General features: G+C 66.9%; 45 protein-coding genes and 3 rRNA genes (1 of these 48 running past the window's edge). 27 read left to right on the forward strand and 21 right to left on the reverse strand.

All coding sequences use genetic code 11. The features are described from left to right. Positions 1-126 precede the first annotated feature (126 nt). Both AC1MBE_RS13880 and AC1MBE_RS13885 read left to right on the forward strand, forming a co-directional pair. Positions 127-1284 carry a DUF559 domain-containing protein gene (locus tag AC1MBE_RS13880; RefSeq protein ID WP_479779097.1) on the forward strand — a complete coding sequence of 386 codons (1158 nt, stop codon included), beginning with the start codon at positions 127-129 and terminating at the stop codon, positions 1282-1284. A gap of 831 nt (positions 1285-2115) precedes the next feature. Beyond that, positions 2116-2964 (forward strand): esterase/lipase family protein, encoded by an 849-nt coding sequence (locus tag AC1MBE_RS13885; protein ID WP_479779098.1) that lies wholly within the window; start codon positions 2116-2118, stop codon positions 2962-2964. Positions 2965-3021: 57 nt separating this feature from the next. On the opposite strand, the gene AC1MBE_RS13890 is transcribed toward AC1MBE_RS13885, so the two are convergent. The 3 genes from AC1MBE_RS13890 to AC1MBE_RS13900 all read right to left on the reverse strand — a co-directional run bounded on the left by AC1MBE_RS13890 (position 3022) and on the right by AC1MBE_RS13900 (position 6320). Next, entirely contained in the window at positions 3022-4287 is a 1266-nt protein-coding gene (locus tag AC1MBE_RS13890; protein ID WP_479779099.1) for a flavin-containing monooxygenase, read from the reverse strand. 2 nt (positions 4288-4289) lie between these two features. Next, the gene (locus AC1MBE_RS13895; RefSeq protein ID WP_479779100.1) at positions 4290-4658 is read right to left on the reverse strand and encodes a TfoX/Sxy family protein; all 369 of its coding nucleotides are present in this window, start codon (positions 4656-4658) and stop codon (positions 4290-4292) included. Between the two features lie 81 nt (positions 4659-4739). After that, entirely contained in the window at positions 4740-6320 is a 1581-nt protein-coding gene (locus tag AC1MBE_RS13900) for an alkaline phosphatase D family protein (RefSeq protein ID WP_479779101.1), read from the reverse strand. A 215-nt stretch (positions 6321-6535) separates the two neighbouring features. Here AC1MBE_RS13900 and AC1MBE_RS13905 point away from each other — a divergent pair, with 215 nt between their 5' ends. After that, entirely contained in the window at positions 6536-7591 is a 1056-nt protein-coding gene (locus AC1MBE_RS13905; RefSeq protein ID WP_479779102.1) for a 2,3-butanediol dehydrogenase, read from the forward strand. Positions 7592-7616: 25 nt separating this feature from the next. Here AC1MBE_RS13905 and AC1MBE_RS13910 read toward each other — a convergent pair whose 3' ends face one another. Next, complete coding sequence (locus AC1MBE_RS13910) at positions 7617-8882, reverse strand: flavin-containing monooxygenase (RefSeq protein WP_479779103.1); 1266 nt, start codon at positions 8880-8882, stop codon at positions 7617-7619. A 2-nt stretch (positions 8883-8884) separates the two neighbouring features. Then, complete coding sequence (locus tag AC1MBE_RS13915) at positions 8885-9274, reverse strand: TfoX/Sxy family protein (RefSeq protein ID WP_479782613.1); 390 nt, start codon at positions 9272-9274, stop codon at positions 8885-8887. Between the two features lie 142 nt (positions 9275-9416). Between AC1MBE_RS13915 and AC1MBE_RS13920 the strand changes: the two genes are divergently transcribed. Next, the gene (locus AC1MBE_RS13920) at positions 9417-9917 is read left to right on the forward strand and encodes an SRPBCC family protein (RefSeq protein ID WP_479779104.1); all 501 of its coding nucleotides are present in this window, start codon (positions 9417-9419) and stop codon (positions 9915-9917) included. 123 nt (positions 9918-10040) lie between these two features. Here AC1MBE_RS13920 and AC1MBE_RS13925 read toward each other — a convergent pair whose 3' ends face one another. Next, positions 10041-10343, reverse strand: coding sequence for a YciI-like protein (locus tag AC1MBE_RS13925; RefSeq protein WP_479779105.1), 303 nt, complete (start codon positions 10341-10343; stop codon positions 10041-10043). A gap of 168 nt (positions 10344-10511) precedes the next feature. Between AC1MBE_RS13925 and AC1MBE_RS13930 the strand changes: the two genes are divergently transcribed. Both AC1MBE_RS13930 and AC1MBE_RS13935 read left to right on the forward strand, forming a co-directional pair. Further along, positions 10512-11798 (forward strand): acyltransferase family protein, encoded by a 1287-nt coding sequence (locus AC1MBE_RS13930; RefSeq protein ID WP_479779106.1) that lies wholly within the window; start codon positions 10512-10514, stop codon positions 11796-11798. Positions 11799-12021: 223 nt separating this feature from the next. Further along, positions 12022-12225, forward strand: coding sequence for a cold-shock protein (locus AC1MBE_RS13935; RefSeq protein WP_479779107.1), 204 nt, complete (start codon positions 12022-12024; stop codon positions 12223-12225). Between the two features lie 236 nt (positions 12226-12461). Here the strand turns inward: AC1MBE_RS13935 and AC1MBE_RS13940 are convergent, their stop codons facing one another. Then, positions 12462-14294 carry an AfsR/SARP family transcriptional regulator gene (locus AC1MBE_RS13940; protein WP_479779108.1) on the reverse strand — a complete coding sequence of 611 codons (1833 nt, stop codon included), beginning with the start codon at positions 14292-14294 and terminating at the stop codon, positions 12462-12464. Between the two features lie 100 nt (positions 14295-14394). On the opposite strand from AC1MBE_RS13940, the gene AC1MBE_RS13945 reads away from it, so the two are divergent. Next, on the forward strand, positions 14395-14589 hold the full coding sequence (locus AC1MBE_RS13945; RefSeq protein ID WP_479779109.1) for a hypothetical protein: 195 nt from the start codon (positions 14395-14397) through the stop codon (positions 14587-14589). Between the two features lie 244 nt (positions 14590-14833). Beyond that, the gene (locus AC1MBE_RS13950) at positions 14834-15418 is read left to right on the forward strand and encodes a 5-formyltetrahydrofolate cyclo-ligase (protein ID WP_479779110.1); all 585 of its coding nucleotides are present in this window, start codon (positions 14834-14836) and stop codon (positions 15416-15418) included. Between the two features lie 62 nt (positions 15419-15480). Here the strand turns inward: AC1MBE_RS13950 and AC1MBE_RS13955 are convergent, their stop codons facing one another. Together AC1MBE_RS13955 and AC1MBE_RS13960 are read right to left on the reverse strand one after the other, a co-directional pair. Continuing rightward, positions 15481-16140, reverse strand: coding sequence for a cyclodeaminase/cyclohydrolase family protein (locus AC1MBE_RS13955; RefSeq protein ID WP_479779111.1), 660 nt, complete (start codon positions 16138-16140; stop codon positions 15481-15483). A gap of 327 nt (positions 16141-16467) precedes the next feature. Beyond that, positions 16468-17361, reverse strand: coding sequence for an SDR family oxidoreductase (locus AC1MBE_RS13960; RefSeq protein WP_479779112.1), 894 nt, complete (start codon positions 17359-17361; stop codon positions 16468-16470). 305 nt (positions 17362-17666) lie between these two features. Here AC1MBE_RS13960 and AC1MBE_RS13965 point away from each other — a divergent pair, with 305 nt between their 5' ends. The 13 genes from AC1MBE_RS13965 to AC1MBE_RS14025 all read left to right on the forward strand — a co-directional run bounded on the left by AC1MBE_RS13965 (position 17667) and on the right by AC1MBE_RS14025 (position 33273). After that, positions 17667-18332: a GntR family transcriptional regulator gene (locus tag AC1MBE_RS13965; RefSeq protein WP_479779113.1), complete on the forward strand. Its 666-nt coding sequence runs from the start codon at positions 17667-17669 to the stop codon at positions 18330-18332. A gap of 16 nt (positions 18333-18348) precedes the next feature. Then, positions 18349-19317, forward strand: coding sequence for a tripartite tricarboxylate transporter substrate binding protein (locus AC1MBE_RS13970; protein ID WP_479779114.1), 969 nt, complete (start codon positions 18349-18351; stop codon positions 19315-19317). Further along, positions 19317-19796, forward strand: coding sequence for a tripartite tricarboxylate transporter TctB family protein (locus tag AC1MBE_RS13975; RefSeq protein ID WP_479779115.1), 480 nt, complete (start codon positions 19317-19319; stop codon positions 19794-19796). The genes AC1MBE_RS13970 and AC1MBE_RS13975 overlap by 1 nt, the downstream gene beginning before the upstream one ends. Further along, positions 19793-21283 carry a tripartite tricarboxylate transporter permease gene (locus AC1MBE_RS13980; RefSeq protein WP_479779116.1) on the forward strand — a complete coding sequence of 497 codons (1491 nt, stop codon included), beginning with the start codon at positions 19793-19795 and terminating at the stop codon, positions 21281-21283. Before AC1MBE_RS13975 ends, AC1MBE_RS13980 begins: the two co-directional genes overlap by 4 nt. Before the next feature lie 32 nt (positions 21284-21315). Then, on the forward strand, positions 21316-22347 hold the full coding sequence (locus AC1MBE_RS13985) for an exo-alpha-sialidase (RefSeq protein WP_479779117.1): 1032 nt from the start codon (positions 21316-21318) through the stop codon (positions 22345-22347). Next, entirely contained in the window at positions 22344-23222 is an 879-nt protein-coding gene (locus AC1MBE_RS13990; protein WP_479779118.1) for a dihydrodipicolinate synthase family protein, read from the forward strand. The genes AC1MBE_RS13985 and AC1MBE_RS13990 overlap by 4 nt, the downstream gene beginning before the upstream one ends. Positions 23223-23801: 579 nt before the next feature. Continuing rightward, complete coding sequence (locus tag AC1MBE_RS13995) at positions 23802-24929, forward strand: TerC family protein (RefSeq protein WP_479779119.1); 1128 nt, start codon at positions 23802-23804, stop codon at positions 24927-24929. Then, on the forward strand, positions 24926-25300 hold the full coding sequence (locus AC1MBE_RS14000; RefSeq protein WP_479779120.1) for a helix-turn-helix transcriptional regulator: 375 nt from the start codon (positions 24926-24928) through the stop codon (positions 25298-25300). The genes AC1MBE_RS13995 and AC1MBE_RS14000 overlap by 4 nt, the downstream gene beginning before the upstream one ends. Positions 25301-25953: 653 nt before the next feature. Next, positions 25954-27478: ribosomal RNA gene (locus tag AC1MBE_RS14005) — 16S ribosomal RNA — on the forward strand. A gap of 565 nt (positions 27479-28043) precedes the next feature. After that, positions 28044-31177, forward strand: a 23S ribosomal RNA gene (locus AC1MBE_RS14010). Between the two features lie 242 nt (positions 31178-31419). Then, positions 31420-31536 (forward strand): 5S ribosomal RNA (gene rrf, locus AC1MBE_RS14015). Together the 16S, 23S and 5S rRNA genes form the textbook arrangement of a ribosomal RNA operon. Positions 31537-32030: 494 nt before the next feature. After that, positions 32031-32879, forward strand: a complete 849-nt coding sequence (locus AC1MBE_RS14020) for an SDR family NAD(P)-dependent oxidoreductase (RefSeq protein ID WP_479779121.1) — start codon at positions 32031-32033, stop codon at positions 32877-32879. Between the two features lie 91 nt (positions 32880-32970). After that, a complete protein-coding gene (locus AC1MBE_RS14025; protein WP_479779122.1) occupies positions 32971-33273 on the forward strand; it encodes an excalibur calcium-binding domain-containing protein in 303 nt (100 codons plus the stop codon). 404 nt (positions 33274-33677) lie between these two features. On the opposite strand, the gene AC1MBE_RS14030 is transcribed toward AC1MBE_RS14025, so the two are convergent. From AC1MBE_RS14030 to AC1MBE_RS14065, 8 genes are all read right to left on the reverse strand, one after another. After that, entirely contained in the window at positions 33678-35501 is a 1824-nt protein-coding gene (locus tag AC1MBE_RS14030; protein WP_479779123.1) for a putative bifunctional diguanylate cyclase/phosphodiesterase, read from the reverse strand. Positions 35502-35692: 191 nt separating this feature from the next. Then, positions 35693-37852 carry a putative bifunctional diguanylate cyclase/phosphodiesterase gene (locus AC1MBE_RS14035; protein ID WP_479779124.1) on the reverse strand — a complete coding sequence of 720 codons (2160 nt, stop codon included), beginning with the start codon at positions 37850-37852 and terminating at the stop codon, positions 35693-35695. A 35-nt stretch (positions 37853-37887) separates the two neighbouring features. Continuing rightward, complete coding sequence (locus AC1MBE_RS14040; protein ID WP_479782615.1) at positions 37888-39627, reverse strand: putative bifunctional diguanylate cyclase/phosphodiesterase; 1740 nt, start codon at positions 39625-39627, stop codon at positions 37888-37890. A 190-nt stretch (positions 39628-39817) separates the two neighbouring features. Continuing rightward, entirely contained in the window at positions 39818-41215 is a 1398-nt protein-coding gene (locus AC1MBE_RS14045) for a UDP-glucose dehydrogenase family protein (RefSeq protein ID WP_479779125.1), read from the reverse strand. Continuing rightward, the gene (locus tag AC1MBE_RS14050; protein WP_479779126.1) at positions 41212-42423 is read right to left on the reverse strand and encodes a glycosyltransferase family 4 protein; all 1212 of its coding nucleotides are present in this window, start codon (positions 42421-42423) and stop codon (positions 41212-41214) included. Before AC1MBE_RS14050 ends, AC1MBE_RS14045 begins: the two co-directional genes overlap by 4 nt. Before the next feature lie 380 nt (positions 42424-42803). Beyond that, entirely contained in the window at positions 42804-43052 is a 249-nt protein-coding gene (locus AC1MBE_RS14055) for a hypothetical protein (protein WP_479779127.1), read from the reverse strand. Beyond that, positions 43045-44478: a flotillin family protein gene (locus AC1MBE_RS14060; RefSeq protein ID WP_479779128.1), complete on the reverse strand. Its 1434-nt coding sequence runs from the start codon at positions 44476-44478 to the stop codon at positions 43045-43047. Before AC1MBE_RS14060 ends, AC1MBE_RS14055 begins: the two co-directional genes overlap by 8 nt. Positions 44479-44740: 262 nt before the next feature. Then, positions 44741-45208, reverse strand: a complete 468-nt coding sequence (locus AC1MBE_RS14065) for a DUF4383 domain-containing protein (RefSeq protein WP_479779129.1) — start codon at positions 45206-45208, stop codon at positions 44741-44743. A gap of 165 nt (positions 45209-45373) precedes the next feature. On the opposite strand from AC1MBE_RS14065, the gene AC1MBE_RS14070 reads away from it, so the two are divergent. After that, complete coding sequence (locus AC1MBE_RS14070) at positions 45374-46696, forward strand: cell division protein PerM (RefSeq protein WP_479779130.1); 1323 nt, start codon at positions 45374-45376, stop codon at positions 46694-46696. 82 nt (positions 46697-46778) lie between these two features. On the opposite strand, the gene AC1MBE_RS14075 is transcribed toward AC1MBE_RS14070, so the two are convergent. Next, the gene (locus AC1MBE_RS14075; protein ID WP_479779131.1) at positions 46779-47210 is read right to left on the reverse strand and encodes a hypothetical protein; all 432 of its coding nucleotides are present in this window, start codon (positions 47208-47210) and stop codon (positions 46779-46781) included. 39 nt (positions 47211-47249) lie between these two features. Here AC1MBE_RS14075 and purN point away from each other — a divergent pair, with 39 nt between their 5' ends. Continuing rightward, complete coding sequence (gene purN / locus AC1MBE_RS14080; RefSeq protein ID WP_479779132.1) at positions 47250-47825, forward strand: phosphoribosylglycinamide formyltransferase; 576 nt, start codon at positions 47250-47252, stop codon at positions 47823-47825. A 180-nt stretch (positions 47826-48005) separates the two neighbouring features. Next, positions 48006-48857, forward strand: a complete 852-nt coding sequence (locus tag AC1MBE_RS14085; protein WP_479779133.1) for a hypothetical protein — start codon at positions 48006-48008, stop codon at positions 48855-48857. Between the two features lie 106 nt (positions 48858-48963). On the opposite strand, the gene AC1MBE_RS14090 is transcribed toward AC1MBE_RS14085, so the two are convergent. After that, complete coding sequence (locus tag AC1MBE_RS14090) at positions 48964-50316, reverse strand: MFS transporter (protein ID WP_479779134.1); 1353 nt, start codon at positions 50314-50316, stop codon at positions 48964-48966. Positions 50317-50466: 150 nt separating this feature from the next. On the opposite strand from AC1MBE_RS14090, the gene purH reads away from it, so the two are divergent. Next, the gene (gene purH / locus AC1MBE_RS14095) at positions 50467-52152 is read left to right on the forward strand and encodes a bifunctional phosphoribosylaminoimidazolecarboxamide formyltransferase/IMP cyclohydrolase (protein WP_479779135.1); all 1686 of its coding nucleotides are present in this window, start codon (positions 50467-50469) and stop codon (positions 52150-52152) included. A 587-nt stretch (positions 52153-52739) separates the two neighbouring features. Here purH and AC1MBE_RS14100 read toward each other — a convergent pair. Continuing rightward, positions 52740-53714 carry a trypsin-like serine peptidase gene (locus AC1MBE_RS14100; protein WP_479779136.1) on the reverse strand — a complete coding sequence of 325 codons (975 nt, stop codon included), beginning with the start codon at positions 53712-53714 and terminating at the stop codon, positions 52740-52742. 270 nt (positions 53715-53984) lie between these two features. Between AC1MBE_RS14100 and AC1MBE_RS14105 the strand changes: the two genes are divergently transcribed. Further along, positions 53985-56204: an NADP-dependent isocitrate dehydrogenase gene (locus AC1MBE_RS14105; protein WP_479779137.1), complete on the forward strand. Its 2220-nt coding sequence runs from the start codon at positions 53985-53987 to the stop codon at positions 56202-56204. A 156-nt stretch (positions 56205-56360) separates the two neighbouring features. Here AC1MBE_RS14105 and AC1MBE_RS14110 read toward each other — a convergent pair whose 3' ends face one another. Next, positions 56361-56963, reverse strand: a complete 603-nt coding sequence (locus tag AC1MBE_RS14110) for an SRPBCC family protein (RefSeq protein ID WP_479779138.1) — start codon at positions 56961-56963, stop codon at positions 56361-56363. Between the two features lie 284 nt (positions 56964-57247). On the opposite strand from AC1MBE_RS14110, the gene AC1MBE_RS14115 reads away from it, so the two are divergent. Continuing rightward, positions 57248-57671, forward strand: partial view of a catalase gene (locus AC1MBE_RS14115; RefSeq protein ID WP_479779139.1) — the 5' end (the start) only. It continues 1790 nt past the right edge of the window; only the first 424 of its 2214 coding nucleotides appear in the window; its start codon is at positions 57248-57250; the stop codon falls past the right edge of the window.

The raw sequence follows: 57671 nt of genomic DNA on the forward strand, positions 1-57671 counted from the left end.
TCCCCGGTAAAGGTTCGGTGGATTTGTTCCGAGGGGCACAGGTTCGTTGAGTCCGCTGTGGTTCAGTGTGGTGCTGCATCGGGGTGGCGTCAGAAAGCCGGCGGATCGCGGGCCTGTCTGAACTGTGTGGAAGAACGCATGTATGGCCGGGTGACCCTCGACTGTGGTCACGCGGTGATTGCCCGGCCCGGCGTCGAGAACCAAGCGATGTGTCGCGCATGCTGGCGAGCGGGAAGAACTGACTACACGGCGCCAACAATGAAAGCTTCGGGTCCTAAATATCCCGCAGGCTCGGTCATCCAATCTCGTAATCTCTTGACCTCTAAGACGGAACAGGAGGTGAGAGACAAGCTTGTCGCTGCAGGCTTTGCAGTCCATAAGCTCCGGAGTGCGATTCAGTGCGGTCATGAACCACAGCGCAACAACTTTCCGGTTCTGACGCCGGACATCCTTATCTCCAAGGCAAAGGTATGCGTTGAGGTCGACCCGGCCTATACACACGCTGGCGACGAGGAAAAAGACAAGACACGCAACGACCTTCTCGCGGGCGTCGGATGGCAGGTCGTGAGGTTACGGCTAGGCGGGCTGGGACCCATCGGCAAGTACGACGTCCTGGCGGAATCTGAGAGCGTCACCAAGGAGGTGATGGACGCTCTCGTATTGGCCGTGTCCGACGCTGTTGAGGGTCGCCCCGGCAGCATCCGAACAATCAGGAAGAAGGAATCATCCACACCCCGCAAGAAATCACGGCTGGGAGCGATTGCGGAGCATACGTACTATGAAAATGCGTTTTACATCTCTTGGAAATTGACTTCCGGTGCCGTGCTGCGGATGGTGGCGATGGACTCTGGCCGATACCTGGCTATCGCCGAGAGGTCGGAAGCCCCACGTTTCATTTGTGCGCTCGGTTTGGACAAGGTTCCCCGTTCAGAGTGGCGCGGCGCCGTGGAAGGTGTTTTGCATGGGATGTCAGATTCGGATTTTGTCCCGGTCTCGACGTTCCCTTGGGGAGACGAACTGTTCATTGGTCCGCAAGCTAAAGCGGTCGGCATCTCGCTAAAGTTCCACCTGGGCGCCAGCTCGTGGGGTCTGACCGCCAACGTCGAGGGTGCAGATGCTTTTACGGAGGTGGGCTTGTGTGCCGGCAGCGAAGTTCTCACCCAGTTGCACCCTGAAGCGGTTGAACGGGGCTGGCGGATAGGCGACGTTCAGCTGAGAACCGGACGGTACGGCGCGTACCAAGAGATGCAGCTCGTGCGCCAGCCTCCGGAAGAGACAGAGTGACTGCGTTTGATAACTAACTACAAAGAAACCACCGGAACCGTCGTGCACTGGTGGCATGCGGTTGATCGACAGCTACCGTGGGATGCCGAGGAGCTCAGGCGTCGGTGGCCCAAATCTCCCATTTGTTCGCGCAGCACCGTTTGACGATCGCGTCAGGATGCCCGTTCTGCAGCTCGCCTGGCCTGGTGATTAGTTCGGCGATCGGATGACCCAGAGGGCAGGACAGCAATCGGACGAGGCTTCTGCACATCCCGTTCCTCCATTGTCTTTTGCATCCACCCGGCAGTTGCTGAAGGCCCATACGTCGTTATCGAGCAGCTCCTCCAGCCGGGCGAGATCGCGGAGAGACGGTCGGTGGGCGGCCGAATTGGCGGAAGGAAAGTGCAGCAACGGAAGCCTTCTGGGGCGCTATGCCAGCTAAGGGGATCCCCACACCCCGAGCCGGTAGCGCGTCGTGCGCTACCGCTCATCATCACCGGCCCGGAGGCTCAGCGGCAAGTGGGGCGCGCGGGCGGCTTCTGTCGGCTGCGCCGCGTTACCGGTCCGGAAGTTCGCGACCGCCCCGGATGCACATTTGTGCAACAGCTCACAACTGCCCACACGTCGGGCCACGGACGCGCAAAAAGCTACTGACCAGTAACTTCGTACCGCGAAGCACCCGTTTCCGCGGCCCGGGGAGGACCCGACCGCGGGCCGATAATCCTGCACATCCGTGCAAATCCATGGTCCTGCCGGCCTGCGGGCTGCCTAGGATTTGAAGACCGAGGCCAAGCCCCGGTTGCGAAAGAACACCATCTGGCACCACTCGCCGACACGAACAAAGAGGTTTCCATGTCGCTGCTCACCAGAGCCCTGTCCATCGCCGCCGCCGCGGTCCTCGCCGCTTCCCTCTCCGCCGCGCCGGCCCAAGCAGACACTCTCGATGTCGCCCCGCCTGGCGCCAACGACTGGACCTGCAAGCCGTCCGCTGAGCACCCCTATCCCGTCATCCTGGTGCCCGGCACCTTCGAAAGCATGGCCAAGAACTGGTCCACCCTCTCGCCCTACCTGAAGAGCCAGGGGTACTGCGTGTTCGCGCTCAACTACGGTGAAACCAACGGCGTCTACGCCACCGCGCCGGTGGCCGACTCCGCTAAGGAACTGGCTCCGTTCGTGGACGCGGTCCGCGCCGCCACCGGCGCCAAGAAAGTGGATCTGGTGGGCCACAGCCAGGGCGGCATGATGCCCCGCTACTACATGGGCTTCCTCGGCGGAGCGAAGTACGTCCATCACCTGGTGGGCATCGCACCCTCCAACCACGGCACGAAAGGCCTGATCGTCCCGCCGCCGGATTTCGTCCCTCCGCCGGAGTACACCGCCTTGAACTGCGCGTCCTGCGCCGACCAGCAGGCGGGGTCGGCCTTCATGCAGCAGCTCAATTCCATCGGTGACACCGTTGCCGGACCGTCGTACACGGTGCTCTCCACGGTCTACGACGAGGTGGTCATTCCCTACAACAGCCAGTTCCTTAGCGGCACGGCGAAGCAGGTCACCAACATCACCATCCAGGACAAGTGCCCCGCCGACGTCTTCGAGCACGATCAGACGCCGAACGACCCCGTGGTGCACCAGCTCGTGGCGCATGCCCTGGGACAGGTCTCCGGCCCTGCCGATCCGGCCTACCAGCCCGCCTGCCTCTAGCCGGGGGCCGACGCGACGGCGGCGCGCAGCCCGTTCACCGCCCCGGCCGCAGCCCGCTCACCGCCCTGCGATGTGCCCCGCCACAAACTCCGCATCATCGCCCACCACGGACAGCGTGGCGGAGAGATGCTTGGTGAGCCAGGGAAGGCCCACGGCATAGAGACCCGGGACCTCAGTGACGCCCCGGCGGTGACGCGGGTAGTTCCACGCGTCCAGCACCGGCAGGTCCAGGAAACTGAAGTCCAGGCCGTAGCCGGTGCACCAGATCACCGAGGTGACACCCTCGGCAGCCAGATCGAGCCGCGCCCCCGTATCTGCGGGCAGCCAGTTGTCCGCCGGCGAGGGCTCCGCCGGCGGGGCGTCGATGGCTGCCGCGGCGATGTAGGCGTCGGCCATCCGCCCCAGCCGCTCGCGGAACCCCGCCTCCACCAAGGCGAGGCGTGCGGGGAGATCGTCGCTGAAGATGAGATCGCCGTCGACCGCGCCCTCAAACCGGCCGTGCAGTCGGACACCCCGGCGGCCGAGGTCGCGCAGGTGGATGCTGTGGCCGCCGTCGTTGCCGGAGATCAGCGGGTTGCACAAAAAGCGGGCCGCCGGCGAGGGAAGCTGTTCCGCCTGGAGGCCGTTGATGCCGTACTCGGGGCCGTGGAGGTTGAGCTGCAGGATCCAGTGGAAGACATCCTGGCCGCGGTAGCGCCGCGGAGCCTCGGGACAGGTGGAGACGGCCAGATGGACCTCCCGGCCGGCGTCGAGCAGGTCCTCGGTGATCTGCCCGCCCGACTGCCCGGTGCCCACCACCAGCACGGCGCCGGCGGGGAGCTGCCGGGCGTTGCGGTAATCGTGGCTGTGCAGCTGACGGATGTGCCGGGGGAGTGTGGCGGCCGACGCCGGAATCCGCGGACGCTGGAAGGCGCCGTTCGCGAGGACCACGTTCCGTGCGTGCCAGCGGCCCTGATTGGTCTCCACCGTGAAGCGGCCGTCGACGACGCCGACCCGGGTTACCTCCGTGCCGAGCCGGACCGGCGCCTTGATCCGCGCGGCGTAGTCGCGGAAGAGCGCGATCACCTGGTCCCGGGGGAGGGAGGCGTCCGGCTCGGGACCGTCGTAGCTAAGCTCCGGCAGCAGGAAGGCAAAGTTCGGGGTGTTCAGGTAAAACGAATCCCAGCGGTCCTGCCAGGCGCCCCCCAGCGCGTCCCGCCGCTCCAGCAGTTCATGCTCGACGCCGTGCCGCCCCAGCCAGTAGCTGGTTGCCAAGCCGGCCTGCCCCGCGCCGATCACCAGGGTGTCGATCTCTTCAACGGGTTCCGCGCCGCGGGAGGGCATGGCTACTTCTTCGCGGCCTTGGGCGCCTTCGGCGGGAGGGCCGCCACGTGCTCGAACGCCTTTTCCACCCAGGCCCTGGCCCGCGCCTCGTCGCCGCCGTCGCCGTTCCAGACCTCCGGCAACCCGGTGTAGCCGCCCATCGGCCGCTCGGCCGGCCCGAACGGAACGGTCCGCTCCGTGCTTTCGAGCGTCGCCTTGTCCGCCGCGCCCAGCTTCACCCCGACAGTGGGACCGAACAGGCCGGCGAACATGTTCCCGTTCACGAATGCCCCGAGGTTGCCGAACATCGGCTTGATGGCTACCTCGGGGCGGTCGGGCATGATCGCGCGGAAGTGTTCCTTGTCGGCGTCGGATGCCTTGGGCATCTCCATGGGCACCTCCCGAAACAGGTGGAAGGAGTAGGTAACCGCAGGATATGCCCGCCGCCGCGCCGGGTACAGGCCCCTGCCCCGCTACTGCAGCCCCGGCGCCCCGTCCCGAATCTCGAACGAGGCTTTCGTGCTCACCGGAGCGCCCGGCGTCGTGACATAGTCCAGCGTCCGGAAGTCAGCGGTCATCGCGTCCCTGGTGATGCGGGTGTTCACGTAGCCGCGGTTGTCGTTGGTGAACTTCAGGTGCGGGTTCCAGGCCATCGTTGCGTCCGTGGTTGAGCCGGTGCCGTCGCCGGTGGAGGTGACGGAGGTGCAGACCAGTTCCGAGCCGACCACGGGGGAGGCCGGGTTCTTGTAGTCGATTTTGACGTCGTTGGCCCAGTTGCGGTGCACGTCGCCGGTGAGGACGACGGCGTTGCGCACGTTGGCGTCCACCCAGCCCTGCGTGATGCGGCGGCGCGACGCGGCGTAGCCGTCCCAGCCGTCCATGGAGACGTTGTCGATCTCCGGTGCCTGGTTCCGGTCCCGCTCGGCGAAGAAGACCTGCTGGCCGAGGATGTCCCAGCGCTGGGTGGAGTTCTTGAACCCGTCCAGCAGCCACTTCTCCTGCTCGGCGCCGGTGATGGTGCGGTCCTCGGCCAGCCGCTCGGCGACGTTCTTCCGCCAGCCGTCGCCGGCCAGCTGGTCATCCCGGTACTGCCGGGTATCCATCATGTGGAAGTTGGCCAGCTGGCCCCACTGCAGCTTCCGATAGATCTTCATGTCGGCGCCCGCCGGCACCGACGAGGCCCGCAGCGGCATGTTCTCGTAGTACGCCTGGAACGCCGCCGCCCGGCGCTGCCGGAAATGCTCGGTGGTGTCGTTCAGTTGTCCGGGATCCCGGTTCTCCGGCACGTCGTCGGCCCAGTTGTTGTCCACCTCGTGGTCGTCCCACACGACCAGCCACGGCGCCACCGCGTGCGCGGCCTGCAGGTCGGCGTCGGCCTTGTACTGTGCATGTCGCTGCCGGTAGCCGGCCAGGTTCACGGTCTCCGGGCCAGCGTGGTCGCGCGGGTTGCCACCGCCGATCACGTAGCTGTTCTTCTTGTACTCGTACAGGTAATCGCCCAGATGCAGCACCAGGTCCGGGTGATCCTGTGCCAGCCGGGCGTAGGCGGTGAAGTAGCCGTGCTCGTATTGCGCGCAGCTGGCGAACGCCATGGCCAGCGCCGCCGGCGTCTCGTGCAGTGCCGGGCTGGTCAGGGTCCGGCCCACCGGGCTGAGGTGCCGGCCGGTGCGGAACCGGTAGAAGTATTCGCGTCCCGGCCGCAGGCCGCGCAGCTCCACGTGCACCGAGTGGGCGGTTTCGATCCGGGCCTGTTCGACGCCGCGGGCCACCACCGTGCGCATCCCCGCGTCCTCCGCCACTTCCCACGCCACCGCGACGTTGCGCGACGGCATCCCGCCCAGGCCGTCCCCGGCCACCGGGTCCACCGCGAGTCGGGTCCAGATCACGAAGCCGTCCGGCCACGGCTCGCCGGAAGCGATGCCGAGCTGGAAGGGATCGGTGCGGAGGCCGGCGTCGTCCGCGGTGGAAACGGCGACGGCGGCACCCGGCCAGGCGGCGACGAGTCCGGCCCCGAGGCCGGCGGAAAGAACGGATCTGCGCGAAATGTTGTCCATGCCCGCCACGGTATTCACGGCGGGTTGACAGCGTGCGTGGGCGATATGAATGGCCAGTTAACTGTGTGACAAGACCTGCGAGATTGGGTCGGGTCCCCCGCCCGATGGCCCTATCGCACGCCGTCGCCCGGTGGGAGGATGAGCGGGCGCGGCCCGGCCTCCCAAAGGCGCCGGGCTTTTAAAGACCGCCGCACTCACCGAACGGAAGGACCATCATGAAGGCAGCACGTTTCCATGGCCGCAAGGACATCCGGATCGAGGACATCCCGGAGCCGGAGCTTCGTGCCGGCGCGGTGAAGATCGACGTCGCGTGGTGCGGTATCTGCGGCACTGACCTGCACGAATACCTGGAAGGCCCCATCTTCTGCCCCGCACCGGGGCACCCGCACCCCCTCTCGCACGAGGAGTCACCGGTGACCCTGGGGCACGAGTTCTCCGGAACGGTCTCCGAGGTCGGCGACGGGGTGGAGGGGATCGCGGTGGGCGACAACGTCGTCGTCGAACCGTATTTCGTGGACGGCGACTGCGACATGTGCCAGGCCGGCAGCTACCACTTGTGCCGGCAGATGGGTTTCATCGGGCTCTCCGGCGGCGGGGGCGGGCTCAGCGAAAAGATCGTGGTGGACCGGCGGTGGGTTCACCCCATCGGCGACATTCCCCTGGATGAGGCGGCCCTGATCGAGCCGCTCTCCGTGGCGCACCACGCGGTGGCGCGCAGCGGCGCCAAGGCCGGCGACGTCGCCCTGGTGGGCGGCTCAGGTCCTATCGGGTTGCTGACCGCGGCCGTTCTCAAAGGCATGGGCGTGACCACGATCATCAGCGAACTGACCCAGGCGCGGAAGGAGAAAGCCGTCTCCAGCGGCGTGGCGGACCATGTGCTGGACCCCAGCCAGGAGGACGTCCCGGCCCGGGTGCTGGAACTCACCGGCGGGACCGGCGCCGACGTCTCCTTCGAATGCGCGGGCGTGAACGCGGTGCTGGACACCATGCTCGACGCCGTCCGGCCCGGGGGAGTGGTGGTCAACGTGTCCATCTGGGGCGCGCCCGCCACCGTGGACATGCAGAAGCTCGTGCTCAAGGAGATCGACCTGCGCGGCACCATCGCCTACGTCCGCGACCATCCCGCGGTCATCAAGATGGTGCAGGAGGGCGAGGTGGACCTCAAGCCGTTCATTACCGGCAGGATCGCGCTGGACGACCTCGTGGAGCAGGGCTTCGACACCCTCATCAACCACAAGGACACGGCCGTGAAGGTGCTGGTGCATCCGTAGAGCCTGGAGCCTGTAAAACATCGCGTCACCGCCCCGCGATGTGCCCCGCCACGAACTCCGCGTCGTCGCCGACCACGGACAGCGTGGCCGACAGGTGCTTCGTGAGCCACGGCAGTCCCACGGCATAGAGGCCCGGGACCTCGGTGACGCCGCGCCTGTGCCGCGGGTAGTTCCACTCGTCGAGCACCGGCACGTCCAGGAAGCCGAAGTCCAAGCCGTAGCCGGTACACCAGATGACCGACGTGACACCCTCGGCAGCCAGGTTGAGCCGCGCCCCCGATTCTGCCGGCAGCCAGTCGTCCGTCGGCATGGGCTCTGCGGGCGGGGCGCTGATACCGGCCGCGGCGATGTAGGCGTCGGCCATCCGCCCCAGCCGCGCACCGAACCCCGCCTCCACCAGAGCGAGGCGTGCGGGGAGGTCATCGCTGAAGGCGAGGACGCCGTCGTCCGCTCCCTCAAACCGGCCGTGCAGGCGGACGCCGCGACGGCCGAGCGCCCGCAGGTGGATGCTGTGGCCGCCGTCGTTGCCGGAAATCAGCGGGTTGCACATGAAACGCGCGGCCGGTGAGGACAGCTGGTCCCCCTGGAGGCCGTTGATGCCGAACCCGGGGCCGTGCAGGTTGACCTGCAGGATCCAGTAGAAAACATCCCGGCCGCGGTACCGCCGCGGAGCCTCGGGACAGGCGGAGACGGAAAGGTGGACCTCCCGGCCGGCGTCGAGCAAGTCCTCGGTAATCTGGCCGCCGGACTGCCCGGTCCCCACCACCAGCACGGCGCCGGCAGGGAGCTGCCGCGCGTTGCGGTAGTCGTGGCTGTGCAGCTGACGGATGTGCCGGGGGAGTGTGGCGGCCGACGCCGGAATCCGCGGCCGCTGGAAAGCGCCGTTCGCGAGGACCACGTTCCGTGCGTGCCAGCGGCCCTGATTGGTCTCCACCGTGAACCGTCCGTCGACGACGCCGACCCGGGTCACCTCCGTGCCGAGCCGGACCGGGGCACTGATCCGCGATGCATAGTCACGGAAGAGCGCGATCACCGCGTCCCGGGGGAGGAAGGCGTCCGGCTCGGGACCGTCGTAGCTCAGCCCCGGCAGCCGGAACGAAAAGTTCGGGGTGTTCAGGTAGAACGAATCCCAGCGGTCCTGCCAGGCGCCGCCCAGTTCCGGCCGCCGTTCCAGCAGTAGATGTTCGACGCCGGACCGGCCCAGCCAGTAGCTGGTGGCCAGGCCGGCCTGCCCGGCGCCGATCACTAGGGTGTCGACCTCGTGGACTGGGCCTGCACCGGGGGAGGGCATGGCTACTTCTTCGGAACCTTGGGGGACTTGGGAGCCTTGGGCGCCTTCGGCGGCAGCCCGGCCACGTTCTCGTAAGCCTTTTCCACCCAGGCCCTTGCCCTCGCCTCATCGCCGTCGCCCTCGCCGTTCCAGATCTCCGGCAAGCCGGTGTAGCCGCCCATGGGACGTTCGGCCGGCCCGAACGGTACCGTCCGCTCGGTACTTTCGAGCGTCTCCTTGTCGGCGGCGGAGAGCTTCACGCCGATGGTGGGGCCGAACAGGCCGGCGAACATGTTGCCGTTCACGAACGCGCCGAGGTTTCCGAACATCGGTTTGATGACCACCCCGGGGTGGTCCGGAATCACCGAGCGGAAGTGCTCCTTGTCGGCGTCGGACGCTTTGGGCATTTCCATCGGTACCTCCGGGACGCTGCGGGCCACGAACTGGCTTTTCCTGCAGGATATGCCTGCCGCCCGGTGCGGTACAGGCCGCCGTGAGGACGCTGGGGAACCGTCCGCCGCCCGGAAGAGGGAAGCGTCTGTAAGGATGGACTCCATGAATCAGAGCAGCATCCGCCAATATCAGGAATCGGTTACGGTCAACGCATCAGCCGAGACGCTCTACGACCTAGTCTCGGACATCACCCGCACGGGCGAGTGGAGCCCGGTGTGTACGTCATGCTGGTGGGACGACCAGGACAGCGCCGGCCGCGTCGGTGCCTGGTTCACCGGCCGTAACGAGCTCCCACAGCGGACGTGGGAGACCCGGTCGCAGGTGGTGGCTGCCGAGCGCGGTCGCGAATTCGCCTGGGTGGTGGGCGGCAAGTTCGTCCGGTGGGGCTTCACCATCACGCCGACCGACTCCGGAACCGTCCTGAGCGAAACGTGGGAGTTCCTGCCCGAGGGGATAGCCATGTTCGGCGAGAAATTCGGGGATGGGGCGGCCGCCCAAATCACCGATCGGACCCAGCAGGCCCTGGACGGCATCCCGAAGACCCTCGCCGCGATCAAGCGGATCGCCGAGTCCGTAGACGCAAACGAGGACGTGCGCTCCTAGACGAGTAACCGCCGTCGGCCGCCCGCCGTCGCCCCCGCGTCCGCCCGGATTAGACGCGTGCGGACGCGGCTGCCGGTCCCGCGCGGTCAGAACGGACGACGGCGGGAAGCCGGGGCCGCCGATCTACGGGCGGACGGGGGTGCTCGCCTCGTGTCCCACCACCGTGGTCCAGGGGCGGGCCGTCCACGACGTTACGACGCCGCCGGCGACATAGGGATCGACGGCGGCGAAAGCTCTGGCCGCCTCGAGGGCGTTCTCGCCGGTGAAGACGAGCAACCCGGTGAAGGGCCCGTCGCCCACAGCTCCGCCGAGCCAAAGGTCTCCCCGTTCCACGGCTTCCCACGCCGCCTTGAGGTGACCCGGGCGGTATTTCTCCCGGGTTTGAAGGTAGTCGTCCGCGTAGGAGTATTCGAGCACGGCGTGCATGGGTGACCGTCCATTTCATCTCGGATGTCGCTCGTTGTCTCTGTAGGCTACCCCCGGCACCTGGCCCTTACACGGCCCCCATCTGATCGAGAAGCGCAGGCACGCTCCCCACCGTCCAGCCACCGTCCAGCCGCCGTCCGAATGTAACGAACTGGTAACATGGGGCTGATGGCGAATCAGTCTGGTCAAACACGAGTCACCCAATTGGACGGCCTCCGCGGGATCGCCGCCTTGGTCGTGGTCGCGTGCCATCTGCTCTCCGTCGTCCCCGGAATCGGGGAGGTGGTCTTCGACGACCGCTCCGCGCCGCTGAACACGGGCGAAATGTGGGCGGTGTTCTCCCCGCTGCATCTGCTCTGGAACGGCACCCCCGCGGTCCACGTGTTCTTCGTGCTCTCCGGCTTCGTCCTGATCCTGCCGTTCACCAGGGCGGGCGCGGCCACCCGCTGGGCCACGTACTACGCCAAGCGGTTGCTGCGCCTCTACCTGCCGGCCTGGGCGGCCTTGGCCGTGGCGGTCGCGTTGATTGTGATGGTTCCCCGCACGGTGTCGCCGTTGCAGAGCTCGTGGGCGGACATGTATGTGGTGGACCCGAGCCTGGCGCGGGTGGCCAAGGACAGCCTGCTCCTGCTGGGCGCGAGCACTGTCAACACGCCGTTGTGGACGCTCAGGTGGGAAGTCCTGTTCTCCCTGCTGCTGCCGGCGTACGTCTTTGTTGCCCTGCGCTGGCGGCGCTTCTGGCACCTGAAGCTGGGCATCGTCGTGGGCCTGGCCGCGGTGGGCGCGGTGCAGCACATTGACTGGCTGATCTACCTGCCGATCTTCGCCATTGGCGCGATCCTCGGGGCCGAGCGTGATCGTATCCGTGAGCTGACCCGGTCATGGCCCCGCGTCGTCTGGCTCCCGGTGACCGCTGCCGGGCTGCTGCTGGCCAACGCGGAATGGTTCAGCCCCGAGAGGCCGGTGAAGGGCGTTGAGGCGCTTGTGACTGTCGGCGCGACGCTGCTCGTCCTCGTGTTCCTGCTGTGCAGCCCGGCGAAGAAGCTCGGAGACACCGCCGTCGCCCAATGGCTGGGCCGGATCTCCTTCAGTCTCTACCTGGTGCACCTGCCGATCATCTTGGCCGGCGGCACCCTGCTGCGGTCCGTCTCGCTTCCGCTGGCGCTCGCCGTCTCCGCGGTTGCCTCGTTCGGGGCCGCGGAGCTGTTCTACCGCTTCGTGGAGCAGCCCGCCCAGCGGCTCTCCGCCGCTACCGGGCGTGCGGTGGAGCGCCGCCTTGGTCGCAGTGACCGCGCCGAAAGCCCGGCGGGATCCGGCGTCGAGACCGCGGCGGGGACGACGTCGTCGGCGCCCGGCAACGCAGCTAGCGCCCGGCTGGGCGGCGACCTGCGCCCGCAAGGAGCGCCGACGTCGTCGGACCCGGCCTCCGACCGTGCACGGGAATCCGTCTCCTAGTGGGCTCCCGCAGGGGGCAACCGGAGCCCGAATGTGACGTTTGGTCATCCGGGCCGGAAAACTGCTGTAGTGTTGATCCTGTTGTTGTGTTTATGCAGTTCGTAGTTCAGGCAGTACGCACGGTCGAAAGTCCGTGTTCTTCTGAAGCAGCGGTTTTGAGCACCCCAAACAGGAGGACCCGAAAGTCGGGACAGTTCCTCCACCTTCACGAAGGACAAAAATAATGGCTACTGGTACCGTCAAATGGTTTAACGCTGAAAAGGGCTTCGGCTTCATTTCCCCCGATGACTCCTCGCAGGACGTTTTCGCGCACTACTCCGCGATCAACTCCTCCGGCTTCCGCTCCCTCGAAGAGAACCAGAAGGTCTCCTTCGAAACCGAGCAGGGCCCCAAGGGTCCTCAGGCCACCAACATCCAGGCTGTCTAATTCTTTAGATACCCGGGACCGTTAGGTTTCGAGCAGGGCCCGTCTTCGGACGGGCCCTGCTTTTGTTTAACCCGGATGTGCCTCGGCACCGTGGAAGGCGCACCCTGTGGCTGGGCCCTGCTACGTTGCTCTCTCACTTAGGGCGGGTTAGAACCCCTCGGAACAGCCATAAGTGAGAGAGCAACCGCCCCGGAACTGCCCGACGTCGGTCGCCCCACGCGCTTGCCGCCCTCGCCTCACCCGGCCTGCCGCCGCGCCACCCACCCGGCCAGCACCGGGTTGTCGATCTCCTTGGCCAGCCACCGCGCGGACTCCGCGGCGTCCGGATCTCCCAGCGCCGCCCGGTGCGACTGGGCCCGCACCGCGAACTCGCGCATCCCGGACCGGCTGGCCAGCGCGCCCAGCCGGTCCGCGAACTCCGATGCCCGCGGCGACCCCGCGGCCAGCGCCACCTCCGCCGCGACATCCAGCAGCCGGGCCGAGTACCAGAGGTACCACGGGCTGGGCTCCAGGCCCCGGCCCACCCAGTGTTCGGCGGCGGCCAGGTCCCCGTGCGCCAGGAACAGCCGCGCCTCGGCCCCGGCCGCGAGGGCCATGTAGCAGTGGTCGCCGGCCAGCTCGGCCATCACCCAGGACCGGTCGATCAGCGCCGCGGCCTCCTCGAGCCGACCTGCCGCCAGGTACGTCTCGCCGCGCAGCCCCGCGACGAACGGTTCGAACGCGGTCCAGTGCTCCGCGGCCACCCCGGCCAGGGCACGGTCCAGGCACGCCCCGGCCAGGCCCAGCTCGCCGCGGATCAGGTGCACGCGGCCCAGCAGCGCCTCGCCGAACGCCTGCTGCCGGCGGTTCCCGGCCTCCGCGGCCAGCCGCACCGACTCGGTCAGGGCGGCCACCCCGTCCCCGTACCGGGCGGTGTCCGAGGCGAGCATGCCCTGGATCGCCAGGATCCTCGACTGCTCGTCCGGGAACCCCTTCGCGGCCCGCATCGCGCGCTCCAGCCAGCCGGCGGCCCGGTCCGGGACGCCGCGTTGCACGGCCAGGTAGCCCAGCTCGCGGTAGGCGGCAGCGGCGGTGCGGGAGCCGCCGTCGGGCGCTTCTGCCGTTAGCGCGCGGTGCAGGAAGTCGGCCACCTCGGCGCCGCGGCCGCCCGCCTGGTGGATCACCGCACCCGCCAGCGTGACCAGCGCTTCGGCCAGCAGATGCCGTTCGCCCGCCCGCTGGGCGAGTTCGACGGCGAGGCGCAGCTGCGCGAGCCCGCGGTCCACCGCGCCGGCCGAGAGCGAGGCGGCGCCCGCGTCGAGGTAGGACCGCACGGTGGCCGCGTTCGCCGGGGTGCCGGATTCTGCGGCGGTCCCCGGTTCGGACAGGGCCCGGCGGACCTCTTCGGGCAGCGGTAAGCCCAGCTCCGCGCGGTACAGCTCGGCGAACTTGGTGACCTGCTCGCGCGCGCGGCGCTGGTCACCGAGGGCCACCAGCGCCTTGACGAGCACGGCGGTGCAGTCGGTGTTGAACGGATCTCGCTGCAACGCCGTTGACGCTAGGGCGGCCGCATCCGACGGGGCGCCGGCCGCCAGCGACGCCAGGGCGGCGTCGTAGAGCAGCGACTGCACCGCGTTCTCCAGCCGGTAGCGCTGGTCCGCGAGCCAGGACTCAAACACGGGGCTGTCGGCAAAGTTCAGGCCCTCCAGCAACTGGTCCTCGAAGCGTCTCGGGTCCAGGTCGCGGCCGCCTGCCGAACCAAGGAGCTCCAGCACGTCGCAGCGCCAGCCCGGCCCAAGGTCGAGCCGCAGGGGATCGCCCGCGATCGCGGCCCCGCCGAGCACCCGGCGCAGCTCGGACAGGTTCCAGCGCAGGGCGCCCAAAGGGTCCGCGGCGTCGGGAAAGAGGAGGGCTGCGGTCCGGGAGCGGCCGGCGCCGGCAGGGTTCAGGGCGAGGTAGGCCAGCACCGCCCAGGCCTTGCGGCCGCGGGGCTGCGGGGGAGCCGCGTCCGCGGACTCAGAGTCCGGGGGTGCTGGGTCAGGGGGTTCGATCCGGGGCGGGCCGAGGAGCCGAATCCAGGTGTCGGCCATACCGAATTTTACCGCCGGAACACGCTCACACGCCTGCTCACACGGTGGCTGAGGACACTGAACTCATCCACTCACCCACCACCACCGAGGTGCATTACCAATGGAAGTAATCGCCATCCTGCTCGCCGGATCCGCACTGGTCGCGATCCCCGGCACGTTCGTCGCCATCCTCCGCGACGGCCACGGCCACACCCCGGAGATCCGGTCCGACGAACCGTGGAAAGTCGGCAACCTGCCCAGCGAACCCTACGCGTCGGCGAACCGGAACTTCCCGCCCACCCTTTGGTTCCGCTAACCCACTAGCGGTAGGGCGCAGACGCGTGAGGGCCCTTCCCGGCATTCCGGGAAGGGCCCTCACATTGGTAACGGCGTTCTGGATTCCGGCATCCGGCTTGAAAGACCCACGGGTTGTGGCTGGCGGCGGTGCCCGGGTGGAGAGCTCGGTCAGAACCAGCAAGCCAGGCTTGATGCTGGAACTCTTGATCTGTACCTAGGACACCAGGGGCGCGGGCGGCGCCGGTTGAAGCTACTGTCAGAACATGGTGTCGGATGATTCTGTAAGGGATGCAAAGGCCAAATTGCGCGCGGAGGTTCGTCTCCGTCGTCGGACCCGGTTGGTGGGGGAGCAGGGGCCGGCAGCGGCTGGTCTGACGGAGCAGCTGATTGCCCTGGTTCGTCACCGGGCGCCTGCTTTGGTGGGCTGCTACCTCTCCGGCGGAGATGAACCGAACACTCGGCCGTTCCTGGGGTGGGCCGCCGCGAACGGCGTCGACGTTCTCGTTCCGGTGAGCAGGCGGGATGGGCTGCTGGACTGGGTGCCTGCGACTGGCGGCCCTGAGCAGGCTGGGTTGTTCGGCATTTCGGAGATGGTCGGTGAGGTGGTGCCTGCCAGTGTGTTTCAGCGCGTCGATCTGCTGCTTGTTCCTGCCGCGGCGGTTGACCGTTCGGGAATGCGGATGGGGTGGGGCCGCGGGTACTTTGACCGGGCTCTGGCTTCTCTGGAAGAGCCTCCTGCGGTGTTCGCCGTTATTTATGACGAGGAGTTCCTTGATGCGGTGCCGCGCGAGAGCCACGACCGGCCCGTCGACGGAGTGGTCACACCCAGCGGGATCAGAGTGTTCTGACTAGCAGCGCCTGCCGGGGCCGTGGCATGACACGGCGGGCCGGCCGGCGGTGTGGTGCCCGGTCAGAGGGTATCGGTCGGGGCTGCCCGGTGGTCTATGTCGGCCGTCAGCTTGTCGATCCGGTCCAGGGCGGCGTTGAGGTGCTTGACCGTCGCCCACAAGTTTGGATGCTCGTGGCGGATCTGTTCGAGTGTGGCGCCGGCCGAGGTCAGGGTCGACAGATCGTAGCTGACGTTGGTGCGCGCTCCCGTCAGTGCTGCTCTTAGGGCCCCGAAGGCGACGACCACATCGGCGATAAGCGCAGGGTTGCCGTGGGCTGCAAGCCATTCCAGGTCCGTGATGGCATCGATGGCGCGTCCGCCGAGCAGGGCAGAGGATTTTGCGGCTTCGACGGAGGCTTTATGTATTGCGTCCTCGCGTTCGGGCCCGGGTTCGAGCCGGAAAGCGGCCCCGAAAGCTTTGGATGCGGACGAGTCGTCGTCGGCCAAGTGGAGAGCGGCTTGCCGCAGTGAGCGCGCCCGGGTATGAACATTGTCGAGTTCAGCGCGTTGGTGCTCATCGGCGTCGGTGTATCCGGCCACCATCGACGTCAGTGACGCGGCAATGGCAAGCATCAACCCGGCACCAGCGCCACCACCGGGGGAACCCACGGATTCCGCCAACGCCAGCGTCCACTCCTCAACCGTCGAACGCCGGGTTGTCACCGCTTCAGAATCAGCCATGAAACTAAGTCTGCCCTGAAGGTTTGTGTGCCGTCACCTGACTGCCACGCCAACAGGACGACGAAGAAGTTCCTGTGGAGCCGTCATAATCAGCTCATTCCTGCTGGTCAGGCCACCGGAGGAGCCGCGACTGGATCCATTTTCTCGGCACGTTGCCGGATTCCCTGGAGCATTCTTCGCTCCATCGTGAACCAGCACGCGTCGATTGTGCGGGGAGCAGGGCCGCGACCGGCCAGCCCGGGCATGACCCCCTCAAAAACCAGTGGGCCCCTCCCGGAAGCTTCCGGGAAGGGCCCACTGGCGTCGCTGCGGTCCGCGCGTCGTTCCTTACGGCGTCGGCATGCCGCCGTTGACATTCAGCGTCTCGCCGATCACGTAGCTGGACTCGGACGAGGCGAGGAACACGTAGGCCGGGGCGAGTTCGGCCGGCTGGCCGGCGCGGCCCAGCGGGGTTTCCTTGCCGAATTCCGGCAGGTCCTCGGTGGGCTGGCCGCCGCTGGGCTGCAACGGGGTCCAGATCGGGCCGGGCGCCACCGCGTTGACCCGGATGCCCTTGGGCGCCAGCTGCTGGGCCAGGCCCTTGGTGAAGTTGTTGATCGCGCCCTTGGTGGAGGCGTAGTCCACCAGCGTCTCCGACGGGCTGTAGGCCTGGATGGACGTGGTGTTGATGATGCTCGACCCGGCCGGCAGGTGCGGCAACGCCTCCTTGGTCAGCCAGAACATGGCGTAAACGTTGGTCTTGTAGGTGTGGTCGAACTGGACGTCGTCGATGTCGCCGAGCGCCTTCTGCGCCACCTGCTTGCCGGCGTTGTTGACCAGGATGTCCAGGCCGCCGAGTTCCCGCACCGCCGTCTCCACGAGCTCGCGGCAGACGGACGAATCCTTGAGGTCACCGGGGACCTTGACCGCCTTGCGCCCGGCCTTCTCGATCAGCTCCGCGATCCGGCTGGCGTCCTCTTCCTCCTCCGGCAGGTAGGACATCACGACGTCGGCGCCCTCCCGGGCGAACGCGATCGCCGTCGCGGCGCCGATGCCTGAGTCCGCGCCGGTGACGATCGCCTTGCGGCCCTCCAGCCGGCCGGTGCCCCGGTAGGTGTCCTCGCCGTGATCCGCTTTCGGTGTCATCGTGGCGTCCAGGCCGGGTTCCGGCTGGCTCTGCTCGGGCGGCTCGATCTGCTCGTAGGCCGTCACGGGGTTCCTGAACGTGTACTGGTCAGTCATTGTTCTCCTCCGATGGTTGCGTTGCGCCCGGGCTCTCGTGGACGGGGCCGGGCGTCGACGGCGGGTGGATCCCACAACACGCTAAGCATGCTTAGTAATTACCCTAGTCACGGAAGGGGAGAGTGCGCAACGGGGGAGCGCCGGCTGGGCGTGGCCAGGAAGCGGGCTCGGTGTGGCATTCGCAGTCCGGCGTCCGGCCGCGTGCCCTGGGAAGACCGGCTTTGCGCCCTCACGAAGTTTTTTCTGTGAACTGTTGACCGATTATCTTGTGTTGTTTACTGTAAACAGTAATCAGGAGGACGACGATGTTCGAAGCACGACCGATCAGGGCCGAGTCCCTGGGTGAACGCCTTGCCGGCGAGCTGCGGCGGGGCATAATCACCGGTGAGATCGCCGCCGGCACCCGCCTTGTCGAGGAGGACGTGGCCGAGACATTCAGTGTCAGCCGTGGGCCGGTGCGCGACGCGGTGAAACTGTTGCGCACCGAGGGCCTGGTCACCGGCTCCGGGCGCAATGTCGTGACCACCGCCCTCAGCGCCGCTGACATCGACGAGCTCATGGCACTGCGCGAGTCCTTCGAGCTCCTGGCCGTCGAGCGCGCCATGTCCGCCAACCGTGAGCTGCTCGTCCGCGACCTCAAGCTCGCGCTTGCCGATATGGAGTCCGCTGCGGCCGAACGGAATGCAGCGGCCTTCACCACCGCCGATATCCGGTTCCACTCGGCATTCTTCGAGTCGGCCGGGCTGACCAGGCTCAACCTCCTGTGGCACCAGTTCCGCCCGACGATCGAGGGTCTGCTGCACGCCTCCGGCCAGCAGATGGAGGACCTCGCATCGTCGGCACGTGAGCACACAGACCTCGCCACGCTGATCGGCGCCGGCAAAGTCCCCAAGGTTAAGGCGGAGCTGCACCGGCACCTGCAGACGACCTGTTCACGGCTCCAGTCCGCAGTTCCCCCCGCTCAACCATAGAGAAAGCGAAACCCAGATGAGATCAACGGCGATCAAGATGATGGCAATGGCGACCATGGCAGCACTTGCCATGAGCGCCTGTGCCCAGCGCGGCAGCGGAACGACCACCGAAGCGGCGGCCGACTTCCCCAGCAAGGACTTCACGCTCGTGGTGCACGCAGGCGCCGGCGGCGGGTCGGACCTCACAGCACGGACCCTCGCCAAGGAAATGGAGACCGACCTCGGCAAGTCCATCGTCGTGGAGAATCGCACCGGTGGTGGTGGCCGGGTGGGACTGACGTACCTCAAGCAGCGACCCGCCGACGGCTACAGCATCGGCTTCATCCCGGTCGAGGTGGCGATGCTCGGACACCAGGGTGCCGACATCAAGCCTGACCAATACACGGTCCTTGCGCAGGTCATGAACGCGCCGGCAACCCTCTCGGTGCCGAAGGACAGCCCATTCAAGACGCTGGAGGACGTCATCGCTGCCGCGAAGGCCAAGCCCGGGACGGTGACGGTCTCCAACTCCGGCGCAGGCGCCATCTGGGAGGCCGCCACCCTGGCGCTCGGCGAGGCCGCCGGTGCCGAGTTCAAACCGGTTCCGTACGACGGCGGTGCCCCCGCCGTCGCAGCCGGTGTCGCTGGAGAGGTCCAGGCTGTGATGGCGGGCGTGAGCGAGTCCAGCGCCGCCGCCAAGGACGGTCGTCTCCGGATCCTCGCGGTGATGGCACCCCAACGCGTCGAGGCGCTGCCCGACACCCCTACGGGCAAGGAACTCGGCGTCGACCTCGTCATCGGTGGCTGGGGCCTCATCGGCGCCCCCGCCGGCCTTCCGGATGACGTGAAGAAGAAGCTCGCCGACGCCGTCAACAAGGCGGCCTCCTCGGACACCTTCAAGCAGGTCATGACCAAGGCAGGCAACACGCCGCTCGCCACCACGCCGGCTGAGGCGTCGGCCTTCGCCGCCACCGAATTCCAACGCTTCGGACAGATCTACAAGTAATGGCCGCCACCCTCACCGTCGAGGGACAGCGGAGGACTGCCTCACCACTGCGTGAGGCAGTCCTCGGGCTGGTCTTCCTCGTGCTCGGCATCGTTATGCTCGTCCTCGCGCGGGGGATCGAGCTGCCCCAGCGCACCACGGCCGTCAGCCCGAGGATTTGGCCGGAGGCGCTGGCTATCGGGCTCATCGCCCTCTCGGCGCTTCAGGTGGTCGTCGCCTTCGTGGCCACCCCGGAAGCGGACGAGCAGGAGCCCTCCACCCGGCGGGGCGTCGCGCGCGTCATCGGGTTCATCGCCTGCATCCTCGCCTTCGGGCTGTTCTGGTACTACGTCCACTTCCTGATCTCCGCGTTCGTCCTGGTCGCCGCCCTCACGTGGGTGGGCGGCGGGCGTGGCGTCAAAGACCTGGTCATGTTCCCGGCCGTGATCGTCACGGTCCTCTACGTCTTGTTCGCCCTCCTCCTGAAGGTGCCGGTATGACAGCCCTGTTCGAAGGTTTCGAAGCGCTCTTCACGCTCCAGATCGCCCTCTGCATCCTGGCCGGCGCGGTGATCGGCATGCTCGTGGGAGCCTTTCCCGGGATTAGCGCCACCATGGCCGTGGCGCTCGCCAGTGCGTTCACGCTCACCATGGAGCCGCTGCCGGGCCTCGCGGTCCTCCTGACCATCCTCGTCGCGGCGCAGTTCGGTGACCGCGTGCCTGCCATCCTCATCAACACACCGGGAACGCCCGCGTCCATCGCGACGACCTTCGACGGCTACGCGCTCGCCAAGCAGGGCAAGGCGGGCATAGCGCTCACCTCATCGGCGTACGCGTCGGCCATCGGTGGCTTCGTGGGGATCGCGGTCCTCATGGTGGCCGCCATCCCCCTGTCTGAGTTCGCACTCGAGTTCGGGTCGCCGGAGATGTTCGCGCTCGTCGTCTTCGGGCTCACCATGATGATCGAGGTCTCGGGTGGCAAGATCATCAAGGGCCTCATCGCGGGACTATTCGGACTGGCGCTCGGAACCATCGGCCGCGACCCGCTCGATGGGTCCGACCGGTTCACCTTCGGGATACCTGAGCTCGTCGAGGGCATCCCGTTCATCGCGGTGATCATCGGCCTCTTCGGCATCACCGAGGTGTTCAACCAAATGCTGGAGCGCGGCCAGGCCCACGGTGCTGCCGTGACGAGCTTCGGACGCTGGTGGCCCAACCGCGCAGAGAACCGTGCCATGGTCAAGCCCGTGATCATCGGGTCGGCCGTCGGCACAGTGGTGGGCATTCTCCCCGCTGCCGGTGGCGACATCGGTGGCATCGTGGCCTGGGACCAGGCCCGCCGGCTGTCCAAGGAGCCCGAGCTCTTCGGCAAGGGATCCCTGGAAGGCCTGACGGCCGCTGACTCCTCGTCGAACGCCGGCGTCGGCGGCTCGGTCCTGACGACCTTGGCCCTCGGTGTCCCCGGAGACTCCGTGATGGCCGTGATGCTGGGTTCCATGATTATTTGGGGGATCCAGCCGGGTCCGAGCCTGTTCTCCCAGCACCCCGACCTCGTCTACTCCATCGCCGGCATCATGATCTTCGCGACGGTGCTCACCCTCGGGCTCAGCCTGCTGCGCATGCGCGGGGTCGCCAAGCTGCTCGACCTTCCGAGCAAGTACCTCTGGGCGGTCATCGTGACCTTCTGCATCGTGGGCACGTTTGCAGTCAACAACAGCGTCTTCGACGTCGGCATGATGATCCTGTTCGGAGCCGTCGGCCTGCTGTTCCGGCGCTTCGGCTTCCCGGCCGGACCCGTGGTCCTGGGTCTGATCCTGGGCCCGCTCGCGGAGCGGAACTTCCGCCGCTCCATGGAGATCGGCGGTCTGGAGACCATCTACACCAGCCCGATCGCCGTCGGCCTGATGGTGGCGGCGGTCCTCGCGCTCGCCGTGCCGCGGATCCGCTCCAGGGTCAAGGCGCGCAAAGCGGCGCAGAGGGTCGCATGACCGCGGCGGAGATCCACGTAGAGCAGGCGCCGGTGGTCCGACACGTCGTCGTCGATGGGGTGCCCGGCCAGTGCCATGCCAGCACGGTCTGCGTGGTGGCCGGAACCTTCCTCGTCGCGTGGTTCCAGGGCGACCACGAGGGCGCCGACAACAGCGAGATCTGGTTGTCGGCGGGCGACGGCGCGACGTGGTCGCAGCCCGTGGTGGTCAGTGCGGGGCTGGGCCCGTGCTGGAACCCGGTGCTCCACCTGCGGTGTGACGGGCGGGTCCTGCTGTACTTCAAGGTGGGTCGGGCTATTTCGTCATGGTCGACGATGTGGGTGGAATCCCTGGACGGTGGGCTGACCTGGTCCGCACCCGCTGAGCTCGTCGATGGTGACCACGGTGGCCGGGGCCCGGTCCGTACCCCGCCGGTGCGCCTGTCGTCCGGACGACTCGTCGCTGGAGCCTCGACCGAGACCTGGAGCGACGAACCTCAGTGGGATTCGTTCGTCGACCTCAGCGACGACGACGGACTGACCTGGCGGCGCCGCGACGACATCGTCGTCGACAGGGACCGGGTCAGCGGCGCAGGGATCATCCAGCCCACACTGTGGCAGTCCGCCGACGGAGCCGTCCGCCTCCTGGCGCGCAGCACCGCGGGGCGCCTCGTCTCCTCGGTCAGCCACGACGACGGGGACACCTGGGCTCCCGGAACGCTCAGCGCGGTCCCCAACAACAATTCGGGTGTCAGTGCCTGTGCCGTTGCGGATCTGGTCTACCTCGCGCACAACCCGGTCTCGGGTGACTGGGCGCCCCGTGCACCGCTGACGGTGTCCGTCAGCGCAGACCAAGGCCGCACCTGGCAACAACTGGTCACGCTCGAGGAGAGCCTCGAGGCCCGGCAGGGGAGTGGCGCCGGTGAGTACGCCCCCGCCGACTCAGGTGTGGTCACGACCGGTGCCAATGAGTTCTCGTACCCGACCCTCATAGTCATTCCGGGCGGCCTCGCCGTCTCCTACACCTGGCAGCGCCGTGGCATCCGCCTGGCACTGATCGACACCTCGAATCGGAGTTCATCATGAGTCCCTACCCTGGCGCCAACCTCATAAGCGCTGTCCCCACCCTCTTCGATGCACATGGTGCCGTCGACCTCGGAGCAAGCGGCGCGGTATACGCGCAGCTCGCCGAGCACGACATCGACGGGGTGTTCGTGGCGGGCACGACCGGTGAGTTCACGACGCTCACGGACGAGGAGCGCCTGGATGTCTGCGGAGCAGCCGCCGAGGCCTTCGGCCATCAGCGCACCTACTGGCACGTCGGGGCGGCTTCTCTGTACCAGGCGTCCCGGCTCACCAGTGCAGCGGTGGACCGGGGGGCCCAGCGGCTCGCAGCCCTGACCCCGCACTACTTCGCAGCAACCGAATCGTCGGTGCTCGCCTACTACGAGCGGCTCGTGGAGATCGCCGGGGACGTGCCCGTGTTCGCCTACCTCTTCGCCGCCAGGGCCACTACGACCGTGTCACCGGAGTTGCTCGCCAAAGTCGCGCAGACCGGTATCGCGGGCGTGAAAATCAGCGGGGAACCGCACGACACGGTGCGGCGCTACGTTGAGGCGCTCGGCCAGGATGCGGTGCCGGTGTACTCCGGGGCTGACGGCGAGTTCCTCGAGGTCGTCGCGGCCGGTGGTGCAGGTGTGGTCTCCGGGGTGTCCTCGGCGTTGCCACAGCCGTTCCTCGCCGTCCGCGACGCCCTGCGCTCCGGCGACGAGGCAGCCCTCGACGCCGCTCGTGCGAGGGCGCGGCGAGCGATTGAGGTGACGAAGCAGGGCGATATGGCCCACCTCAAGGCCGTCCTGGAGCTGCGTGGTCTTCCGGCGAGCACCCTGCGGGCCCCCCTGAACCCGATCACGCCGACCGAGCGCGCTGCCCTTGCGTCGAACGTCGCCGACCTGCTCTGAACGAGCGAAAACCCAAACGCCAGTGGGCCCTTCCCGAACGTTTCCGGGAAGCGCCCACTGGTTTGCTGCCACAGCCTGCGTGTCGTTCGTTACGGTGCCGGCACGCCGCCATTCACGTTCAGTGTCTCGCCCCGGACGAGCCGGACTCGGGGAAGGCCGGCACGCGTGCTCGGGGTAGCGCCGGAGCCCGCCACGGAACGCGTTCGACGTCGTCACCCCGCCGGTGCCCTCTCCGGCTTCGTGGCCGGTGTGCTGCGCGGAGCCGATACCCCGGCCCGGGCAGCGTTGGACGACCGGCAAGATGGTCAGCATGCAGCCCGCTCCCGCGTCGTGCTGTTTGAACCGTCAACCGGAGCCTCGGACGGCTCAGCCCCCAGTTGTGGCGGCGGCCGGCTACGCCGGCCGAGCGGGACGCATTGTCGGCATAGGTGAAGTGTGCTTCACTTATTGGGTGGAGGGGAGTATCCCCCAAATGTTCCGTCGTCAGTACGGCCGCCCCTGAGCGGCCCGGCGGACAGGCCCTCGGGGCCGGGAGAGACCTCCAGTTGGTGTTGACTGACTGGAAGCAGGTGCTCTTCGATGAATGTTCCTTTTTGGGCCTGGTTGGCCGTCCTTGGCGCGATTGTCCTGATGCTGGCGGTGGACCTGTTCGCCCACCGCAAGGCGCATGTGATCCGGGTCCGTGAAGCGGCATTGTGGTCCGCCGTCTGGGTCGCGTTCGGCGTCGGGTTCGGCGTGCTGGTATGGCAGCTGTACGGGGCCGAGTTCGGCCAGCAGTACTTCGCCGGATACCTGATCGAAAAGTCCCTGGCCGTGGACAACGTCTTCATCTGGGCAATCATCTTCACGTACTTCGCCGTACCCCGCGAGTACCAGCACCGGGTGCTGTTCCTTGGCGTCCTGGGCGCCCTGGTTTTCCGTGGCGTCTTCATCGCTGCAGGCGCCGCAATCATCGCCAGCGCCGAATGGGTGCTGTATGTCTTCGCCGCGTTCCTGCTCATCACCGGCTACCGGATGATCCGTCAGCGCAACGACCACCCGGAACCGGAGAAATCCCGGGCGCTGAAACTCTTCCGCCGGTACGTGCCCATGACCGACAAGTTCCACGGGCAGAAATTCCTGGTCCGCAAGAAGGGCCTGGTACTGGCCACCCCGCTGCTGGCGGTCCTGGCCCTGGTCGAGGTCACGGACATCATCTTCGCCGTCGATTCGATTCCCGCGATCTTCGCCGTCACCGACGAGGTGTTCCTGGTCTTCACGGCCAACGCCTTCGCGATCCTCGGCCTCCGCGCCATGTACTTCCTGCTCGCCGACCTGATGCACCGGTTCATTTACCTCAAGATCGGCCTGGCGCTCGTCCTGATCTGGGTCGGCATCAAGATGCTGCTCAAGATCGACATCTACTACATCCCCACCCCGCTGTCGCTGGGCGTCATCGCGTTTATCCTCGCCGTGGCCATCGGCGCGAGCCTGTGGGCCACCCGCGGCCAGGAGCGCAAGGCCCCGGCGGGGCCGGCGCACGCCCCGTTCGGGACGGCGACAGCCGAAGAGCTGGCTGAGCTGGAACCGCTGTGGCGGCGCCGCCGTGTTGGCAGCAGGACCACGACTGCGCGCATCCGGGATGCCGGGGAGTCCGACGCCGGGGAACCCGGCGCAGGGGAGTCCGGCGTCGACCCGCATGCGCCCGCAGAGAGTGAGCGCACATGAACGACGGCGTCCAACCCCCGTTGCCCCCGGCGCCGCCCACACCCGCGCGGCCGGCCTGGACCTTCCTCACGAACCACGGGCACGTCTTGCTGGCCGTCGCGGCGGACCCGCAGGCCCGCGTGGCCGACATCGCCGCCAGGGTCGGCGTCACCACACGCTCGACCCTTCAGATCCTCAAGGACCTGGAAGACGCTGGCTACCTGCACCGGACGCGGGACGGACGGCGGACGCGCTACGCCATCGAACCCCACCAGCACTTCCGCCACCCCGCTGTGGCCGGTTGGGAAATCGACGGACTGATCGGGCTGCTTTCGCCTTCCGCCGCGGCGGAGCCAGCGCACATGGTCCCGCCGGCCCCGGAGGGTCCGTGAGCCTGAGGCAGGCAGGCGCGCGAAGCGGTCCACCGGCCCGTGTCTTTGGATCCGGCCGGGACGCAAGCGCCGTCCCGGCCGGCGCATGCGTCCCGGCGCGCACTGTGACCCACTCCATAGACGCCCGGCACCCGCCGGCCGGGCATCCTGGCCCCGCTGAGACAGCCGAAATCCGCGGATTTCCGGGGGTTATGACGGGGGGAGGCGTCGTTGGGGGTCGATTTGTTCCGGGTCGGGTTCGTGTGTAAAGTAGTTCGAGTCGCCGCCGCTGAAGCGGAAAGATAGCGACCGACCCCCTGATAAACGGCCTGGAAAATGGCGCGGATATTTGCGCGCTGATGACGGGTGGGGATCCTGTTCGTGGGATTGGAAATCGCGGAAACGCCGGTTTGCAAAGCGTCACGGACTCGGGTAAGTTTGAAAAGTTGCTCCGGAGCGATCCTGGACCGTTGGGTTTGGGTGGTGCCGGGTGTGTCTGTTGTTTGAGAACTCAATAGTGTGCCAAGTTTGTTGATACCAATTTATTGTATTGAATTGGTTGATTGTGCCGGATCTGCCACCCCGTGGTGGGTTTGGTGTTTTTAGCTGGTTTCAAATTTTGTGCAGCCTGGTTCCGCGTTTTCCCGTGGTTCTTTGGTTGTGTCTGTTTTTCTTCAACGGAGAGTTTGATCCTGGCTCAGGATGAACGCTGGCGGCGTGCTTAACACATGCAAGTCGAACGATGATCCCAGCTTGCTGGGGGATTAGTGGCGAACGGGTGAGTAACACGTGAGTAACCTGCCCTTAACTCTGGGATAAGCCTGGGAAACTGGGTCTAATACCGGATATGACTCCTCATCGCATGGTGGGGGGTGGAAAGCTTTATTGTGGTTTTGGATGGACTCGCGGCCTATCAGCTTGTTGGTGAGGTAATGGCTCACCAAGGCGACGACGGGTAGCCGGCCTGAGAGGGTGACCGGCCACACTGGGACTGAGACACGGCCCAGACTCCTACGGGAGGCAGCAGTGGGGAATATTGCACAATGGGCGCAAGCCTGATGCAGCGACGCCGCGTGAGGGATGACGGCCTTCGGGTTGTAAACCTCTTTCAGTAGGGAAGAAGCGAAAGTGACGGTACCTGCAGAAGAAGCGCCGGCTAACTACGTGCCAGCAGCCGCGGTAATACGTAGGGCGCAAGCGTTATCCGGAATTATTGGGCGTAAAGAGCTCGTAGGCGGTTTGTCGCGTCTGCCGTGAAAGTCCGGGGCTCAACTCCGGATCTGCGGTGGGTACGGGCAGACTAGAGTGATGTAGGGGAGACTGGAATTCCTGGTGTAGCGGTGAAATGCGCAGATATCAGGAGGAACACCGATGGCGAAGGCAGGTCTCTGGGCATTAACTGACGCTGAGGAGCGAAAGCATGGGGAGCGAACAGGATTAGATACCCTGGTAGTCCATGCCGTAAACGTTGGGCACTAGGTGTGGGGGACATTCCACGTTTTCCGCGCCGTAGCTAACGCATTAAGTGCCCCGCCTGGGGAGTACGGCCGCAAGGCTAAAACTCAAAGGAATTGACGGGGGCCCGCACAAGCGGCGGAGCATGCGGATTAATTCGATGCAACGCGAAGAACCTTACCAAGGCTTGACATGGACCGGACCGGGCTGGAAACAGTCCTTCCCCTTTGGGGCCGGTTCACAGGTGGTGCATGGTTGTCGTCAGCTCGTGTCGTGAGATGTTGGGTTAAGTCCCGCAACGAGCGCAACCCTCGTTCCATGTTGCCAGCGCGTAATGGCGGGGACTCATGGGAGACTGCCGGGGTCAACTCGGAGGAAGGTGGGGACGACGTCAAATCATCATGCCCCTTATGTCTTGGGCTTCACGCATGCTACAATGGCCGGTACAAAGGGTTGCGATACTGTGAGGTGGAGCTAATCCCAAAAAGCCGGTCTCAGTTCGGATTGGGGTCTGCAACTCGACCCCATGAAGTCGGAGTCGCTAGTAATCGCAGATCAGCAACGCTGCGGTGAATACGTTCCCGGGCCTTGTACACACCGCCCGTCAAGTCACGAAAGTTGGTAACACCCGAAGCCGGTGGCCTAACCCCTTGTGGGAGGGAGCTGTCGAAGGTGGGACTGGCGATTGGGACTAAGTCGTAACAAGGTAGCCGTACCGGAAGGTGCGGCTGGATCACCTCCTTTCTAAGGAGCACCTACAACAACCCCGCCGGGCGTTATGCCTGTGTGGTGGTGTTGTCAGGAGTACGCCCGTTGCGCAGACGATTGTTCTGCGGCGGGTGCTCACGGGTGGAATATCAACAAATAGCGGCCGCATGGTTTTGTCCTTGCCCAGTACGGATGTGCTGCTCTCTTGTGGAGCAGGGTGTCCTGGAACGGCGGGGGCGGGACGCAGGCGGTTTAGTGTTTGGCACACTGTTGGGTCCTGAGACAACAGGACCATGGCTTGCGCGTTCTTCTCCTTTCGGGGGGTTGGGGGTGCGGGGTGTGGGACTTGTGTTTCTGGTTTCCCGGCTGCGACGAGCATGCACTGTTCGGTCCCTTTTGTGGGGGTCTGGTGTGTGGGGTGTGTGGTACGGGGTTGTTGTTTGAGAACTACATAGTGGACGCGAGCATCTTTTATAAGAAGCAATTTCCAAGAATATGAACCTGGATCTGGCTGCGCGTGATGGTGTCACCCTTTTGGGGTGGTGTTGTTGGGTGTGGTTGGTTTCTGTGGTTCTCTCGAAATTACTCCTTGATCTTTTGTGGTCAAGTTTTTAAGAGCACACGGTGGATGCCTTGGCATTAGGAGCCGAAGAAGGACGTAGGAATCTGCGATAAGCCTGGGGGAGTCGATAACCGGACTGTGATCCCAGGGTGTCCGAATGGGGAAACCCCGCCAGGGACGCGAGTTGCCTGGTGACCCGCATCTGAACACATAGGGTGCGTGGAGGGAACGCGGGGAAGTGAAACATCTCAGTACCCGCAGGAAGAGAAAACAATAGTGATTCCGTTAGTAGTGGCGAGCGAACGCGGATCAGGCTAAACCGTTCCATGTGTGATAGCCGGCGGGCGTTGCATGGTCGGGGTTGTGGGACTTTCCGTTCTGTCTCTGCCGGGACAGTGGGGTGAGAGCATGTGCATAGGTGAACGGTCTTGAAAGGCCGGCCAGAGAGGGTGTGAGCCCCGTAACCGAAATGTAGTGTGCCGCCTGGGAAGTATCCCAAGTAGCACGGGGCCCGAGAAATCCCGTGCGAATCTGTCAGGACCACCTGATAAGCCTAAATACTCCCTAATGACCGATAGCGGACCAGTACCGTGAGGGAAAGGTGAAAAGTACCCCGGGAGGGGAGTGAAACAGTACCTGAAACCGTGTGCTTACAATCCGTCGGAGCCTCCGCAGCTTGCTGTGTTGGGGTGACGGCGTGCCTTTTGAAGAATGAGCCTGCGAGTTAGTGTTACGTCGCGAGGTTAACCCGTGTGGGGAAGCCGTAGCGAAAGCGAGTCTGAACAGGGCGTTGCAGTGGCGTGATCTAGACCCGAAGCGAAGTGATCTACCCATGGCCAGGTTGAAGCGACGGTAAGACGTCGTGGAGGACCGAACCCACTTCAGTTGAAAATGGAGGGGATGAGCTGTGGGTAGGGGTGAAAGGCCAATCAAACTTCGTGATAGCTGGTTCTCCCCGAAATGCATTTAGGTGCAGCGTTGCGTGTTTCTTACCGGAGGTAGAGCTACTGGATGGCTAATGGGCCCTACAAGGTTACTGACGTCAGCCAAACTCCGAATGCCGGTAAGTGAGAGCGCAGCAGTGAGACTGTGGGGGATAAGCTTCATAGTCGAGAGGGAAACAGCCCAGACCACCAACTAAGGCCCCTAAGCGTGTGCTAAGTGGGAAAGGATGTGGAGTTGCGAAGACAACCAGGAGGTTGGCTTAGAAGCAGCCATCCTTAAAAGAGTGCGTAATAGCTCACTGGTCAAGTGATTCCGCGCCGACAATGTAGCGGGGCTCAAGTACACCGCCGAAGTTGTGGCATTCAGATATTAGCTAAGCCCTTGTGGTTCAGGCGTCTGGATGGGTAGGGGAGCGTCGTGTGGGCAGTGAAGTCGCGGTGTAAACCAGCGGTGGAGCCTACACGAGTGAGAATGCAGGCATGAGTAGCGAAAGACGGGTGAGAAACCCGTCCGCCGAATGATCAAGGGTTCCAGGGTCAAGCTAATCTGCCCTGGGTAAGTCGGGACCTAAGGCGAGGCCGACAGGCGTAGTCGATGGACAACGGGTTGATATTCCCGTACCGGCGAAAAACCGCCCATGCTGAACAGGGGATACTAACCGCCCGAGACCTGCCCGATCACCCTTGTGGTGTGAGGGTTTTGGTGGAGCGCGGGACCGAAACCTGGGAGGCAAGCGTATTAACAGGTGTGACGCAGGAAGGTAGCCGAGCCGGGCGATGGTTGTCCCGGTCTAAGGATGTAGGGCGAACGGTAGGCAAATCCGCCGTTCATGATGCCTGAGACCCGACGGGACCCCCGTATGGGGGGATTCGGTGATCCTATGCTGCCTAGAAAAGCATCGACGCGAGGTTTTAGCCGCCCGTACCCCAAACCGACACAGGTGATCAGGTAGAGAATACTAAGGCGATCGAGAGAATTATGGTTAAGGAACTCGGCAAAATGCCCCCGTAACTTCGGGAGAAGGGGGGCCCCCATCGTGATGGACACAAGCTGTCCGGAGCGTGCAGGGGCCGCAGAGACCAGGGGGAAGCGACTGTTTACTAAAAACACAGGTCCGTGCGAAGTCGCAAGACGATGTATACGGACTGACTCCTGCCCGGTGCTGGAAGGTTAAGAGGACCGGTTAGCCGCAAGGCGAAGCTGAGAATTTAAGCCCCAGTAAACGGCGGTGGTAACTATAACCATCCTAAGGTAGCGAAATTCCTTGTCGGGTAAGTTCCGACCTGCACGAATGGAGTAACGACTTCCCCGCTGTCTCAACCATAAACTCGGCGAAATTGCAGTACGAGTAAAGATGCTCGTTACGCGCAGCAGGACGGAAAGACCCCGAGACCTTTACTATAGTTTGGTATTGGTGTTCGGAGTGGCTTGTGTAGGATAGGTGGGAGACGTTGAAGCCCGGACGCCAGTTCGGGTGGAGTCATCGTTGAAATACCACTCTGGTCACTTTGGACATCTAACTTCGGCCCGTAATCCGGGTCAGGGACAGTGCCTGATGGGTAGTTTAACTGGGGCGGTTGCCTCCTAAAAAGTAACGGAGGCGCCCAAAGGTTCCCTCAGCCTGGTTGGCAATCAGGTGTCGAGTGTAAGTGCACAAGGGAGCTTGACTGTGAGAGAGACATCTCGAGCAGGGACGAAAGTCGGGACTAGTGATCCGGCGGTACATTGTGGAATGGCCGTCGCTCAACGGATAAAAGGTACCTCGGGGATAACAGGCTGATCTTGCCCAAGAGTCCATATCGACGGCATGGTTTGGCACCTCGATGTCGGCTCGTCGCATCCTGGGGCTGGAGTAGGTCCCAAGGGTTGGGCTGTTCGCCCATTAAAGCGGTACGCGAGCTGGGTTTAGAACGTCGTGAGACAGTTCGGTCCCTATCCGCTGCGCGCGCAGGAAATTTGAGAAGGGCTGTCCTTAGTACGAGAGGACCGGGACGGACGAACCTCTGGTGTGTCAGTTGTACTGCCAAGTGCACCGCTGATTAGCTACGTTCGGATGGGATAACCGCTGAAAGCATCTAAGCGGGAAGCTCGCTTCGAGATGAGATTTCCATACACCTTGTGTGTGAGAGGCCCCCAGCCAGACCACTGGGTTGATAGGCCGGATGTGGAAGCGAGGACTAACGACTCGTGAAGCTGACCGGTACTAATAGGCCGATAACTTACACCACACACCCACCCCGCGAACCAACATCAAAAGGGGTTCGCACCCATGGGGAGGGTACAAAGAAACAAGACTGCTTGCGTCCACTATGTGGTTCCCAAACAACAAACCCGCCACGGGCACGTTGATCCAGGGAACCAAAACTGAATAACAACACCACACTGCCCCCAAGGGGCAGGAAGTTGTAACCACACAGATTTCCCACCCAGGGAACCCCGCACAAGGGTCCCACGGGTGCGGAGCAAGGGTTACGGCGGTCATAGCGTGGGGGAAACGCCCGGTCCCATTCCGAACCCGGAAGCTAAGACCCACAGCGCCGATGGTACTGCACCCGGGAGGGTGTGGGAGAGTAGGTCACCGCCGGACAACCATTACAGCCAGGCCCCGACACCACGTGTCGGGGCCTGAGCCCTTTAACACCCAAACCACCGGACCCTCCCGCAAATCCGGCCGGTATATCAACAACCCTCCCGCACAAGAGGCTGCTAAAACCAGAACCCTCCCGCAGATCCTGCCGGTAAGCCAACAACGCTCCCGCGCACCAGGCTGCTAAAACGAGAATCCTCTCGCACGTTCAATTACGCATCGCCGCGTCGGCCGACTCATGCGTCAATGCCGGCGGCTCCTCCGGCACTCATCAATTGCGGGAGCGTCGCGCCTAAGCCGGTCAAATGCGCGGGAGCGTCGGTGGAATACTAGCCGCGACTGCGGGAGCATCGATGAAATACTAGACACGTCTGCGGGAGCGTTGGGTGAAACGTGCCATCATCTGCGGAAGCGTCGGTGGGGGAGGAACACCGGCCGGCGGTTCAGCGTTGATTACTCTTGAGTAGCTTCTACCAACCAACTCGGGAGACCCCATGACTGCACGGACCATTGTCATCACCGGCGCCAGCGACGGGATCGGTGCGTCCGCGGCCCGGACCCTCGCCGCACAAGGGGAGCACGTCGTCGTCGTCGGGCGTTCCGCGCAGAAGACAGAGCGGATCGCGGAGGAGACCGGGGCGGACTACTTCGTCAGCGACTTCGCAGACCTGGCGCAGGTGCGCCGGCTCGCCGCGCAGTTGAAGGAGAAGTACCCGCGGATCGACGTCCTGGCGAACAACGCCGGCGGCATCATGGGTACCCGGGAACTCACCGTCGACGGTCACGAGAAGACCTTCCAGATCAACCATCTGGCACCGTTCCTGCTGACCACCGAACTGCTGGACACCCTCACCGCCAGCAAGGCCACGGTCATCAACACCTCCAGCGCCGCCAACTCCCTCTATGGGCGGTTGGACATGGACGACCTGGAGCTCGCGAACAAGTACTCCGCCAACCTGGCCTACGGCAACGCCAAGCTGGAGAACATCCTCTTCACCGCCGAACTGCACCACCGATACCACGCGGCCGGCATCTCCACGGCGGCATTCCACCCCGGCGTCGTGGCCACCAACTTTGCCGCGGACACCACCAGCCCGTTCCGCTTTATGTACCGCAGCTTCCTCAACCGGTTCATGCTGTCCCCGGAGCAGGGCGCAGACACCCTGGTGTGGCTTGCCACCGCCGTCCCGGGGCAGGACTGGGTGCCGGGCGCCTACTACGCCAAACGGGCACTGGCGAAGGCCAACAAGCAGGCCTACGACGCGGAGCTTGCCCGGGAACTGTGGGAGCGCAGCGCCGCAATGGTGGCCCAGGACTCCGACAGGCTCGACCCCCGCGGCTGAGCCTCATCCCAATCAACGGAAGCGTGGGATAGTCTTTCCCTGCCCCTCGCCGACACGCGGCCGAGGGCTTCATGTTGGGGAGTGCTCGAAGGTGCGCCTGAAGAAACTGATGATTGCCTCGCTGGCGGCCAGCGCCGTCGTCCTGAGCGGCACGGCCGTGCCGGCGTCCGCCGCGCCCGCGCCGAAGTCTTACAAGAACTGCACGGAGCTCAACAAGGTGTATCCGCACGGCGTCGGCCGCAAGGGTGCGCGGGACAAGACGAGCGGCAAGCGGGTCACCACCTTCCGCGTGGACAACACGCTGTACAGCTACAACGACGGCGGCTGGTCCCGGCACCGCGGCGAGTACGACCTCGACCGTGACAACGACGGCATCGCCTGCGAAAAGCGCTAACGCGAGCCCGGCGTAGGGCCCGGCCAAGCGGTTTGGGTCCTGCGCTGACGTTCCTGCCCGGTTCTTAGGTAGGCCGCGGGGCGAACTCCGCGTCAGCCCGCGGCCCGGCCGTCCGCAGGGTGGCTGCGGCAGGGTACAACTGGGCGGGAACGTCAGCCCCGGAGCTGCGGGAGCGTCGCGCCCGGGGCGTCGGTTCTGAGGGAGCGTCGCGCCCGGGGCGTCGGTTCTGCGGGAGCGTCGCGCCCGGGGGCGCCGGAGCTGAGGGAGCGTCGCGCCCGAGTCGACCGGTTCTGCGGGAGCGTCTCGCCCGGGGCCCCGGTTCTGCGGGAGCGTCACGCCCGGGGGCGCCGGAGCTGCGGGAGCGTCACCCCCGAGCCGACCGGAGCTGCGGGAGCGTCGCTAGGCTAACCCGCGGCTTCGACCTTGTCGATGGCCGTCAGGGCGCTCTCCATGGTGCCGGCGAGGTCACTGGCCGGGGCGGGCTTGGCGAACAGGTAACCCTGGAGCGAGTCGCAGCCCAGGTCCATCAGATACTTGGCCTGCGCCGGGGTTTCGATGCCCTCGGCCGTGACCTTCAGGCCCAGGTCCTGCGCGGTGTTGATCATGGTGCGGAAGAACGGCAGGTGCTCCTTGCCGGTCTTGATCATCGCCACAAACGACCGGTCGATCTTGACCTTGTCCAGCGGCAGTTCCTTGAGCCTGCCCAGCGTCGAGTAGCCCGTGCCGAAGTCGTCCATCGCGATCCGGACGCCGGCCGCCCGCAGCTGCGCCAGCTGGCGGAGTACGTCCGAATCGGCGTCGAAGAACACGCTCTCGGTGAGCTCGAGCATGAGCTGGCGCGGGTTCACCCCGGTGGAGGCGACAATCCCCAGCACGTCGGTGGCGAAGTCGCGTTGCTGGAACTGCAGGCCGGAGACGTTCACGGCCACGCTGTACGCGGCGTCGCCGGCCAGCCAGGGCCGGATCTCGGCGCAGGCGCGGCGCATGACCTCGTCGCCGATCTCGCGGATCAGCCCGCTCTGCTCGGCCACGGGCAGGAACTGGTTGGGCGGCACCAGCTTGCCGTGCCGCTCCCACCGCGCGAACGCCTCGAACTGCACCACGGCGCCGAGGCCGGGGGACACCACCGGCTGGTAGTGGACGGAGATCTGGCCCAGCTCCACCGCCTGGCGGAGCCCGGTCTCGCCCTGGGCCTTGTGCGCGGCCGTGTTCAGCATCTCCGGCCGGAACTGCAGCCAGGTGTTCTTTCCCGCCGCCTTGGCCGCCGTCATGGCAGAGTCCGCCTGCCGCAGCAGTTCCGCGCCGTCGTGGGTGTGCGGCGTCTTGGACGCCAGGCCCATGCTGACCCCGGGCCGCACCAGCGAGCCGCCGATCCGGGCCGGCACGTACAGGGACTCGGAGATCCGCTTGGCCACGGCGCCGGCGTTGAGGCACTCGGTCAGCAGCACCACGAATTCGTCGCCGCCCAGCCGGGCCACGGTGTCGTGCGGCCGGACGCAGTTGCGCAGCCGGCTGGCAACCTCCACCAGCAGCTCGTCCGCGGCGGAGCGGCCCAGCATGTCGTTGTAGCTCTTGAAATCGTCCACGTTCAGCAGCAGCACGTCCACGGGGTCCGGCCGGCGCAGCGCCGCGGCGAGGCGTTCGTTGAACAGCGTCCCGTTCGGCAGCCCGGTCAGCGTGTCCCGCAGGACGGCCGCCTTGAGCTGGTCGTCGTGTTCGGCGGGCGTGAGCCGGGGGAGCACGCCGGTGGCGCCGGGCACCAGTTCGGCCTCCAGCTCACTGAACGTCCGACGGCGGGGAGCGGCTGCCGCTGCGGCGGCACCCGACGTCGTGCCGCCGTCGAGCGGGGCAGAGGACTGAACGGCGCCGGGGCGGGCCGGGACTCCCGGGCGCACGGAGACGGCGACGGTCCCGGCCGTGCCGGGCGCAGACGGAAGCGCGGCGCAGGTGATTTGGACCGGAAACTCGGAGGCGTCGCCACGGCGGCCTGCCCCGGTGAAGGGCGTCCCCCCAGTGCCGCCTTCCAGTCCGGCCAGGACGAGGTGGAAGCCCTCCCGGGAGGACTCGGCCAGCAGCAGGCTGTAGTCGGCGCCCAGCAGCTGCGCCCGGGAGTAGCCGAAGAGCTGCTCCGCGGCAGTGTTCAGGAAGGAAATGGATCCGTCCGGGGCAAGCAGCAGGAGGGCGTCGGGGCTGTGCTCCAGCACTGTCTGTGCGAACGCTTCGTCCATGATGTGTGCTGCCCCCAAAAGCGACGGATCTGTGAATGACGGCGGGCGCCGCGGGGAAACCGGTCTGGGGTTCGCCGCGGGCCGCGCCTGCTGAAATCATATGTGCTCGGTAGCACAGTCCCGTGCCGCCCGGACGGTATTCCCGAAAGCGGGCGAATGTGTCGTCCGGATGCCCAGACACCCAGGTGGTGTCAGAGGGCGGCGGCGGGTACCTGCAACGCCTCCAAGGCCTCTCCGGACTGCGCTACGGCTGCTGTTCGACCCGCCGCCGGCACGGGACGGGAAAACAGGTAGCCCTGCAAGGCGTCGCATTCGTGGTCCATCAGGTACCGGGCCTGGACGGGCGTCTCGATGCCCTCCGCAGTCACCCGCAGGCCCAGGCTGTGGGCCATGTGGATCATCGACGTCAGGATGGGAAGCCGCTCCTCGCCGGTGTGCAGCATGGAAACAAAGGACTTGTCGATCTTGACCGCGTCCACCGGGAGCTCCTGCAGCCGGCCCAGCGAGGAGTAGCCGGTGCCGAAGTCGTCCAGCGCCACCCGGATGCCCGCTGCGCGCAGGCTGATCAGCTGCTGGATCACGTGGGAGGCGGCGTCGAAGAACACGCTCTCGGTGACCTCCAGGACCAGCTGGTGCGGATCTACCCGGCTCCACGCGGCGATGTCCAGCACGCGCTCGGCGAAGTCCTTGTGCTGCAGCTGCACGCCGGAGACGTTGACGGCCAGGGTCCGGCCCGGGTCCTCGGCCAGCCAGGGCTGCAGCTCGGTGCAGCTCTGCCGGAGCACCTCGGCGCCGATGTCGCGGATCAGGCCGCTGCGCTCCGCGGTCTGGATGAAGGTATCCGGTGCCATCAGCACCCCGTCGCGCTCCCAGCGCGCCAGGGCCTCGAACTGCACCACCTCGCGGCGGTTCGTGGAGATCACGGGCTGGTAGAACACCTTGATCTGGCCCAGTTCGACGGCGCGGCGCAGCCCCGCGGTCAGCTGGGTGCGTTCCAGCAGGGAGGTAAGCATCTCCGGCTGGAAGTGCACGTAGCAGTTCTTGCCGGCTTCCTTGGCGGCGTACATGGCCACGTCCGCCTGCCGCAGCAGCTCGGAGGAGGACATGACCTCTGTTCCGCGCGCCGCCACACCCAGGCTCAGTCCCGGCCGCATCAGGGTCCCCTCGATCGAGACCGGGGCGTTCAGTGTGGCCACGATCCGCTGCGCCACCGCGTCCGAGTCGTTGCAGCCGACCAGCAGCACCACGAATTCGTCGCCGCCCAGACGGGCCACGGTGCCGTGCGGGCCCACACAGTTCTGCAGCCGGCGGGAAATCTCCACCAGCATCTGGTCCCCGGCGTGGTGGCCCAGGATGTCGTTGACTTCCTTGAAGTCGTCCAGGTCCAGCAGCAGCACCGCCACCGGGCCGGGGGACTCCAACGCGGCCGTAGCCCGCTCGTTGAACAGCATCCGGTTCGCCAGCCCGGTCAGCGGATCCTGGAACGCGAGGGCCTTGAGCTGGTCCGCCTGCTGGGCCAGTTCGTCGAGGGCGCGGCGGGCCTGGTCCTGGGCCACGGTCCGGGACGTGACGTCGCGGAAGTTCCAGATCCGGCCCACCACTTCATCGGCGACCTTCTGCGGGCGTGAGTTCAGTTCCACCGTGCGGCCGTCCCGGAACTCGAGCAGGTCGTGGCTGTGCAGTTCGTGGTTGGCGTAGAGCTCGGCGACCTTGGCTTTGAAGCAGTCCGGGGCAACCAGTTGCTTGGCGATGAACCTGACCAGGGCGTAGGCGTCGTCCTCCGCCAGGATCTCGCGCGGCATGCCCCACAACTGCAGGTATTGTTCGTTGACGCCGGTGATCTGGCCGCTGTTGGACACCACAACGATGGCGTCTGCCGTCGTCTCCAAAGTGGCGTCAAGCAGGGAGACGGCGTGGCGGCGGCCGGCGTCGTCGTCCTGGCGGTGCGTGGTGTCGCGGACCGCCACCGCCATCGACGTTCCGGCCGGCGTCGTGATCAGCGAGCAGGTGATTTCCAGCGGGATTTCGCGGCCGTCGCGGTGCAGTCCGAGGCCGGTGAAGGGTTTCGTCCCCAACGTGCCGGCACGGCCGAGCCGGCTCAGGACCCGCAGGAAGCCGCCGTGGTCGTCCTCCACCAGCAGCCGGTGGTGCGCGGCGCCGATCAGCTCTTCCCGGGAGTAGCCGAACAGGCGCTCCGCCGCGGGATTGAGGTAGGAGATGACCCCCTCGGTAGTGAGCTGCAGCAACGCGTCAGGACCCTGCGCCAGCAGGGTTTCCGCCAATCCTTGTTCCACGTCGATGCCAGCCCCCGGGCGTTCGGTATTCGAAGCCACCGGCAGGGCGGTGGTCATTAAACTTCAAGCATCATAGGGCCATGAGACCCAAATCACAGCAACGGCTGTGTTTGGGCGGTGGTGTCGCGGCGCAGGCCGGTGATGGTGCAGGCCGACGCCGACAGCGCGGCGGGCAGCCGGTGGGCCGGTTGGGGCCGGGAAAACAGGAACCCCTGCAGGGAATCGCAGCCGCGACCGATCAGGTACGCGGCCTGTTCGCGGGTCTCGACGCCCTCGGCGGTGACGGTCAGGCCCAAGCCGTGGGCCATGTCGATCATGGAATTCAGGATAGGCAGGCGCTCGAGGCCGGTGCGGATCATGGCGACGAAGGACTGGTCGATCTTGAGCGTGTCCACCGGCAGGTCCTGGAGCCGGCCCAGTGAGGAGTAGCCGGTTCCAAAGTCGTCAAGCGCCACCCGGACGCCGGCGCTGCGGAGCTGCACGAGCTGGCGTTGGACCTGGCAGTCGTCGTCGAAGAAGACACTTTCGGTGACCTCCACGACCAGCTGGTGCGGATCCACCCCGCAGGAGCTGGCGGTCGCGAAGAGCAGCTCCGGGAAGTTGCCCTGCTGCAGCTGCACGCCGGAGACGTTGACGGCGAGGGACCGGGTGGGGTCCGCGGAAAGCCAGGGCTGCAGCTCGGTGCAGCCGCGCAGCAGGACCTCGATCCCGATCTCCACGATCAGGCCGCTGCGCTCGGCGGCGGGGATGAACTGATGCGGCGGGACGAGGACACCGTCGCGCTCCCAGCGGGCCAGCGCCTCGACCTTGACCACGGTGCCCAGCGTCGTGGAGACGATCGGCTGGTAGTGCACCGCGATCTCCCCACTGTCGACGGCGGCCCGCAGCCCGGCTTCGAGGTCCGTGCGCTCGAGCAGGGCGGTCATCATTTCCGGGCGGAAGCGCAGGTAGCGGTTCTTGCCGGCGGACTTCGCCGCGTACATGGCAATGTCGGCGCGTCGGAGCAGCTCGGAGGCGTCGACGGCGTCCTCGCTGATGGAGGCCAGGCCCAGGCTCAGGCTGGGCCGCAGCATGGTGCCGTCAATCCAGACCGGGAGCTTGAGGGATTCGACGATCCGTTCGGCAGCCGCATCGGCGTCGAGCGATCCGACCAGCAGGACCACGAATTCGTCGCCGCCCAGCCGTGCTACAACGTCGCTGGGCCGGACGCAGGCGCGGAGCCGGCGGCCCACCTCGATCAACATCTGGTCCCCGGCGTGGTGGCCGTGGATGTCGTTGACTTCCTTGAAGTCGTCCAGGTCCAGCAGCAGGACGTCGACGGCGGTCCCGCACGGTCCGGCGAGGGCGTGCCCCAGGCTGTCGTTGAAGAGCTGGCGGTTGGAGAGCCCGGTCAGCGGATCCTGGAACGCGAGGGCCTTCAGCTGGCTGGCCTGCTGCGCGAGGTCCGCCATCGCCTGGCTGATCTGGTCCTGGGCGCGCCGGGCCGCGGTGACGTCGCGGAAGCTCCAGACGCGGCCCACCACCTGCTCGCCGACCTTCTGCGGTCGCGAATACCGCTCAAAGGTGCGTCCGTCGCGGAACAGCAGCACGTCGTGGCTCTCGGCCGCCGGATCGGCGTAGAGGGCGGTGACCTTGGCCCGGAACTGTTCGGGGTCCTGCAGCTGGCCCAGCACGGAACCCATCACGGATTCGTCGTCGCCGGTGTCCACGAGCTCGCGCGGAATGCCCCACATGGTGAGGAACTGGTTGTTGACGGAGGAGATCCGGCCTTCGGCACTAACCACAAGGATGCCGTCCGCCGTGGACTCCAGTGTGGCGGAGAGCAGGGACATCGCTTCGCGGAGCCGGGCGTCCTCTTCGGTGCGCGCGGAAGTGCTCACGCGGCCGTAACCGGACAAATCTGAGACCAACGTTGGTGCATGGTGAATCCTCCCCTCAGAAATCATAGGGGGCGCGGGACGGCCCGGACGCCATGCGCGGGGGCCGGGCGGGTTGCGGCGCGCCCCGCCGGGGCCGGGCCGCTCAGCTGGCGGCGACGGCCGCGCGGGTCCCGGAGCCGGCGCGCCCCAGCCCGCGCCCCAGACCCCGCACCGTCCAGCCCGCCGCGGTCCAGGCGGCGGCGTCGAGCGCGTTCCGGGCGTCCAGCACCGTCCGGCGCCGGACCAGCCTCCCGGCCGCAACTGGCGAGAGCGTGCGGTAGGCCTCCCATTCGGTCAGCAGGAGCATCAGCTCGGCGCCAGCGAGCGCTTCTTCGATGGAGGTTTCGAAACGCAGTTGCGGGTAGCGGAGCCAGGCGTTGTTGATCGCGGCCGGGTCCGTGACGGTGACATGCGCGCCGGCGTCGGCCAGTTGCCGGGCCACGTCCAGGGCGGGGGAGTCGCGGATATCGTCGGTGTCCGGTTTGAAGGCCGCGCCCAGCACGGTGATGCGCCGGCCGTCCAGCCGGCCGCCGCAGAGTTCCCGGGCGGCCGCCACCGTGCGGCTGCGCTGGTCCTGGTTGATCCCGTCCACGGTGGCCATCCAGGCGTCCACCGAGTCGACGCCCAGCGCGGCGGCCTGCACCCGGAGCGAGCGGATGTCCTTGGGCAGGCAGCCGCCGCCGAAGCCGAGCCCGGCGTGCAGGTAGCGGCCGCCGATCCGCGGGTCCAGGCCCATTGCCTCGCCCAGCTCGGTGACGTCCGCGCCGGAGGCCTCGCACAGTTCGGCCATCGCGTTGATGAAGCTCAGCTTGGTGGCGAGATACGCGTTTGACGCGGACTTGATCAGCTCCGCCGTCGCGAAGTTGCAGATGATCCGGGGGATCCCGGCGCAGAGCAGGGGCCCGTACACCGCGTCCAGGGCAGCGGTGACGGCCGCGCCGGCGTTCTTCGGGTGCCCGGCACTGTCCGAATTCCGGGCGGGGTCCGCGCCGCCGGGCACGCCGTACACCAGCCGGTCCGGCACCAGGGAATCCTTGACCGCCGTGCCCTGGCGCAGGAACTCCGGGTTCCAGCCCAGGAGCACGTCCGGCCGGCCGGCCAGGACGCCGCGGAGCATGTCCACCGTTCCCACCGGCACGGTGGACTTGCCCACGACGGCGGCGCGCGGCGCCAGGAACGGGAGCAGGGACTCGGTCGCGGAGACCAGGTAGCTGAGGTCGGCGCCGTCGGAGGTCTTGGACTGCGGCGTCCCGACGCAAAGGAAGTGCAGTTCCGCGCCGGCGGCGTCGGCGAAGTTGGTGGAGAAGGCGAGCCGGCCGGTGGCGCGGCCGTCGCGCAGGAGTTCGTCGAGGCCGGGCTCGTAGAACGGGGCGGCGCCGCGGTCCAGCTGGGCCACCTTGGCGGCGTCGACGTCGATCCCCACGACCGTGTGCCCCATCGAGGCCAGGGTGGCGGCATGCACGGCGCCGAGGTAGCCGCAGCCGATCACGGAAATTTTCACAGGGTGGCTCCTCTGCTGGTTGAGCTGCGGTTGGCGGTACGGGGGTTGGTTGCGCCGCGGGTGGTTGCGCCGGCGTTGGGTGAACCGGTGCTGAGTGAAACGGCCACAACCGCTTCGTAGTGCCGCACCAGTTCCTCGCCCAGGGCCTGCCAGGTCCGGCCCTGCACCGAGTCGTGCGCCGCGGCGGCGAAGGCGCGGCGCTTGGCGTCGTCGCCGGTCAGGTCCTGCACCCGGGACCGCAGCGCGGCGAGGTCGCCCGGTTCGTAGAGCCAGCCGGTGCGCGAATTCTCCACCAGGTCCAGCGGGCCGCCGCGGCCGGTGGCGACCACCGGGACCCCGGACGCCATGGCCTCCTGGATGGTCTGGCAGAAGGTCTCGAACTCGCCGGGGTGGACGAACAGGTCAAAGGACGCGACGGCCCGGGCCAGCTCCTCGCCGCCGAGGAACCCGGTGAACACCGCGTCCGGGAGCGCGGCTTCGAGCGCTTCCCGCTGCGGCCCGCCGCCGACGATCACCAGCCGGGTGCCGGGCAGATCGGCGAGCACCGCCAGGTCCTCCACCTGTTTTTCGACAGCGAGCCGGCCGACGTAGCCGATGATGCGCTCGCCGCCGGGGGCCACGGAGGCGCGCCACGCGTCGTCGCGCTTTTCCGGGCTGAACCGCCGGGTGTCCACGCCCCGTCGCCACATGTGGACCCGCGGAATGCCGCGGCCGAGGAACTGGTGCCGGGCGAACGTGGAGGGGACCAGGGTGCGCGTGGCGAGCAGGTGGATCTGTTCCACCCGGGTCCAGGCCCAGTTCTCCAGGAACGGGACGCCGTAGCGCGCCGCGTAGCCGGGGACTTCGGTCTGGTAGATGGCCACGGCGGGGATGCCGAGCTGGTGCGCGGCCTGCGCTGCCCGCCAGCCGAGCACGAACGGTGAGGCGAGGTGGACGACGTCGGGGGCGTAGTCGGCAAGGATTCGCTTGACCCGGGCCACACCGCCCATCGCCACCCGTACGTTCGTGTAGCCGGCCAGCGGAACCGAAGGGAGCCGGTGGACCCGCGCGCCGTGGACCTCGCCGGGGACGCCGGTGTCCTGCGTTGACGGCGCGATCACCAGCACCTCGTCACCGCGGCTCTGCAGGTGTTCCAGGACCTTCAGGATCGAGTGCGTGACCCCGTTCATCTGGGGCAGGAATGATTCGGCGACTAGTGCGATCCTCACGCCTCCACCGTGGCCGCGGCGGCTGACGGTGCGGGGTCCCCGGTGTGGCGTCCGGGGGAAGAATGGGTTAACAGGCAGGTACAGGGTCCTCCGGCCTAACCGGCAGCTGCAGCCGAGCCGCCCTCACACTGGACATGCCCTTCGGCCGAGGTCGCGGCTGGACATAGTCCCAATATGCGCGCTCGCTGCTGCGACAAGTGAGCATGTTCGGCCGGAATGATGCCCGGCCCACACGGCGTTCCGAGGCCCTCCAACGTAGTGGCGCCCGTTTGCCAAGGATGGCCGTTAGGGCCGGCCTCGGAGCGGCCACATCCGGCAAATTGGTGCGGGGTCGCAATGCCAGGGCCTGGTGCCCGGCGCCGCCGCCCGCGCGGCCGGCGTCAGCGGCGCGGGTCGTGCCGCAGCACGTCGGGGAGTTCGTCCACGTAGACCGTTTGGGGCGGTTCGTAGTAGATCACCAGGACCTCGTCCCCGACGGCGAAGGCGCTCTCCTTGTCGAAGGGGTGGGCGTGGAAGGCGCTTATCCCGCCGCGGAACGGCAGCATGACCTCCCCGATGGTGCCCGGCGCCACCCGTCCGGTGACCCGGCCGATCCTGCCGGTCAGGCTGCGGTCGACGTTCCTAGGCATCCGGGGCTTTCGGCGGTTGTTTGGCTGCCTGCCCGTCCTTCAACGCCGTCCGCAGCGCGGGAAGGTAGTCGCCGACCTGGGCAAGGATGCCGCCGATCATCCGGTTGATGCCCTCCCCGCCGTTGAGGACGGTGAGCTGCCCGACATGGGCGAACGGCTCCGCGGCTGCCGCGATGATGGCGGGCATGTTTTCGGCCAGCTGCTGCGAGATGACCGCGTCCTGGTTGGTACCCAGGGCCTCGCCGCGGGCCTTGATGCCGTCGGCCTCGGCCAGCGCTTTGGCCTTGATCGACGACGCCGTCGCGTCACCGCGGGCCTTCGTGGCGGCAGCCTCCGCTTCGCCGGTGACACGGGTGGCGCCGGCGGCTGCCGCGGCCGCCGTCGCGTTGGCCTGCGCCTGGAGTTCGGTGCGCCGGGCGTTGACCTGCGCCTCCAGTTCGGTGCGGCGGGCCAGCGCTTCAGCCGCGCTGATGTCCGCGGATTTCTGCCCCTCGGCTTCGGTGCGCTTGGCGTAGGCCTTGGCGTCCGCGGGCTTGCGGATGGTGGTCTGGAGCTTTTGTTCCTCACGGTCCGCCTCGAGCTTGGCCACCTCGGTTTCCTGCACCACCACCTGCTGCCGCGCGGTGGCTTCGGCCAGCGGCCCGGCCTGGGCGGCGTTGGCCCGGGCCCGTTCCGCGTTTGCCTGCGCCTCCGACTGTTTGATCGCGGACAGGCTCTGCGCGTCGGCGATTTGGGCGGCCGCCTCCGCCTCCCGCTCGGCCGCCTCACGGTTTCGGGTGGCCTCGGCGATGCGGGCTTCCATTTTCACCTGGGCGATGTGTGGCTTGGCGATGTTTTGAATGTAGCCGGTGGGGTCCTGGAGGTCCTTGATCTGGAGCGAATCCACCACGAGGCCCAGCTTTTCCATCTCCACCCCGCTCGCGCTGCGGACCTGCGAGCCGAGCTTGTCGCGCTCGCGGATGATCTCCTCCACGGTCATGCTGCCGATGATGGAGCGCAGGTGTCCTTCGAAGACGTTGTAAACCTGGCTCTGCATCTTGGGCTGCTGGCCGAGGAACCGGCGCGCGGCGTTCGCGATGAACGGCGGCGCGTCGCCGATCTTGTAGATCACCACGCCCTCGACAATGACCTGGATGCCCTGGGAGGTCACGCAGGAGACCTTGAGCTCCGTCTCGTTCAGGGTCAGGGACAGGGTCCGCACGGTCTGCAGCCCGGGGAACACCAGCGCCCCCTTGCCGGTGACGATCTTGAAGTCCATACCGTCGCGCGTCTCAAGGGTTCCGCGGGTCAGGCCGGAGATGATCAGGGCCTCGTTCGGTTCGGCCACCTTCCACATCAGCTTGACCGCCACCCAGATGACGGCGACGACGACGAGGGCCCCGGCGAGGACCGCGAGGAACGGGATAAACGCTGACAAGTCCGGCATGGAAACCCTTTCACGTCGGTGGGTCAGGCCAGTCTGGGCCGTTCCCGCCGAATAAGTCCAGCATTTGGCGGATTCGCTTTCGCTGGCCGCCGCCGCCGCCGGGACCCGGCGTCGTACGCAAACGCACGGCAACCGGTGCGGGCAAAAGGAAGCTGGTGCGGACCCGCGGAAAGCTCCGGGCGCCCGCACCAGCAGGTAGTACGAATTTGTTGGATTACTGAGAATCGGTCCTCATCCGCGGCTCCCTTTTCCCGGTGATCGCTTACCGGGTTTGTGCGTCATCGGCCAGGTGCCGTGTAAGCAGCCAGCCGGCGCCAATCATTGCCACGCCCAGCACCATGTGGGCCCAGTTGTCCATGGTGTTGAAGGACAGGAAATTGGCCGCCGACCCCACGCCGACGATCAGCCCGTAAACGCTAAAGACGATGTACAGCAGGCCGAAGCCCATCAGGAAGTTCCGGGCTCCCATGCCGTTGCGGGACATGGCCCAGCCGGTGGCGCCGATGGCCAGCTGAACGACGTTCAGCAGCATGGACACCTGGAACAGGCCGAGGAACAGGGCCCGGGAATCCGGCCCGAGGAACCTCAGCTCGCTGTACTGCGTGGTGATGCCCGGGATGAACCCCAGGACGCCCACGACAATAAGGACAATACCCACACCCATGCCGACGTTTTGGACATCTGTCCGTCCGAAATGCACGCCGTGCGCATGTGGGGATGCGGTAGTCATTTTCTGCCTCCAACCACTGATTGCGGACACTTAAAATTTTACGGCGGGGTAGCGGAAAAAGCGCCGCCGCGGGGCCTGCTGCATCGTTCCTGGCGGCCGGAAATCCGGGGGATAGAGCCTGTCGGAACCCGGTGCAGGGGTGCTCGCGTGGCACCATGGAACACGATGAAACTGCGCGCTGATCAGACCGGGAACCGTGGCCTACCGATGCCGTTATGGCTGCAGGGGGCGCTGGAGTCCGCGCAGGCCGCCGTGATCTCCGCGCTCGCCGTGATTGCCCCGATCCTCGCGGTCTGGGCCACGGCCGGATTCCGCGACGGCGGCTTCGAATTCCTCGCCCGGCTGTCCGGCCAGGCCTGGCTGCTGATCCACGGTGTCCCGCTGCTGCTGGAAACGGTTGGCGCTGGCGCCGCGGGCCGGGCGGAATCCGGCACCCTGTCGCTGATTCCGCTGGGGCTGACGCTCATCCCGTTCCTGCTGGCCTGGCGCGCGGGGCGGCGGCTGGCGCGGGCGTCCTACACGGACCAGCTCTGGCAGGCGCTGCTCGGTTCGTGGCTGATGTACGGCGCGTTCGGGTTCGCCACCGGCTTCGTCTGCCGCACCTCCGAGGTCGGGGTGAGCCTCTGGTCAGCCTCCATCGTCCCGTTGATCCCGTTCGCCCTGGGTATGGTGATCGGCGCCCGCCGGGAGGCGGGCTCCTGGAGGCGGCTGATCGGCGTCGACGCCGTCGCCTGGCTCTCGCGCACCAGCCAGCACTCGCGCTGGGCCGGCTCCTACCTCGGCTCCGCCGCCAAGGCCGGCTTCGTGGCAGCCATGGCCAGCCTGGCGATGGCTGCCGGCCTGCTCGCGGTGGACCTCCTGATCCACTGGAACCTCGTCGTTGCCGTTTATGAAGCGCTCGACGCCGGCCCGGTGGGCGGCGCGGCGCTCACCATCGCGCAGCTGGGCTACCTGCCTAACCTGGTGGTGTTCGCGCTGGCCTGGACCTCCGGCTCGGGGTTCGCGCTCGGCGCCGGCTCGCAGGCAGGGCCGCTGGCCACCGCCGTCGGGCCGCTGCCGTCCATCCCGGTGTTCGCGGCGCTGCCCTCCGGCGCGCTCGACTACGGGTTCGTGGCCCTGGTGGTCCCGGCCCTCGCCGGGCTCCTGGCCGGCTGGTGGTTCCTGCGCGAGGGGGAGAACCACTTCGACGAATGGCTCTCCATCAAGGTCAAGGCGCGGTGGTTCACCGCCACCGTCTCCACCCTGGTCCTGGGCGCCATGATCGGCGCCGTGGCAGGGCTGCTCGCGGCGGCACTTGCCTGGCTGGCCCGCGGCTCCGCCGGCATTGGACGGCTCACAGACATCGGCCCGGACCCGCTCAGCACGGCCCTGTTCGTGGCCGTGGAAACCGGCGTCGGCGTCGTCATCGGCTACGCCGCTGGCCCTTGGCTGGAGCGCCGGCAGAAGCTGCACGAAGCGGAACTGGAACCCGCCGCCAAAGCCGACTGAGCCGCTTCGCGTGAGCCACCGCCTGGGCCGCTTGCCTGGGCCGGCTGGCGGGGCCAGTTGGCGGGCCGGACGTCTGGCCCGCTTAGCGCAGCTGGGCGGGCAGCGACTTCTCCAGCTCCGTCCGGCAAACCGAGGCGGCCTGCTCGGTGAGCGCGTGGCGGGCGCACTGCTGGTAGTCCCGGACCTGGGTGAAGAACACCGCCGAGGCCAGGATGATCAGCACCATCACCACGGAGACCACCAGGCCGGAGAGCGTCCCGAACAGCACCAGGCGCGATTCCTTGAGCCTCCGCGTGCGCACGATCAGCACCACGCCGAGCACCAGGGCGGCAGCGGTGAGGATGGCGGTGAGCCAGAGGTAGTTGATGTCGAGCTGGTACACAAAGAACGCCCCGAGCACCACCACGATGAACATGCGGAACAGGTTGTGGGTGCGGAGCAGCGACTCTTTGGCCGCCTCGCTCTGTGGGTTCTGGCTCCGCTGGGGTGCGCCGGGCTCGTGGGGGGAATTCATGTTTTCCAGCGTACGCGAGCGGCCCCATAAGCTAAGTCCATGCGCATAGTTGTCCTCGTCTCCGGTACCGGCTCCAACCTCCAGGCAGTCATCGACGCCGTCAAGTCCGGTGAGCTGGATGTGGAGCTGGCTGCCGTCGGCGCGGACCGGCCCGGAACCTACGGGGTGGAACGCTCCGCGGCCGCCGGGATCCCGACCTTCGTGGTGGACTTCAAGGCCTACCCGGACCGCGCCGTCTGGAACGCCGCCCTCACCGACGCCGTCGCCGCGTACCGGCCCGACGTCGTCGTGTCCTCCGGGTTCATGCGCATTGTCAGCGCGGACTTCATCGACGCGTTCGGCGGGAAGTACCTGAACACCCATCCGGCCCTGTTGCCGGCCTTCCCCGGCGCCCACGGCGTCCGCGATGCCCTGGCCTACGGCGTGAAAGTCACCGGGTGCACGGTGCACTGGGCCGACGCCGGCGTGGACACCGGCCCGATCATCGCCCAGGAGGCCGTGAGTGTGGCCGAGGACGACACCGAGGAAACCCTGCACGAACGGATCAAGGCGGTGGAGCGCCGGCTGCTGGTGTCGACGCTGAACTCCCTCGCCGCCGCGGCCCCTTCCAAGTAGCAGGGCACGCAAAAGCGAGTACTCGGCGAAAAAGTCGGGTACCGGCTGGTCAAAGTCGAGTATCCGTGGGCCGGTTGCGGTGCCGATCCGGGCCATAGTCTGGCGCAGTCTCATTCGTCTCATGCGTCCCGGGGGTCCATTGTGTCTCAGTTCAGCTTTGCCAAAACAAGTCCAAAAGTTTTGTTTGCCACCGCGGCGCTCGTCATCGGCACGGGCGCCGTTACTGCCGCCTACGCCGCGTCGACGACGCCGGGCGGCGGCGAAATCAGCGGCTGCTACAACATCAACAACGGCGGTCAGCTGCGGGTCCTTGCGCCCGGGGGATCGTGTGATCTGAAGAAGGAAACCGCCATCTCCTGGAACATGCAGGGGATCCAGGGCATCCAGGGTATCCAGGGGCCGCAGGGCATCCAGGGCCTCAAGGGCGACACCGGTGACACCGGCGCCGCAGGTGCTGACGGGGAGACGGGCGCCACCGGCGAGACCGGAGCCCAGGGCGTCCAGGGGGAGAAGGGCGATACCGGTGAGGCCGGCGCTACGGGTGCCACCGGCGAGACCGGTGCCCAGGGTCCCCAGGGCGAAAAGGGTGACACCGGCGAGACCGGAGCCACCGGTGCCCAGGGCGAAAAGGGTGACACCGGCGCCACCGGTGACACCGGCGCCAGGGGTGAAACCGGGGCTGCCGGACCTGTCGGACCGCAGGGCGAAAAGGGCGAGACCGGGGCTGCCGGCCCTGTCGGACCCGCCGGAGCCACCGGTGGCACCGGAGCCACAGGTGCCACTGGTGCCACCGGTGCAGCGGCATCCACGAGCGCTTCGGTTGCCTCCGCGACCCTCTCCACGGTGACCGTTGTGGCCAGCTGCCCGGCCGGCCACGTCGCCACCGGCGGAGGCTTCTCGCTCAACAGCAGCAACAATAATCAGGTCGTGGCCAGCCAGCCGGTCGTCGGCGCATCGGGCAAGCCCGTCGGCTGGTCCGTCACCCAGTTGAAGGCCAACGAGCTCTCGGTGTTTGTGACCTGCATCCAGTAGCCGCGCCCCGGATGCCCTCTCACTTGTGGCGCTTATGAGGTCCTCATGGCAACCACAAGTGAGAGGGCATCTCGCGTGGACCGGCTCGCGTGGACCGGGCGGCGAGCTATTCCAGGCGGCGCTGCTTGGTCTCCGGGGCAAAGAACGCCATCCAGAGCACCGAGATCAACACCAGGCCGCCGGCCAGCGCGAAGGACGTCGCCAGCCCCAGCTCCGGCCACAGGAACGCAGCGAAGACCAGCGGTCCGAAGCCGGCACCGAGCCGGGAGAACGTCGAGGCCCAGCCGAAGCCCGAGCCGCGCAGTTCGGTCGGGTAGAGCTCGGACACGTAGGCGTACAGCACCGGGATGGCCACCTGCACCACAAAGCCGAACACCAGCAGCCAGAACACGGCCGCCGTCGGGATGTCCACAACGACGGCGACGATCACCAGGGTCAGCGCCGACAGCGGGCCGGTGACGGCCAGGATCCACTTGCGGCCCGTCCGCTCCACCAGCAGCGCGGCGACCACCACGCCCAGCAGGCCGACGGCGGCCATCGACGCCGTCGTGAGGAACGCCTTGTACTCCTCGAAGCCGGCGCCGATCAGGATCCGCGGCATCCAGGTCAGCGACAGGTAATAAACCAGCAGGATGCTGAAGAACAAAGCCCAGGCCGCCGTCGTGATCTTCCAGTTGAACTGCCAGAGCGCGCGGAGCTGGGTCCAGGCGCTGCCGGCGGAGAGCCGGGGCGCGTCCTGGGGTTCGGGCAGGCTGTAGACCCGGGCTTCGGCGCCGGTGGCCGCGACCAGGCTGTCGATTACCTTGGCGGCTTCCTCCCGGCGGCCCTTGCGGATCAGGAAGAGCGGCGACTCCGGGACGCTGCGCCGGATCCAGAACACCAGCAGCGCGGGCAGCACCATGATCAGCATGGTCAGCCGCCAGTCCCCGTACAGGGCCACGAGCCCGGCCGAGACGAAGCCGCACAGCGCCGCGCCGATTGGCCACCAGCCGTCCATCGCGGTGAGGACCCGGCCGCGCTGCCTGCGCGGCGTGAACTCGCCCACCAGCGCATAATCCACCGGGATGCAGCCGCCCAGGCCGAAGCCCGCCATGAACCGGAACGCGACGAACCAGAGGAAGTCGGGGGAGAAGGCGCCCAGCACCGTGAAGATCGAGAAGATCAGCAGCGTGGCGGTGAAGGCCTTCTTGCGGCCGATCGTGTCCGCGATGGTGCCCCAGACGAAGGCGCCCAGGGCCATGCCGATCAGGTTCGAGGTGCCGATCCAGGCCGCGTCGCCCGGGCTCAGGGCCCAGTGCTTGGACAACAGCGGAATGAGGATGCCGTTGAGGGTGACGTCCCAGGCGTCGAACATGAAGCCCAGGCCGCCGATCAGGAAGATCCGGCCCTGGACCTTCCACCGCCACGGCAGTTCCTGGACCACCTGTTCGCCGCTGGGCACAGTGGTGTACGTATTCATCTCGGCCTCCTGGGAAAACTCTACGTCCCGGGGCGCGCCGGCGGGGAAGCTTCACACTCCGGCGCGCGGGCATCCCCGCAGCCGTGACGCGATAAACTGGCCGCATCCCCACCAACCGCGGCCGCGCCGCGATATAAGACGGAGACTTTTGTGAGCTTTACGCAGCTTGAACGTGTATCCATCGACCGTGTTCCCATCCGCCGGGCCCTCATCTCGGTCTACGACAAGACCGGTCTGGAGGAACTCGCCAAGGGCCTGCATGAAGCCGGCGTCAAGATCGTTTCCACCGGTTCCACCGCCAAGAAGATCGCCGCCGCCGGAATCCCGGTGCAGGAAGTCGAGGAAGTCACCGGCTCCCCGGAAATGCTGGACGGCCGGGTCAAGACCCTGCACCCGCGCGTGCACGGCGGCATCCTCGCCGACCGCCGCGTCCCCGCGCACATGAAGACCCTCGAGGACATGTCGATCGAGCCGTTCGACCTCGTCGTGGTGAACCTCTACCCCTTCGTGGAGACCGTGAAGTCCGGCGCCGCGCAGGACGACGTCGTCGAGCAGATCGACATCGGGGGCCCCGCGATGGTGCGGTCGGCCGCGAAGAACCACGCCGCCGTCGCGATCGTGGTGGACCCGGCGTCCTACGGTTCCGTGGTGGAGGCTGCCTCTTCGGGCGGTTTTGACCTGAAGACCCGACGCCGGCTCGCCGCCAAGGCGTTCGCGCACACCGCGTCCTACGACACGGCCGTGGCGACCTGGACCGCCAGCCAGTTCCTCGACGAGGACGGCGACGGCGTGATCGACTGGCCCGCGTACGCCGGCCTGGCCCTGGAACGCTCCGAGGTGCTGCGCTACGGCGAAAACCCGCACCAGCAGGCCGCGCTCTACGTGGACAAGGCGGCCCCGGCCGGCATCGCCCAGGCCGACCAGTTGCACGGCAAGGCGATGAGCTACAACAACTTCGTCGACGCCGACGCCGCCCTGCGCGCCGCGTTCGACTTCGCCGAGCCCGCCGTCGCGATCATCAAGCACGCCAACCCCTGCGGTGTGGCCGTGGGCTCCGCGACCGCGGCGGACCCGATCGCCGACGCCCACGCCAAGGCCCACGCCTGCGACCCGGTCTCCGCGTTCGGCGGCGTGATCGCGGCCAACCGCACCGTCACCGCCGGCATGGCCCGGACCGTGGCGGGGATCTTCACCGAGGTTGTCATCGCTCCCGGCTTCGAGGACGAGGCCGTGGAGATCCTCTCCAAGAAGAAGAACATCCGCCTCCTCACCCTGCCCGAGGGCTACGGCCGGTACCCGACCGAGTTCCGCCAGGTCTCCGGCGGCATGCTGGTCCAGGCCACGGACAAGGTCGACGCCGAGGGCGACAACCCGGCCAACTGGACACTCGCCGCGGGTGAGCCGGCCGACGCCGCCACCCTGGCCGACCTGGCCTTCGCCTGGACGGCGTGCCGCGCGGCCAAGTCCAACGCGATCCTGCTGGCCGCCGACGGTGCCGCCGTCGGCATCGGCATGGGCCAGGTCAACCGGCTCGACTCCTGCCGTCTCGCCGTCTCGCGGGCCAACACCCTGGGTGTCAGCGTGGAGTCCGACGTCGAGGGTGCCGGCGGCGCTTCGAATGCCGACGCCAGCGGGGCGCCGGAACGGGCCCGCGGTGCCGTTGCGGCCTCGGACGCGTTCTTCCCGTTCGCCGACGGCCTGCAGATCCTGATCGACGCCGGCGTCCGCGCCGTCGTGCAGCCCGGCGGTTCCGTCCGGGATGAAGAAGTTATCGCCGCAGCCAACGCCGCCGGGATCACGATGTACTTCACCGGGGCGCGGCACTTCTTCCACTAGGAACCTGCTCCGCGGTTGCCGCCAAGAATGGACATGCCCTCCTTTTCCGGGAGGGCATGTCCATTTTTTGTGCTGCCGGGGCCGGTTCGCGATGCGGGATAGGCCGGCGTCACCGGTTCCGCGGGACATGCTCATTCTTCGCGGCCACAGGCGGGCAGAAGTCTCGGGCCCAGAGGGACATGCTCATTCTTCGCGGCCACAGGTGAGCATATGGGGATTATGTCCGCTGGCTGCCACCTACGGAGGGCATGTCCATCCTGGGTGCGGAGGGCATGTCCACTCGGGGTGCGGGGGACCCTGCCGAGGTTCCGCGGGACATGCTCATTCTTCGCGGCCACAGGCGGGCACAAGTCTCGGGCCAGAGGGACATGCTCATTCTTCGCGGCCACAGGTGGGCATATGGGGATTATGTCCGCTGGCTGTCACCTGCGGAGGGCATGCCCCGGGGAGGCAACGCCGCGGCACACGACCCCGGCTGCGGACACAGCAACGCGGGGTCACTTGCCGCCCTGTCGAGGGGGATGGGTGGCAAATGACCCCGCGTTGCCCTGTTCCTTTCTTGGGTGGGATTCGTCGGGGATGAGGTTTTAGGAGGCTGCGGCGGTGCTGTACGCCTGCTGGATCACCGAGCCCCAGTACGGTCCGTACATCACGGTGGAGCGGGTGCCGTAGCCGTAGCTGTTGATGGAGTTCTGGTAACCGGAGGAGCTGGTGCCGATAAACCAGGGACCGCCCGAGGAGCCGCCGGTCATGTCGCAGGGGATGCCCTGGGAGTTGAACTGCGGGTTGTTCGGATCATCCGAGGCCAGCCCGGTGCAGCTGATCAGCGACTGCCCGTCGAACGGAGACGCGGCCGGGTAGCCATAAGACTTGTAGGTGAGGCCGCGGGCGGCGTTGAACTGGACACCGGAAGCACCGACGACGTCGGAGAGGTTCTGCCCGTTCAGCGGGTCGACGACGGCGAACCCGGTGTCGTACTGCATGTCGCCGGCCGAGCTCCACTGGGTGGGGGTGTAGAGGGCGTTGGCGGCCCACTTGCCGTAGGGCGCGGCGCCGTTGAGGTAGGCCGGTACGAAGACGAAGTTGGTGGCGAACGCCCCCGGGCCCTCATTGACGCAGTGCCCGGCGGTGGAGACGGTGCTCTTATTGCTGGAGCTCACCGAGTTGCCGGAGCAGACGTAGTTGCTGCCGCCCATCGTGAAGAACACCTTGCCGATGTTGGACACCGGCGATTCGGAAGCATGCAGGGTGGTCTTGCCCCTGGCGGCCTTGCCGGAGATCTGGGTGCTCGAGCCCTTCTCCACGGTGGCCGCGGGGGACTTGTTACCGCGGGCCAGGGCCTTGTCCGCCAGCACGTCGCCCGGGATTGCGGACTTCATGCGGTCGGGCGTCCAGTAGTCGGCGGCCTTTGAGCCGTCGACGGACTGGCTGGTCACCTGCGGGGCCTTCTTGTCCTGCGCCGCGGCGGGCGACGCGGTGGCCGCGCCGGCCGCGCTGACGGCCAGGAGGGCCGCGGCGGAGAGGCTGAGGAGGCTGGTGGCCAGAGTCTTGGGTGTTCTCATGGGTGTCCTAACCGGGAGGAATGCGGGGCGGCCAGCCGGGGCGGACCGCTGTGATGGGATAGAAGCTACGTCAACGTGACGAGTGAGTAAAGCGATTTGTCAACATTTGTCACGCAAGATTTCCGCAACCTTACGGCGGAGCCCGGAGTCACGCGGCCGACTCCGCCCGTCCCGGATAGGCGTCAATTCGGCCACCTCGGGTAAGTTAGAGCCGTTGAGATAACACAAGATTTCCGGATATCCGCAGACTTTCAGGGAGACGCCCGAGCAATGGCCAAGATTATCTATACCCACACCGACGAAGCGCCGATGCTGGCCACCTATTCGTTCTTGCCGATTGTCGAGGCGTTTGCGTCGACGGCCGGTGTGGAAGTGGAGACCCGTGACATTTCGCTAGCCGGCCGCATCATAGCCGTCTTCGGCGACTACCTCACCGAAGAGCAGCGCGTCAGCGACGCCCTGGCCGAACTGGGCGAGCTCGCCAAAAAGCCCGAAGCCAACATCATCAAGCTGCCCAACATCAGCGCCTCCGTGCCGCAGCTGAAGGCCGCCATCGCGGAGCTCCAGGGACAGGGCTACGCCCTGCCGGACTACCCGGACAACCCCGCCTCGGACGAGGAGACGGACATCCGCTCCCGCTACGACAAGATCAAGGGCTCCGCGGTGAACCCGGTGCTGCGCGAAGGCAACTCCGACCGCCGCGCGCCGCTCTCGGTCAAGAACTACGCCCGCAAGAACCCGCACACCATGGGCGCCTGGACCGCGGAGTCCAAGACCAACGTCGCCCACATGGATGCCGATGACTTCCGCTCCAACGAGAAGTCCGTGGTGATCGAGGCTGACACCAACCTCAAGATCCAGCTGGTCAAGGAAGACGGCACGGTCAAGGTCCTCAAGCGGGCCTTCCCCGTACTGGCCGGCGAGGTCATCGACGGCACCGTGATGCGCGCCGCCGCCCTGGACACCTTCCTCGCCGCCCAGGTTGCCCGGGCCAAGGAAGAGGGCGTGCTCTTCTCCGCCCACCTGAAGGCCACCATGATGAAGGTCTCGGACCCGATCATCTTCGGCCACGTCGTCAAGGCGTACTTCTCCGAGCTCTTCGCCACCTACGGCGAGCAGATCGCCGCGGCCGGGCTGAGCCCGAACAACGGCCTCGCCTCCATCCTGAACGGCCTCGAGGACCTCCCCGAGGAGATCCGCGGCGACGTCGAAGCCGCCATCCAGAAGGGCCTCAACGACGGCCCCGAGCTGGCGATGGTCGACTCGGATAAGGGCATCACCAACCTGCACGTGCCCTCCGACGTGATCGTCGACGCCTCGATGCCGGCCATGATCCGCAGCTCCGGCCACATGTGGGGCCGCGACGGCCAGGAAGCCGACACCCTCGCCGTCCTGCCGGACAGCAGCTACGCCGGCATCTACCAGGTCGTCATCGACGACTGCCGCGCCAACGGCGCCTTCGACCCCACCACCATGGGCACCGTCCCGAACGTCGGCCTGATGGCCCAGGCCGCCGAGGAATACGGCAGCCACGACAAGACCTTCGAGATCCAGTCCGCCGGCACCGTCCAGGTCGTCGACGACGCCGGCACCGTACTGATCGAACACCAGGTCGCCCCGGGTGACATCTGGCGCGCCTGCCAGACCAAGGACGTGCCGATCCGCGACTGGGTCAAGCTCGCCGTCACCCGCGCCCGCGCCTCCGCCACCCCGGCCGTGTTCTGGCTGGACAGGGGCCGCGCGCACGACGCCCGGATGATCGCCAAGGTCGAGGAATACCTCAAGGACCACGACACCGAGGGCCTGCAGCTGGAAATCATGGCCCCGGACGAGGCCACGGCCTTCACCCTGGCCCGCCTGCGCAAGGGCGAGGACACCATCTCGGTCACCGGCAACGTGCTCCGCGACTACCTCACAGACCTGTTCCCGATCCTTGAGCTCGGCACCAGCGCCAAGATGCTCTCGATCGTTCCGCTGATCAACGGCGGCGGCCTGTTCGAGACCGGCGCCGGAGGCTCCGCCCCGAAGCACGTCCAGCAGCTGCTCAAGGAAAACCACCTGCGCTGGGACAGCCTGGGTGAATTCCTGGCCCTCGCCGTGAGCTTCGAGCACCTGGCGACCTCCACCGGCAACGCCCGCGCGCAGGTCCTCGCGGACACCCTGGACCGTGCCACCGGCACGTTCCTACTGGAGAACAAGTCCCCGAAGCGCAAGGCCGGCGAGCTGGACAACCGCGGCAGCCACTTCTACCTGGCCAAGTTCTGGGCCGACGAGCTGGCCCGCCAGAGCGACGACGCCGAGCTGGCTGCGGCCTTCGCCGCCGTCTCCGACGCCCTGGCCTCCAACGAGGAGACCATCATCGGCGAACTGCTGTCTGTCCAGGGTTCCCCGGTGGACATCGGCGGCTACTACCGTCCGGACGACGCCAAGGTCTCTGCCGTGATGCGGCCCTCGGCCAAGTTCAGCGAAGTGCTGTCCCTGCTGGGCTAGCCCGCACAACGCGAACGGCGCACCGGGAGTTCCCGGTGCGCCGTTCGCGTTTAAGTCCTGGCGGCGGACGACGGCGGCGGCGGTGCGCCCCGCCGTCGTCCGCCGCGCCCGTCAAGTGCCTAGCGGCCGGCTCTGTGCGTAGCGGCCGGCAACTGCCTAGCGGTCGGAAATCCGGCGGTCCCCGCCTGCCTCACTGGCCGGTTCGGTGGCCAGATCCGGGTCCGCGTCCAGCGGCGCGCCGGTGCCCAGCACGTCGTAGTCCGGGTCGGTGACCGGCGTCAGGCCGCCGGGCTGGACGTCCGCTTCCCCGTTGTTCACCCGCTCGCGCCATGCGCCGGTCTCGAAATCGCGGCCCTCGATGAACTTCTTGAACCGCTGCAGGTCCGCCCCCACCTGCCGGGAGTCCAGTCCAACCGCTGCGCCGATTTTCTCGGTGGCGGAGTCGGGCTCCCAGCTGAGTTCGACGTCGACCCTGGTCTCCGCCGGCCCGAGCTCGGCGAAGCGCACGGTGCCCGCGTTGCGGGGACTGTCCAGGCTTTCCCAGGACACCTGCCGGTCCGGGTCCTGGCTGGTGATCCGGGCGTCGTAGTCGCGTTTGACCCCGCCGATGCTGGTCTCGAAATGGACGGTGGTGTCATCGAGCTGCCGGACGGCGTCGACGCCGCTCATGAACTGCGGAAAATCCTCGAACTGGGTCCACTGGTTGTAGGCCTGGCTCAGGGGGACGTTCACCGCGATGGATTCCTGGACTGTTGCCATGCTTGCTTTCACTCCTTCGGCTGGCAGGTCTGCTGCCTGCGCCTCGTGTCAACGGACGGTACAAGGTGGTACGAGTGGTCGGAGACTGCTTTCGAAAACGTCAGGCCGTTTCCGGCCTGACTGACCAAGCTAGCCGGATCTCCCGGAGAGGGAAAGTCGCCGGACAGCGGTTGTCAGCCGCCAGTATCTCACCTAGGGTGCTAAGCAAGCTTAGCTTCTGCCCCCGGGGGTGCCGTTTGCCCCGGACGGCCGGGCCAGGACTGCCTACCCCGAGGAGCAATCCCATGCGCGACGAGAGCAACATCAACATTCCGGGCGCCGTCTCGGCTGAGCCGCCGGCCGTGAAGGAACCCACCACTCCCCGCGAACCGTTGCCGCCCAAACCGGACCAGCGAGGACCCGAAGCCGTGTCGCCGACGGGCACCCCCACCGGCGCCCCGGTCCATTCGCGGGCACAGTCCGGGCCCTACCTGACCACCGCGCAGGGGCTCCGGCTCGGCGACACGGACCACTCGCTGAAGGCCGGCCGCCGTGGCCCCGTGCTGCTGCAGGACCACCACCTGCGTGAAAAGATCACCCACTTTGACCATGAACGCATCCCGGAGCGGGTGGTCCACGCGCGCGGGGCCGGCGCCCACGGCGTCTTTCGCTCCTACGGCACGGCCGCCAAGATCAGCCGCGCCGGCTTCCTGGCCAAGGACGTTGAGA

This window comes from Arthrobacter sp. BG5 (genome assembly GCF_056680155.1).

Coding starts and splice junctions, on each gene's coding strand:
- AC1MBE_RS13885 (WP_479779098.1), top strand. CDS start 2,116: ATGTCGCTGCTCACCAGAGCCCTGTCCATCGCCGCCGCCGCGGTCCTC.
- AC1MBE_RS13890 (WP_479779099.1), bottom strand. CDS start 4,287: ATGCCCTCCCGCGGCGCGGAACCCGTTGAAGAGATCGACACCCTGGTG.
- AC1MBE_RS13895 (WP_479779100.1), bottom strand. CDS start 4,658: ATGGAGATGCCCAAGGCATCCGACGCCGACAAGGAACACTTCCGCGCG.
- AC1MBE_RS13900 (WP_479779101.1), bottom strand. CDS start 6,320: ATGGACAACATTTCGCGCAGATCCGTTCTTTCCGCCGGCCTCGGGGCC.
- AC1MBE_RS13905 (WP_479779102.1), top strand. CDS start 6,536: ATGAAGGCAGCACGTTTCCATGGCCGCAAGGACATCCGGATCGAGGAC.
- AC1MBE_RS13910 (WP_479779103.1), bottom strand. CDS start 8,882: ATGCCCTCCCCCGGTGCAGGCCCAGTCCACGAGGTCGACACCCTAGTG.
- AC1MBE_RS13915 (WP_479782613.1), bottom strand. CDS start 9,274: ATGGAAATGCCCAAAGCGTCCGACGCCGACAAGGAGCACTTCCGCTCG.
- AC1MBE_RS13920 (WP_479779104.1), top strand. CDS start 9,417: ATGAATCAGAGCAGCATCCGCCAATATCAGGAATCGGTTACGGTCAAC.
- AC1MBE_RS13925 (WP_479779105.1), bottom strand. CDS start 10,343: ATGCACGCCGTGCTCGAATACTCCTACGCGGACGACTACCTTCAAACC.
- AC1MBE_RS13930 (WP_479779106.1), top strand. CDS start 10,512: ATGGCGAATCAGTCTGGTCAAACACGAGTCACCCAATTGGACGGCCTC.
- AC1MBE_RS13935 (WP_479779107.1), top strand. CDS start 12,022: ATGGCTACTGGTACCGTCAAATGGTTTAACGCTGAAAAGGGCTTCGGC.
- AC1MBE_RS13940 (WP_479779108.1), bottom strand. CDS start 14,294: ATGGCCGACACCTGGATTCGGCTCCTCGGCCCGCCCCGGATCGAACCC.
- AC1MBE_RS13945 (WP_479779109.1), top strand. CDS start 14,395: ATGGAAGTAATCGCCATCCTGCTCGCCGGATCCGCACTGGTCGCGATC.
- AC1MBE_RS13950 (WP_479779110.1), top strand. CDS start 14,834: ATGGTGTCGGATGATTCTGTAAGGGATGCAAAGGCCAAATTGCGCGCG.
- AC1MBE_RS13955 (WP_479779111.1), bottom strand. CDS start 16,140: ATGGCTGATTCTGAAGCGGTGACAACCCGGCGTTCGACGGTTGAGGAG.
- AC1MBE_RS13960 (WP_479779112.1), bottom strand. CDS start 17,361: ATGACTGACCAGTACACGTTCAGGAACCCCGTGACGGCCTACGAGCAG.
- AC1MBE_RS13965 (WP_479779113.1), top strand. CDS start 17,667: ATGTTCGAAGCACGACCGATCAGGGCCGAGTCCCTGGGTGAACGCCTT.
- AC1MBE_RS13970 (WP_479779114.1), top strand. CDS start 18,349: ATGAGATCAACGGCGATCAAGATGATGGCAATGGCGACCATGGCAGCA.
- AC1MBE_RS13975 (WP_479779115.1), top strand. CDS start 19,317: ATGGCCGCCACCCTCACCGTCGAGGGACAGCGGAGGACTGCCTCACCA.
- AC1MBE_RS13980 (WP_479779116.1), top strand. CDS start 19,793: ATGACAGCCCTGTTCGAAGGTTTCGAAGCGCTCTTCACGCTCCAGATC.
- AC1MBE_RS13990 (WP_479779118.1), top strand. CDS start 22,344: ATGAGTCCCTACCCTGGCGCCAACCTCATAAGCGCTGTCCCCACCCTC.
- AC1MBE_RS13995 (WP_479779119.1), top strand. CDS start 23,802: ATGAATGTTCCTTTTTGGGCCTGGTTGGCCGTCCTTGGCGCGATTGTC.
- AC1MBE_RS14000 (WP_479779120.1), top strand. CDS start 24,926: ATGAACGACGGCGTCCAACCCCCGTTGCCCCCGGCGCCGCCCACACCC.
- AC1MBE_RS14020 (WP_479779121.1), top strand. CDS start 32,031: ATGACTGCACGGACCATTGTCATCACCGGCGCCAGCGACGGGATCGGT.
- AC1MBE_RS14030 (WP_479779123.1), bottom strand. CDS start 35,501: ATGGACGAAGCGTTCGCACAGACAGTGCTGGAGCACAGCCCCGACGCC.
- AC1MBE_RS14035 (WP_479779124.1), bottom strand. CDS start 37,852: ATGACCACCGCCCTGCCGGTGGCTTCGAATACCGAACGCCCGGGGGCT.
- AC1MBE_RS14040 (WP_479782615.1), bottom strand. CDS start 39,627: ATGTCCCTGCTCTCCGCCACACTGGAGTCCACGGCGGACGGCATCCTT.
- AC1MBE_RS14055 (WP_479779127.1), bottom strand. CDS start 43,052: ATGCCTAGGAACGTCGACCGCAGCCTGACCGGCAGGATCGGCCGGGTC.
- AC1MBE_RS14060 (WP_479779128.1), bottom strand. CDS start 44,478: ATGCCGGACTTGTCAGCGTTTATCCCGTTCCTCGCGGTCCTCGCCGGG.
- AC1MBE_RS14065 (WP_479779129.1), bottom strand. CDS start 45,208: ATGACTACCGCATCCCCACATGCGCACGGCGTGCATTTCGGACGGACA.
- AC1MBE_RS14070 (WP_479779130.1), top strand. CDS start 45,374: ATGAAACTGCGCGCTGATCAGACCGGGAACCGTGGCCTACCGATGCCG.
- AC1MBE_RS14075 (WP_479779131.1), bottom strand. CDS start 47,210: ATGAATTCCCCCCACGAGCCCGGCGCACCCCAGCGGAGCCAGAACCCA.
- purN (WP_479779132.1), top strand. CDS start 47,250: ATGCGCATAGTTGTCCTCGTCTCCGGTACCGGCTCCAACCTCCAGGCA.
- AC1MBE_RS14090 (WP_479779134.1), bottom strand. CDS start 50,316: ATGAATACGTACACCACTGTGCCCAGCGGCGAACAGGTGGTCCAGGAA.
- AC1MBE_RS14100 (WP_479779136.1), bottom strand. CDS start 53,714: ATGAGAACACCCAAGACTCTGGCCACCAGCCTCCTCAGCCTCTCCGCC.
- AC1MBE_RS14105 (WP_479779137.1), top strand. CDS start 53,985: ATGGCCAAGATTATCTATACCCACACCGACGAAGCGCCGATGCTGGCC.
- AC1MBE_RS14110 (WP_479779138.1), bottom strand. CDS start 56,963: ATGGCAACAGTCCAGGAATCCATCGCGGTGAACGTCCCCCTGAGCCAG.